Raw genomic sequence first — 54,621 nt, 5'->3', positions numbered from 1 at the left:
GCCGCCCCGCAAGGTCCGCCGCGGTGCCCTGCGCGCCGTGCTGTCCCTGCGCGCCCGGGAGAAGCAGCTCATCATCCTGGATGGCTTCAAGCTGGACGCCCCGAAGTCGAAGCAGGCCTTCGAGGTGCTCACGCGCCGCATGAAGCTCCAGAACGCGCTGGTCATCGACGAGCGTGGCAACACCAACCTGCACCGCAGCGTGCGCAACCTGGCGAAGTTCGACGTGCTGCCGCCCGAGGGTCTCAACCTCGAGTCCGTGCTCAAGCACTCGCACATCGTCCTGACTTCCGCCGCCGCGAAGGCGCTCGAGGGGTCCCTGTCATGAACCTGAACGACGTCATCAAGGGCCCTCTCATCACGGAGAAGCTGGACAAGGCCCGGGAGAAGTTCCGCCAGTACTCGTTCATCGTGGACCGCAAGGCCACGAAGCACGACGTGTCCCGCGCGGTCCAGTCCCTGTTCAAGGTCACGGTGGAGGGTGTTCGCACCAACATCGTGCGTGGCAAGACGAAGCGGGTGGGCAAGAGCATCGGCCAGCGCCCCAACTTCAAGAAGGCGGTCGTCACCCTGAAGGAGGGTGACAAGATCGAACTCTTCGAAGGGGGAGCGGTCTGACGCCACTGGCGTCCAGATCCGCCTGAGAGGAACACACCATGGGCATCAAGAAGTACAAGCCGACAAGCGCCGCCCGCCGTTTGATGACGGTGTCCGACTTCGCGGACATCACCAAGGACTCGCCGGAGAAGTCTCTCACCGAGCCCATCAAGCGCTCCGGTGGCCGCAACGTCCACGGCCACATCACCCGCCGCCACCAGGGTGGCGGTCACAAGCGCCGCTACCGCGTCATCGACTTCAAGCGTCGTGACAAGGACGGCGTGCCGGCCAAGGTCGTCGCGGTCGAGTACGACCCGAACCGCACCGCCAACATCGCCCTCCTGCACTACGCGGACGGCGACAAGCGCTACATCCTGGCCCCCGTGGGCCTGAGCGTGGGCGACACCGTGTTCGCCGGCTCCGCCGCCGACATCCGGCCGGGCAACAGCCTGCCGCTGCAGAACATCCCGGTGGGTACGGTCATCCACAACGTGGAGCTGAAGCCGGGCCGTGGCGCCCAGGTCATCCGCTCCGCAGGCACCTCCGGCCAGCTGATGGCGAAGGAGGAGCGCTACGCCCAGGTCCGTATGCCCTCGGGCGCCGTGCGCAAGGTGCTCATCGAGTGCCGCGCCACCGTGGGCCAGGTGGGCAACATCGAGCACGAAATCATCCGCATCGGCAAGGCGGGCAAGAGCCGCTGGCTGGGCATCCGTCCCACCGTCCGCGGTCTGGCGATGAACCCTGTCGACCACCCGCACGGTGGTGGTGAGGGTAAGTCCGGCCAGGGTAATCCGCACCCGGTGTCTCCGTGGGGCAAGAAGACCAAGGGCCTCACCACGCGCACCAACAAGCGCACCGACAAGTTCATCGTGAGCGGCCGCCGCCAGGGCGCGCGCAGCCAGTAAGAGGATTTGAAACATGGCTCGTTCGATCAAGAAGGGTCCGTTCGTTGACGATCACCTCCTCAAGAAGATCGAGGGGATGATCGCCGCGAACAAGAAGGCGGTCGTCAAGACCTGGTCCCGGCGCTCCACGATTCTCCCTGAGTTCGTGGGTCACACCTTCGCCGTTCACAACGGCAAGAAGTTCATTCCGGTGTTCGTCACGGAGAACATGGTGGGCCACAAGCTCGGCGAGTTCGCTCCTACGCGCACCTTCGGTGGGCACTCGGCGGAGAAGAAGGTCGCCAAGGCCCCGGGCAAGTAGCCCGTTCGCACGCCTGAGAGCCTGAGGAGATGACCATGGAGTCGACTGCACATCTGCGTCACCTGCGCATGAGCCCGCGCAAGCTGTCCCTCGTCGCGGCGCTCATCCGGGGCAAGCCTGTTGAAACTGCCCTGAACATCCTGAAGTTCACCCCGCGCGCCGCCGCGCGGCCGGTGGAGAAGCTCATCAAGAGCGCCGTCGCCAACGCGACGGACCTGTCCAAGGGTCAGGTCGACGTGGATACGCTCTACGTCAAGACCATCTCCGTGGACCAGGCCGCCACCCAGCGCCGGTTCATGCCGCGCGCCATGGGGCGCGCGACGCCCATCCAGAAGAAGTCTGCCCACGTCCACGTCGTGCTGGCCGAGGCCAAGAAGTAGGACCCGTCGGGCCCCGCCCGGACGCACCAAGGAGATTCAGTTTGGGACAGAAAGTACATCCGATCGGGTTCCGGCTCGGCGTCATCAAGACCTGGGACTCCAAGTGGTTCGAGCACAAGAACTACGCCCAGTGGCTCCACGAGGACATCCGCATCCGCGAGTTCGTGAAGAAGTCGCTGAACCACGCGGGCGTGTCCAAGGTGGAGATTGAGCGCGCCGCCAACAAGGTGAAGGTCAACGTCCACACCGCTCGGCCGGGTATCGTCATCGGCAAGCGCGGCGCGGGCATCGAGACCGTCAAGAAGGACCTGCAGCAGTTCACCAAGAACGAGGTCTTCCTGAACATCGTCGAGGTCCGCAAGGCCGAGACCGACGCGCAGCTCGTGGCGGAGAACATCGCCACGCAGCTCGAGCGCCGCATCGCCTTCCGCCGCGCCATGAAGAAGGCGCTGCAGACCGCGATGAAGTTCGGGGCCAAGGGCATCCGCGTGGCCTGCTCGGGCCGCCTGGGTGGCGCCGAGATGGCCCGCTACGAGTGGTACCGCGAGGGCCGCGTGCCCCTGCACACCCTCCGCGCGGACATCGACTTCGGCTTCGCCGAGGCCAAGACGACCTACGGCAAGATTGGCTGCAAGGTCTGGATCTGCAAGGGCGAGGTCCTCCCCGGCAAGGGCGGCCAGGCCCCCATGCCCACCAACCGGTAAGACGCCCCTGTGGGGCGGGTTTAAGAGACCCGCCCCGCACGGAAGGCACGAAGGACATCGACCATGCTTCAGCCTGCTCGAACCAAATACCGCAAGATGCAGAAGGGCCGCATGTTCGGCTCGGCCCACCGCGGCAGCGATCTCACCTACGGTGAGTTCGGCCTGGTGAGCCTCCAGCCGGGCTGGATCACCTCGCGCCAGATCGAGGCGGCCCGTATCGCGATGACCCGCCACGTGAAGCGCGGCGGCAAGATCTGGATCCGGATCTTCCCGGACAAGCCCATCACGAAGAAGCCCGCCGAAACCCGTATGGGTACCGGTAAGGGTGGCGTGGAGTACTACGTCGCGGTCGTCAAGCCGGGACGCGTCCTCTACGAGATGGAGGGCATGACGCAGGAGATCGCCACCGGTGCGCTGAAGCTGGCGCAGGCGAAGCTGCCGGTGCTCACCAAGATCGTGCGCCGCAGCGAACTCTCGCTGTAGTCACGCACCGTACGGGACGGGCGCTCCACCTGGTGACAGGGGAGGGCGCCCGCCTCCTGTGCCGAGGAGACCAAGATGGCGACTGCGAAGGAACTGAAGGACCTGTCGACGGACGACCTGCAGAACCGCGCGAAGGAACTGCGCGACACGCTGGTCCAGGATCGGCTCAAGCGTCGGACCGGCTCGCTGGACAGCCCTGCTGAGGGCGTGCAGCACCGCCGTGATCTGGCCCGCATCCTCACCGTCCTGGGCCAGAAGGCCCGGGCCGCGAAGGCGGGGTAGTAGTAGCAGTGCATCCGCGGGCATCCGGGCTCACCCGGATGTTCGTGGCCATCCGGGCAGAGGGCCCGGGTGCATGACAGACAGTGAGAACCAACATGGCTGAAGCGACCGAAACGCCCGCTGCCGAGACCTCCACCCGGGGTCGTCCCAAGACCCGCGTGGGCATCGTCACCTCCAACAAGATGCAGAAGACGGTGGTCGTCACCGTCCAGCGTCGTGCTCCCCACCCGAAGTACGGGAAGATCATGAGCCTGCGCGAGAAGTATAAGGCGCACGTCGAGGATCACGACTACCCGAAGAAGGTCACCATCAACGAGGGTGACCGGGTGCGCATCGCCGAGACCAAGCCCGCTTCGAAGGACAAGCGTTGGCGCGTGGTCGAGGTGTTGGAGAAGAGCAAGAACGTCTAGGTAGGCCACACCGCGTCCGTGCGCCATGAAGCGCGTGGACGGGTTCGAGCAAGAGGAGACTTCACATGATTCAGATGCAGAGTGTGCTCGATGTGGCCGACAACTCGGGCGCCAAGAAGGTGTTTTGCATCAAGGTTCTCGGCGGCTCCAAGCGCAAGTACGCCTCCATCGGCGACATCATCGTCGTGTCGATCCGCGAGGCCCTGCCCAACTCCAAGGTGAAGAAGGGTGACGTGGCCAAGGCCGTCATCGTCCGCACCCGTCGCGAGGTGGGTCGTGCGGATGGCAGCTACATCAAGTTCGACGGCAACTCGGCGGTCCTCATCAACAAGGACCTGGAGCCCATCGGGACGCGCATCTTTGGGCCGGTTGCCCGTGAGCTGCGTGCCCGCAAGTTCATGAAGATCATCTCGCTGGCGCCCGAGGTCCTCTAAGAGGACGCAGGCCTGACGGCGAACAGCCAGAGTGAGGAAGCCATGCAGAAGCTGAAAGTCGGTGACACCATCCAGGTCATCTCCGGGTCTGAGCGCTCGGAGAAGACGCCGGCGACCAAGCGCGGCAAGGTGCTGAAGGTTGACCGGGAGGCGGGCCGCGTGACGGTCGAGGGCCTGCGCCTGGTCAAGCGCCACATGCGCAAGACGCCGCAGAGCCCCGAAGGCGGCATCATCGAGAAGCCGGGCACCATCGCGCTCTCGAACGTCCAGGTGGTCTGCGCCAAGTGCGACAAGCCGACGCGCGTCGGCATCCGCAAGGAGGGGGAGTCCTCCAAGCGGTTCTGCAAGCAGTGTGACGCCCTGATTGACTAGGGGTCGGTGTTCGGGCATGTATGCGCGCCCCTTGCCCCACCATGTGGTGGAGCAAGCGGGCGTGCACGTCCAGAGAGCTGAAATGGTTGGGCTCTCCGGGTGTTTCCACGTTCTAGACGCAGGACTGATCGGACGCGCTGGGTCCATGACGGCGCCCCGAAGCAGGGGAATGACAGATGGCTGACGAGAAGAAGGCCGACTCGAAGGAAAAGAAGAGCAAGAAGCGCGGCAAAGAAGAAGCCAAGAAGGTCGGCTTCGCCGCGAACATCGAGGAGGGCCTGAAGGCCCGCTCGGCGCGTCTCAAGGACCGCTTCCGTTCGGAAGGCGTGCCCGCGCTGATGAAGGAGCTGGGGCTCAAGAACCCCATGGAAGTGCCGCGGCTGGAGAAGATCGTCGTCAACATGGGTCTGGGCGAGGCGCTCGCCAACAACAAGATCCTGGAGTCGGCGGTGGACCAGCTGGCTGCCATCACCGGTCAGAAGCCGGTCGTGACGCGCGCGCGCAAGTCCATCGCGAACTTCAAGCTGCGCCAGGGCCAGGCCATCGGTGCCGCCGTCACGCTGCGCGGCGACCGCATGTTCGAGTTCATGGACCGCCTCATCACCGTCGCGCTGCCGCGCGTGCGTGACTTCAAGGGCGTGTCCCCGAAGGCCTTCGACGGGAAGGGCAACTACACGCTCGGTGTCCGCGAGCAGATCATCTTCCCGGAAATCAACTACGATCAGATCGAGAAGGTGAAGGGGCTCAATATCAGCTTCGTCACCACCGCCCCGAACGACGAGCAGGGACTGGCGCTGATGCGTCACTTCGGCATGCCGTTCCGTCAGTAGGACCGAGCCCAGGACTCCCATCGATCATGGCCAAGCTCTCCAAGATTGCCCAGGCGAAGCGCAAGCTGAAGTTCCCCGTGCGTCAGTACAACCGCTGCCCGCTCTGCGGTCGTCCTCGCGCCTTCCTGCGCAAGTTCAAGATGTGCCGCATCTGCCTGCGTCACCGCGCCCTGCGCGGCGAAATCACCGGCGTCACCAAGTCGTCCTGGTAGGCGCTGGATCCCGGAAGCCGTCCCTGTCCTGAAGAGGGCAGGGCGGTAGCCGGTTGAAGTGGAAGGGAAGTGGCGGTCTCCGCGAACCCCCGGGATGGGCCCGGCAGGCGTGGTGGCTGCGAGCGCGGTGTGCTCCTGAAGGGGCTCCCGCTTTGCTTGAAGGTGCTTCATGCCGGTCAATGATCCCGTCGGCGACATGCTGACCCGCCTGCGCAACGCCTCGCGTGCGCGGCACGACAAGGTTCTCATTCCCCACTCGAAGCTCAAGGTGGAGATCATCAAGGTCCTCAAGGACGAGGGCTACATCGGGGATTTCACCATCCACGAGGTCGCGCCGCAGAGCGAGATCACCGTCCAGCTGAAGTACGGCCCGGACCGCAGCCCGGCCATCACCGGCCTGCGCCGCGTGTCGAAGCCCGGCCTGCGCCGCTACGTCGCGGTGCGCGACATCCAGCCGGTGCTCGGCGGCATGGGCATCTCCATCCTTTCCACCTCGCGCGGCATCCTGGTGGACACCGAGGCCCGGAAGCAGAAGGTCGGCGGCGAACTGCTCTGCACGGTCTACTAGCCAGGAGCCTGGGTGAGGCGCCCCGCGAGGAGCGCGCCCCGGGCGACGACAGCACGAGGCAATCATGAGTCGGATTGGAAAACTGGCGATCAAGCTTGGCGACAAGACGAAGGTCAACGTCGCCAACCAGCAGGTCAACTTTGACGGCCCCAAGGGCAAGCTGTCCGTCAAGCTCCCCGCCAAGGTGAAGGTGGAGGTGAAGGAGGGCCAGGTGACGGTGCAGCGTGAGGACGACTCGCGCGAAGCCCGCAGCCTGCACGGCCTGACGCGGACCATCCTCGCCAACGCGGCGAAGGGCGTGTCTACGGGCTTCGAGAAGCGCCTCGACATCCGCGGCGTTGGTTTCCGCGCGGAAGTGAAGGGCAAGGCCATCCACTTCTCGCTCGGCTACTCCCACCCGGTGGTGTTCAACCTGCCGGAGGGCGTGACGGCGGAAGTCGACAAGGTCTCCCGTACCGAGGACAGCCTTCCCACGGTGGGGCTCACGCTCCGCTCGGCGGACAAGGAAGTCCTGGGCGCCACGGCGGTCAACATCCGCTCGCTGCGTCCGCCGGAGCCCTACAAGGGCAAGGGCATCAAGTACGCCGAGGAGCGCATCCGTCGCAAGGAGGGCAAGACCGGTACGACCTAGTCGTCGCCGCGTCTTCGCCGAGCATTCAACCCCGCCGGGCCTTGAAACCTGGCGGAATCATCCGGCGGCGGAAGGCCGCATCGCCGCCGGACGGAAAAGGAAGCAGCCATGTCCAAGACTGTCGAGCAGCGCCTCAAGAGGAAGAACCGCATCCGCAAGAAGCTCTCGGGTACCACCGAGCGTCCGCGGCTTACGGTGTACAAGAGCCTCAAGCACATCTACGCGCAGGTGGTGGACGACTCCACTGGCCGCACGCTGGCGTATGCGTCGTCCCTGTCCAAGGAGCTGAAGGGCAAGGACGAGGGCGACAAGAAGGCCGACGCGAAGCGCGTGGGCTCCCTCATCGCGGAGAAGTGCAAGGCCGCCAACGTCGATGCGGTGGTGTTCGACCGCAACGGCTTCCCCTACCATGGGCGCATCGCTGCCGTGGCCGACGCCGCGCGCGAAGCCGGCCTGAAGTTCTAGGTACCAGAAAGGAATTCCTCAAGTGGCAACTCCGATCAATCCGAACGATCTGGACCTGACCGACCGCGTGGTGAACATCAACCGCGTGGCCAAGGTGGTGAAGGGTGGCCGCCGTTTCTCGTTCGCCGCGCTCGTCGTGGTGGGCGATGGCAACGGGCACGTGGGCGTGGGCCTGGGCAAGGCCAACGAAGTCCCCGAGGCCATCCGCAAGGGCGGCGAGAACGCGAAGAAGAACCTGTTCCGCGTTCCTCGCATGGGCCACACCATCCCGCACGAGATCCTGGGGCACTTCGGTGCCGGCTGGGTGCTCCTGAAGCCGGCCTCTGAAGGTACGGGCGTCATCGCCGGTGGCGCGGTGCGCGCGGTGCTGGAGGCGGCGGGCATCCGCAACATCCTGACCAAGAGCCAGGGGTCGCGGAATCCGCACAACGTGCTGAAGGCCACGGTCGCGGGCCTGAAGCTGCTGCGCAGCGCGGAGCAGGTCGCGCGGCTGCGTGGCAAGGACGTCGAGACGCAGAAGCTCGCGGGCGAGGCGAGGGGCTAGCCATGGCGCTCAAGGTGAAGCTGACGAAGAGCTACTCGGGTTCTTCCGAGGACATGCTGGCCACCATCAAGGGCCTCGGTCTGAAGAAGTTCGGCGACGAGCGGCTGTTGAAGGACACCCCGGCGGTGCGCGGCATGGTGTTCAAGGTGAAGCACCTGGTCTCCCTGGAGACGGTCAGCCAGGAGGCTCCGGCGCCCAAGCGCCGCAAGCCCCGGAAGATTGTCGCCCGGGACCGCGCCCTGGAGCGCCTGGCCGCCAAGGCCAAGGCCTGAGAACTGAGGATCCATCATGAGCATCCTGACCAATCTGAAGCGCCCTGAGGGCTCCTGGCACCGCAAGAAGCGCGTGGGCCGTGGCCAGGGTAGCGGCCTGGGCAAGACGGCCGGCCGCGGTGGCAAGGGCCAGAAGGCCCGCTCTGGCAACATGCGGTTCGAAGGCTTCGAAGGCGGCCAGAGCCCGCTGCAGCGCCGCCTGCCGAAGTTCGGCTTCAACCCGCCCAACCGCACCACCTACGCGGTGGTGAACCTGGGTGACCTGGAGCACGTGTTCGACGCGGGCGCCACGGTGGACGAGGCCGCGCTGAAGCAGGCGGGCCTGGTCAAGGGCCGTTATGACGGCGTGAAGGTCCTGGCCCATGGCGAGCTCGCCAAGAAGCTGACCGTTCGCGTGAACAAGGTGTCCGCGGCGGCCCGCGAGAACATCGAGAAGGCGGGCGGCTCCGTGGAGGAGCTCCCGCTGGTGGCGCACAAGCCGGAGTCGGCCTCCAAGGCCCACGCCGGCAAGGGCGTCAAGGCTCCTCGCCAGCCCCGGGCGTAGGCGTGACCGGCGCGCATCACGGTGATGTGGTGCGCGCCCCCAGCCTTGTGTAGGCTTCCGCGCCCCTTTCCGGAACCGGAGAGGGGCGTTTGTTGTTGCTGGCAGAACCTCTTGAAGAGGATGGCATTACCGTGGCCCTGAACGCCCTCGCCAACGTCTTCCGCATCGCGGAGCTGCGCAGCCGGCTTGCGTACACGCTCGTGCTGCTGTCCGTCTACCGCATCGGCATCTTCATCAACACGCCGGGCGTGGACCGCTCCGCGATGAACGCGTTCATGGACGCCCAGAAACAATCGGGCGGCCTCGTGTCGCTGTTCAACCTCTTCTCCGGCGGCGCGCTGGAGCAGATGTCCATCTTCGGACTGGGCATCATGCCGTACGTGAGCGCCTCCATCATCATCCAGCTGCTGGCGGTGGTGGTGCCCAGCCTGGAGCGCCTGCAGAAGGAAGGCGCCGCGGGCCGCCAGAAGATCAACCAGTACACGCGCTATGGCAGCATCGTGCTGTCCATCGTGCAGGGCGTGGGCATCTCGCGCTGGCTGGCCTCGCTGGGCCGCTCCGACGCGGGGCAGGCCGGCTTCAACCAGGTGGTGGTGCCCAACGACAACCTCTGGTTCACCTTCATGACGGTGGTGAGCCTCACGGCGGGCACGGCCTTCATCATGTGGCTGGGTGAGCGCATCACCGAGCGCGGCATCGGCAACGGCATCTCGCTCATCATCTTCGCGGGCATCGTGGCGCGCGTGCTGCCCGGCGCGAAGACGCTGCTCGACCTGACGACGCAGGAAGTGGTGAACGTGGCCGCGGTGCTGGGCCTGCTCTTCTTCATGCTCCTCATCATCGGCGTGGTGGTTTACGTGGAGCGGGGCATGCGGCGCGTACCCATCCAGTACGCCAAGCGCATGGCGGGCCGGCGCATGTTCGCGGGCCAGGCCACGTACTTCCCCATGAAGGTGAACGCCTCGGGCGTGATTCCCCCCATCTTCGCCGGCGCGGTGCTGTCCTTCCCGGCGACCCTGGGCGCGTGGTTCCCCTTCCTGCAGGGCTTCCAGCGCGCCATCGAGGGCAACCTCTGGGTCTACAACGGCCTGTTCGTGCTGCTGGTGGTGTTCTTCTCCTACTTCTACACGGCGCTCACGTTCCGGCCGGATGACGTGGCGGACAACATCAAGAAGCAGGGTGGCTACATCCCCGGCATCCGCCCGGGCCGTCAGACGGCGGAGTTCATCGAGCGGACGCTCAACCGCCTCACGTTCGGTGGCGCCATCTACCTGGCCATCATCTGCGTGATTCCGTCCGTCATCAGCAGCGTGCTCGGGGTGCGGTTCACCTTCGGCGGCACGGCGCTCCTCATCGTCGTGGGCGTGGCGCTGGACACGGTGCAGCAGATTGAGGGGCACCTCATCAGCCGCAACTACGAAGGCTTCGCGGGTCCGCGCGGTCCGCGCATCCGCGGTCGGGTCCGCGTGGCGGCCTGACGTCGGTCGGTTGTGTTCTGGCGCCTCTCCCCAATGGTGGGGAGGGGCGCCTCGTCGTTCAAGGGTGGACGCTGGTGCAAAGGAGCGACATGAACCTCATCCTCTTGGGGCCGCCGAACGCCGGGAAGGGAACCCAGGCGAAGAAGCTCTACGCGGACTTCCAGATCCCGCAGATCTCCACCGGCGACATCCTGCGCAAGGCCGTGAAGGACGGCACGCCGCTGGGCAAGGTGGCCGGGCCGCTGATGGCCGCGGGACATTACGTTCCTGACGACGTCGTCATCGGCATCGTGGAGGAGCGGTTGAAGGAGCCTGACGTGGCCAAGGGCTTCGTGCTCGACGGCTTCCCGCGCACCCCGGGGCAGGCGGACGCGCTGGACCGGATGCTGGAGCGGCTTGGCAAGCAGCTGAACGCGGTGGTGTCGCTCGAGGTCCCGCACTCGACGCTGGTCGAGCGCGGCTCCGGCCGGCGCGTGTGCCCCAACGACGGGGCCGTCTACCACGTCACCCAGAGCCCTCCGAAGCGCGCCGGGCTCTGCGACAAGTGCAGCACGGAGCTCGTGCAGCGCCCGGATGACACGCCGGAGGTCATCGAGAAGCGCCTGCAGAAGTACGACGCGGAGACGTCGCCCCTGAAGGACTTCTACGCGAAGAAGGGGCTGCTCAAGAGCGTGGACGGCGTCGGGTCTCCGGAGGGCATCTACGAGGAGATCAAGAAGGCCGCCGGTCGGCCTGCCTGAGTCCAGGCCAGGCCGCAGGGCGGGGGCAGGGCCGGTCTGGACTGCCGCCACACCGGTCGCGGGTTCCCGACAGAGCAGCAGCTTGGTAGGGAAAGGGGCGCATGAACCCGGTGGAGCTCAAGAGCCCGGACGAGATTGCCCTGATGCGGGATGCGGGGCGCATCGTCTGTGAAATCCTGGACGAGCTGGAAAAGGCGGTGGCGCCCGGGGTCTCTACCTGGGAGCTGGACGCCCTGGCGGAGAAGCTCATCGCCCAGAAGGGCGCCAGGCCGGCGTTCAAGGGCTACCACGGCTTCCCGGGCGTGCTCTGTGCCTCCGTGAACCAGGAGGTGGTCCACGGCATCCCCAACCGCAAGCGCCGGTTGGTGGCCGGGGACCTGATGAAGCTGGACTTCGGGGTGGTCTACCGTGGCTTCTTCGGGGACTCGGCGCGCACGGTGCCGGTGGGGAAGGTGACACCGGAGGCCCAGGCCCTGGTGGACGTCACCCGGCAGTCCCTGGAGAAGGCCATCCAGGTGATGCAGCCAGGCAACCGGATTGGGGACATTGGCCACGCGGTGCAGAGCCACGTGGAGGCCCGAGGGTTCTCCGTGGTCCGGGACTTCACCGGGCACGGGATTGGCAGGAAGTTGCACGAGCCGCCCCAGGTTCCCAACTACGGGCAGGCGGGGGCGGGGATGAAGCTGCGGCCGGGCATGGTCCTGGCGGTGGAACCGATGGTGAACCAGGGAACGCCCGATGTGGAGGTCCTGGAGGACGAGTGGACGGCCGTCACCGTGGACGGCAAGTTGTCCGCCCACTTCGAGCACACCATCCTGATCTCGGAGCGAGGGCCGGAAGTGCTGACCCGGCGCTCATGAAGGACCCCCAGACCCGGGGTGAAATAGGGTGATGTCAGCAGGTGTTGATAGAGGTCCAGATTTCAGATCGCGCGGCGCTTGCTACTTACGGACCAAAGTGTTATCCCGCCGCGCTTCCAGAAGGTTCGTGGTCCGGGAAGAAGGTTGACGCTTGCCGAAGGATGATTCCATCGAAGTCGAGGGGACCGTCATGGAACCCCTACCGAACGCGATGTTCCGCGTGGTGCTGGACAACGGCCACAAGGTGCTCGCGCACATCTCGGGCAAGATGCGGATGCACTTCATCCGTATCCTCCCGGGCGACAAGGTGAAGGTCGAGTTGTCTCCGTATGACCTGACCCGCGGACGGATCACGTACCGGGCCAAGTAATTCGCGCCGGCCGCCTGTGCGGACCGGCTGTTGTGCTTTTCTCCGCTGAAGGAAGGAAGTTCGCTCCATGAAGGTTCGGGCGTCCGTCAAGAAGATCTGCGACAAGTGCAAGGTTGTCCGCCGCAAGGGCATCGTGCGCGTCATCTGCGCTTCCAACCCCCGGCACAAGCAGCGCCAGGGCTGAGAGTCCCCAGGGACTCTCAAGCCTCAGACCAACTCCACAACAAGGAAGACCGAAGATGGCTCGTATCGCCGGCATCGATCTGCCGCCCAACAAGCGCGCGGTGATCTCGCTCCAGTACATCTACGGGATCGGTAACAAGACCGCGCACGACATCATCGAGGCGGCGGGCATCGATCTCACCACCCGGACCAAGGACCTCACCGAGGACCAGGCTCGAAAGATCCGCGAGATCATCGAGGCCAGCTACAAGGTCGAGGGTGACCTCCGGCGCGAGGTGACCATGAACATCAAGCGCCTGATGGACCTGGGGTGCTACCGGGGCCTGCGTCACCGCAAGGGTCTTCCGGTCCGCGGCCAGCGCACCCACACCAACGCGCGCACCCGCAAGGGTCCCAAGCGCGGCATCGTTCGCGCGAAGCCGGCCGCTCCGGCCCGCTAAACCCTCTGGCGCCCGCAGCCTCACCCCGTGTGAGGCGCGGGCGTTGATCACCTACTCCCAGGAGCAGCGATTCACATGGCTGACGAGATCAATACCGCCGCGGCGCCGGCCGGTGCCGAGGGTGGCGAGACCCCTGCGGCGAAGAAGAACAAGCGCAAGGGTAAGAAGAACATCCTCAACGGCGTGGTCCACATCCAGTCCACGTTCAACAACACCATCATCACGATCACGGACGTGTCCGGGAACGTGATCTCCTGGTCGTCGGCCGGGGCGCGCGGCTTCAAGGGCAGCCGCAAGTCCACGCCGTTCGCGGCGCAGGTCGCCGCCGGCGACGCCGCGGCGAAGGCGATGGAGCACGGCCTGAAGACCGTGACGGTGTTCGTGAAGGGCCCGGGCGCGGGCCGTGAGTCGGCGCTGCGCGCGCTGGCCGCCGCTGGCCTGAAGATCAGCCTCATCCGCGACGTGACGCCCATTCCGCACAACGGCTGCCGTCAGCCCAAGCGCCGCCGCGTCTAATCACCGCTTCGGGCCGGGGCTCGCGTCATGCGCGGGCCCGGCTCCAGACCATCTGCAAGGAGAGTTTCCGTGGCTCGTTACACCGCGAGCGCCTGCCGTATCTGCCGGCGCGAGAACCTGAAGATGTACCTCAAGGGCGACCGTTGCTACACGGACAAGTGCGCCATCGAGCGCCGCCCCTATCCCCCCGGTCAGCACGGCCAGGGCCGCGTGAAGTTCTCCGGCTACGGCGTGCAGCTGCGCGAGAAGCAGAAGGTCAAGCGCATGTACGGCCTGCTCGAGAATCAGTTCCGCGGGTACTACCACCGCGCGTCCGCGGCCAAGGGCAAGACGGGTGAGAACCTGCTGCAGCAGCTGGAGCTCCGCCTGGACAACGTGGTGTTCCGCATGGGCTTCGCGGACACGCGCAACGAGGCGCGCCAGCTGGTGCGTCACGGTCACTTCCAGGTCAACGGCCGCCGGGTGAACATCCCGTCGTTCTCCGTGAAGCCGGGCAGCGCCGTGGAAGTGGTGGAGAAGAGCCGCAAGGTGCTCCGCATCTCCGAGGCGCTGGAGACGGTGGACCGCCGTGGCGTTCCCCAGTGGATCGACCTGGACAAGAAGGCGTTCAAGGGCACGGTCAAGACGGTCCCCAACCGCGAGGACCTGACCATGCCCATCCAGGAGCAGCTCATCGTCGAGTTGTACTCGAAGTAGTCCTGGGTGCAGGGCCCGCTTTTCCGGGCCCCTCCCGCAGTGGACGCCCTGGCCGACGAGGCCGGGGCGTCGTTGCTTTGTCGCCTGTCGTTTCATCGCCTGGAGGGCGCGTCCTGCGCGCGCCGGGCGAAGCTGTTACGCAGTCCCCCCGCGTGCCCGTCCTCCCGCCACTTTGGCGGGGATGTGGGTGATGGCGCACGTTCCGAGGAGCAGTCCCCATGGCGGATACGTTTGTTGCGAAGAACTGGCGCGACCTCATCAAGCCGCGCCGCATGGAAGTGGACCAGGACTCGCTGAGCCCCACGTACGGCAAGTTCGTGGCGGAGCCGCTCGAGCGCGGCTTCGGGACGACGCTGGGCAACTCGCTGCGGCGGGTGCTGCTGTCGTCGCTGCAGGGCGCGGCCATCACCTCCGTGAAGATTGAAGGCGTGGACCACGAGTTCACGACCATCCCCGAGGTGGCCGAGGACGTCACGGACGTCGTGTTGAACCTGAAGGAGGTCCTCCTCCGGATGCACACGAACGAGACGAAGACGCTGCGCATCGAGGTGGAAGGCCCCAAGGAAGTGAAGGCGGGCGACCTCATCGCGGACCAGGACGTGGAGATCCTCAACCCGGGTCACCACATCTGCACCGTCTCCGAGGGTGGCAAGGTGCGCATGGAGCTGACGTGCCGCCGGGGCCGGGGCTACGTGCCGGCGTCCACCAACAAGGTGGCGGGCGCGCCCATCGGGACCATCCCCATCGACTCGCTCTTCTCGCCCATCCGCAAGGTGAACTACCAGGTCACCAACGCGCGTGTCGGTCAGGTCACGGACTTCGACAAGCTGTCGCTCGAGGTCTGGACGGACGGCTCCGTGGTGCCGCAGGACGCGGTGGCGTACGCGGCGAAGATCATCAAGGAGCAGCTCACGGTGTTCGTGAACTTCGACGAGACCGAGGAGCCGGTCGTCGCCGAGGCGCCGAAGGAAGAGGCGAAGCTCAACGAGAACCTGTTCCGCTCGGTGGACGAGCTGGAGCTGTCGGTGCGTTCCGCCAACTGCCTGCAGCAGGCGAACATCAAGTCCATCGGTGACCTGGTCCAGCGCACCGAGGCGGAGATGCTCAAGACGAAGAACTTCGGCCGCAAGTCCTTGAAGGAGATCAAGGAGATCCTCGCGGAGATGGGTCTGTCGCTGGGCATGAAGCTGGAGAACTGGCCGCCGAAGAACGCGCCGGCTCCCGCCGCCCCCAAGGCCTAAAGCGTCGTCGTTTTCCTGAAGCACCTGTCCCGCCTCCCACCGACACGGCATCACGGTGGCGCGGGGCAGGGGGCCCTGGTACACAGGGCCCGATTCAACGGCGGCCCCCGGTGTCGGGGCCGTCCTTCCCACCCGGTACCTGATACGGCCGGAGTGGTGGGGCTCTCAAGAAGAGGCCCCGGAGCACGCGCATGCGCCACAAGGTCGGACAAAGGAAGCTGCACCGCACCACGAGCCACCGTCTCGCGATGCTGAACAACATGGTCACGTCGCTGCTGGAGCACGGGGCCATCCGCACCACCGTTCCCAAGGCGAAGGAAGTCCGTCCGCTGGCCGAGCGCATCATCACGCTCGCCAAGCGCGGTGGCCTGTCCAACGTGCGCCTCGCCGCCCGCACCGTGAAGGACCGCACGGTCCTCCAGAAGGTGTTCAGCGAGTACAAGGAGCGTTACGCCGCTCGCCCGGGTGGCTACACCCGCATCGTGCGCCTGGGCTTCCGCCGGGGCGACGCCGCGGAGATGGCCCTCATCGAGCTGGTGGACCGTCCCGCGAAGGCTCCGGCCGCCGCCGAGACGACCGAGGCTCCCGCCGAGGCGAAGACCGAGGGTTGAGCCGTTCTCCGCGCCCGGGCCTCTCCTGTGAGTGAGGTCCGGCCGGACTGAAGAAGCACAAAGGGCGCCTTCCTGCTTCAGGAGGGCGCCCTTCGTGTTTCCGGAGGTCGGGAGGGCCCTGCTCGCGGCGGCTACTGCTTCGGCGCGAGGAGGCGCTTCCACTCCTCCTGGAGGGAGGGCGTGAGGTCGGCGTTGTCGTCCGAGCTCTTCATCGTCAGCGCCTGGAAGCGGAGGTCCGCGGGGGCGGAGCCGCCGTTCTTCCCCAGCAGCTGCTTGGGCGTGATGGTGACGAAGTTGCCGGGCTGCACCTCCGCCACCACCGCCTTGTACTCGTTGTTCACGGTGATGATGACGTCGCGCCAGACGTCCTTGCTCTCGTTCCAGATGGTGACGGAGGGCCGGTCCAGCTTGTCGCTGAGCACCAGGCGCGCGTCCATGTCCCCCGTGTCCAGGGAGCTGCCCGGGCACGCGATGGCGAAGCTGGCGACGGACAGCGCCACCCAGGCCGCGACGATGCCGGCCTTGTACTTGAAGAAGCGGTCGCTGGCGCGGAAGTCCGCGAGCTGCTCCTTCAGGATGGAGAAGGCGTTGAGCAGGACGTTGGAGGTCTCCGCGGCGACGCGCTTGCCCAGCGGGCCTTCCGTCTTGGGCTTCTCCAGCGGGGCCGCGCGGGCGGCGCTCACGGCGCGCATGCCGGGGCTGGTGGCCGCGCGGGGCTGGGTGCCGGGATTGGACGGCGTCCGGGGCGGCGGGGTGCTGGGAGGGGCGGGTTTGCGCGCGTCGCTCATCGGAGGCGGAGTGTAGAGGGCGCGGTGCGCCGGTGGCTACTGGCCCTTGAGCACCTGCAGGGCCTTGCTGGCCACCGCGTTGTCGGGCTGGGTCTCCAGCACCTTGCCCAGCCAGCGCTCCGCTTCGCTCGCGGCCTTCTGTCGCTCCTCGGGGCGGCGGGCCTTCTGGGCCTCCTCGGTGTAGAGCAGGCCCAGGCGCAGGGCGAACTCGGTGTTCTCCGGGTCCTTGTCCGCCACGTACTTGAGCTCGCGCTGCGCGGCCGCGTAGTCCCCCTCCAGCTGGTACACGAGCGACAGCTTTCCGCGCGCGGGCGCCGAGTCCGGCGTCAACGTCACCGCCACCTGGAAGGCCTCCTTCGCGGTGGCCAGGTCGCGGGACTCCAGGCGCAGGTCGCCCAGGCGGAACCAGGCCAGCTCCAGCAGCGGATTGAGCACCACGGCCTTCTCGAAGGCGGTGCGCGCCGCGTCCGTGCGCTGGCGCGACAGGTACAGCTCCCCCAGGTAGAGCTGGTTCTTGCCGTCCTGGGGGGCGCGCTCGATGGCCTGCTTGAACTCGTCCACGGCGCGGCCGGCATCATCCAGCCGCTGGTAGGCCAGCCCCAGGAGGGCGTGCACCACGGCCAGGTCCGGGTAGTCGTGGAGGATCTCCTCGAAGGCGATGAGGGCGTGCTGGGGCGCGTCCAGCTCGTGCAGGTAGCGCATGCCCTCCTCGAGCTTCGCCTCCGCCGCCTTGGGGAAGTTCTGGAACGGATCCGCCAGCTGGTTCATCAGCGCCCGCGCGGTGGCGACCTCCGACGGCGTGGGGCTGCCCTTCACGACGGTGCCCAGGGCCTCCACGGCGCCCGCCGCGTCACCCGTGCGGGCCAGGGCCTTGGCCAGGGGCAGCTTCCAGCCCGCGCGCTCCGGGGCCAGCTCCACGGCCTTGCGCAGCGGGCCCAGCGCGGCGGCGTACTGCTCCGACTCCAGGCGTGCGACGCCCAGGCGGTAGTGGAACTCCGCGGTGGTGGGAGACAGCGTGATGGCGCGCTCGAAGGCGGCCACGGTGGGGGCGCCCGCGTCCCGGGCCCGGGAGAAGAGGGTCAGGCCCAGCATGTACTGGTCCACCGCGCGCTCGTTCTTCGCGATGGCCTGGCGCAGCTCCTCCGCCCAGGCGTCCGCGTGGCCTGCCTTCACCTGGGCCTCGGTGAGGGCGCGGGCCACGTCCACGTCGTCCGGCGTGCGCGTGTGCAGTTCGCGCAGGAGCTTCAACGCCTCCTCGGGCTGGTTTCCGTCCAGGTACGCGCGGGCCTGGGCCGTGGGGGACAGCGCGGGGGCCTGGGCCTGTCCGTGGCCGCAGCCGGTGACGAGCAGCCCGAGTCCCAGGAGGGCTGCGGGCCAGCGGAGCATGCGGAGGCGGTTCGAGGGCGTCAGCAGGGGCACGGGGAGCTCAGGAGGCCTTGGAGGTGGCGGAGGAGGCGCGCTGGGCGACGCCCTCGCGGTTCGGCGCGGCGACGGCGGTGTCCGGGTCACCGCCCTTGCCGCCCAGGGAGAGGCTGTCCGCGATGATCTGCGCGCGCACGGCGCGGGCCAGGCCCTCTCGGTCGTTGTCCGCGAAGCCGGTGGTGTCGATGGGGCGGCCAATCTTCACGCGCACCGGGCCCGGGGTGATGTTCCACGAGTTCTTGGGCATCACGTTATCGGTGCCCTCGATGGTGACGGGGCAGATGGGCACGCGGGCCTTGAGCGCGAGCGCGAAGGGGCCCTTCTTGAAGGGCAGGATGCTGCCGTCCTGGGAGCGGGTGCCCTCCGGGTACAGGAAGATGCTGGTGCCCGCGCGGATCTGCCGGGCGGCCTTGTCCAGCGACGCGATGGCCGACGAGCGGTCGCCGCGGTCGATGAAGATGTGACCCGCGATCCAGAGGTACCAGCCGATGAAGGGCACCCAGCGCAGCTGCGACTTGGCGACGAAACGGAAGTCCACCGGCACGGCGAGGAAGTGGGCCGGGATGTCGAGCGTGGACAGGTGGTTGCCCACGTAGATGGTGGGCCGCTTCGGGTCCACGTTCTCCCCGCCGATGACCTCCAGCTTCGCGCCCCCGGCCCACAGGAGCACGGGCGACCAGAGCCTCCGGGCGACCCCCACCGAGCGCGACGGGTTGAGCGTCACGAGCATCGCGAGGCATGCGATGGGGAAGCAGACCGCGGACCACACCGTGACCACCAGGATGCACCACAGCTTGCGCAGCATGCGTCGCCTTTTCTCCTACCGGGTGGCTTGAGCGCCGGACGGGCCCCGGGGGTGCCGCTCACCGGTCGGGCAGCCAGGCGGCTCGGCGGGGGCGCCGGCACGGGCTCCTGGGCGTGCGCAACGGGGCGGGGGCATGCACTTTATCTACCATGGCTCCCCTCGCCATTGTTTCTGGTGAATGCCGCTCGCTGGGGTTACAAGCAAGGGTGGCGTGGCCAGGAAAAAGTTCATCGCCATCGCGGGCAACATCGGGGCCGGAAAGACGGAGCTCACGTCCTTCCTGTGCCGGAAGTACGGCCTCACGCCGTCCTTCGAGCCCAATGACCAGAACCCCTACCTCGCGGATTTCTACAAGGACATGAAGACGTGGGCGTTCCGCTCGCAGCTCTTCTTCCTGACGCACAAGTTCCGCCTGCACCGGGAACTGGAGCGGACGCCCGGCACCGTGCTCCAGGACCGGACGCTCTATGAGGACGCGGAAATCTTCGCCAAGAACCTCCACCGCCAGCGGCTCATCGACAAGCGCGACTGGTCCACGTACTGGGAGTTGTACCAGACCATCTCCCAGTCGCTCCGGCCGCCCGACCTGATGATCTACCTGCGCTGCCCGGTGGTCACCCTGAAGGAGCGCATCCGCCTGCGCGGGCGCGCCATGGAGAAGGACATCCCGACCGCGTACCTCAAGCGCCTCAACGCCCTCTACGAAGAGTGGTTCGGGGGCTACTCGCTGTCGCCGGTGCTGGTGCTGGGGACGGACAAGCTGGACTACCTCACCGACCTGGTGGACCGCGTGGATCTCTTCCGGCAAATCGAGAAGCACCTGTGAAGGAGGTCTACGTCCTGGCCACCGAGCAGCCCGTGCCGCCGTCCCTGGACGCGCTGCGCGCGGCGTTCGCCACGGACGAGGTGGAGTTCGTGCCGCACGAGGGCGACTGGGGCTTCACCGTGCGGGCGGACGGCTCGGAGGTGAAGGTGGTGCTCAAGCCCCTGTCCGATGGCCGGCCGCGCGTCAGCCAGGAGCTGTTCAGCGGCAGCCCGGAGGCCTTCGCGCGCGTGGAGAAGTCGCAGGCCTGCTACGCGTTCCTCCTGGAGCCGGGCGGCGCGCAGCCCACGCTGCCCGTCTTCGAGGCGCTGTGGACCGTGCGCACGCTGATGGAGCAGGCGCCGGGCGTGCTCGTGGACCTGACGGCGTTCAAGCTGCACGAGCCCGAGGACGTCGTCGAGATCACGGAGCTGGACTTCGACATCCGCGACCACGTGCACCTGCATGCCATCGAGCTGGCGGAGGGGGACACGCCGCTGTGGGTGCACTCGCACGGGATGGAGAAGTTCGGCGCGCGCGACGTGGAGATCTTCCACCTGGGCGAGGGCGACCTGCTGGCCGCGGAGAGCTTCCTCCACGAGCTGTGCACGGACCTGGCGTTCGCGCAGGGGCCGGCGCTGCGCTCGGAGGTGTCCACCAGCGAGGGCCAGAGCTTCACCATGGTCCCCTCCGAGGAGGCCCGCGCGAACCTGCTGGGCGTGCCGCTGGACGCCTTCGAGGGCCACGAGGGGCTGTTCCTCACGGTGGTGTCGCCGCTGGGCCGGCACAATACGGCGGAGCTGCTGGCGACGTACCGGGAGCGCTTCGCCAAGGAGCCGGCCGAGCAGACAAAGGCCATGCACGAGGAGGCGCAGGCGCTCTTGCCCGCGTTCCTGGCGCGCTTCCAGCGCAAGGGGTTGATGGAGCCCCTGACGTTCCTGGTTCGGGCCCCCTTCGAGACGCACCCGGAGGGCGAGGTGGTGGTGGAGAACCTGTGGCTCGAGGCGGTGGCCCGGGACGAGGGTTCCGTCGTGGGCCGGCTGGTGGATGGCGCGGTGCACACCACGGAGTGGCGCAAGGGCGCCCACGTGGAGGTGGAGGAGAAGCAGATCAACGCCCTGGCCATCGCCCGGGAGGGCCGCGCGCTCAACGAGTCCGAACTGCGGAGTCTTTTGACCGCCGAACGCCCGATGTAGCGCCGCGCGTCCAACCCAACGCGTCTTGCGGGTGCCCCGAGGGGCGCTGCTAGGCTCCGCGTCCGCATGCCGGCACTCCTGCTGCTCACGGGCCCGTCCGCGGGGCGCCGGTACGAGGTCGTCTCCCAGCTGACCCTCGGACGCAGTCCCTCCTGCGACATCCCGCTGGAAGACGACCAGGTGTCGCGGCGCCACGCGCAGCTGTTCCTGGACACCATCGCGGGCCAGGTGCGGCTGCGCGATCTGGGCTCCACCAACGGCACGCTGCTCAACGGGCAGCGGCTGGCGCTCCAGGAAGAGGCGGTGCTGCGGCCGGGTGACCGGATGCGCGTGGGCGCCACCATCGCGGTGTACGAGCCGCCGCCGGTGTCCATCGTCGACGAGCCCTCCGGCGCGCCCGCCTCGGAGCCGCAGCACGTCCCCATCGAGGAGGTGCTGCCGCACGTGGGCGCGGCCGCGGCGATGTACTCGGCGGGGACGGCGCTCCTGGGGGCCACCAGCGAGGCGATGGTGCTGCGGCGGCTGTCCGAGGAGACGGCGCACGCGCTCAACGCGGACCGCGCGGCGGCGCTGTTGAGCGGACCGGAGGGACTTCGCACGGCGGCGGTGTCCGGCGCGGCGTCCGTGGAGGTGCCTCGCGCGCTGGTGCAGGCGGCGCTGGAGCGCAAGGAGCTGGGGCGGACGGACACGGCGCTGTGCTCGCCGCTGGTGGCCTCGGGCGGGATGCCCTTTGGCGTGCTGTACGTGGAGCGCGAGGAGTCGCCGTTCACGGAGGGCGAGGGCCAGTTGCTCGCATCGCTGGGACGGCTGGGTGGCGAGGCCTATACGGCGGTGCGCTCGCGCGTCGAGGCGGAGGCGGCGGAGATGCCCTGGGTGACGCCGCTGGGGACCTCGCGGGCGTTCCGGGGCGTGGTGGAGGAGGCTCGGCGCGCGGCGGGCAGTGCCGCCCCGGTGGTGCTGTACGGCGAGCCGGGCACGGGCAAGGCGCTGCTGGCGCACTTCCTCCATGGACGGTCTCCGCGCGCGCTGGGGCCGTGGGTGACGGTGGAGTGCCGGCAGTCCCTGGAGGCGGTGGAGGTGGCGCTCTTCGGCCGTGCGGGCGCTCCCGGCCAGCTTCCGGTGACGTCCGCGGTGCTGCGCGCGGACGCGGGCACGCTGCTCCTGCGCCACGTGGAGGCGCTTCCCCGGCCCGCGGCGGAGCGACTGGCGCGGATGCTGGCCCGGCGCGCGGCTCCGGCGCGGCAGGGCGGCGAGGAGCCCGTGGACGTGCGGATCGTCGCCACCAGTGCTTCGCCGGTGTCTCGGCTCGCGTCCCGGGGAGAGTTCGACGCGGCGCTGGCCCGGGGACTGGCGGGCTTCGAGCTGGAGGTACCTCCACTCCGCGAGCGGCGGGGCGACGTGCCGGTACTGCTGGAGCACTTCGCGCTGCGTGGCGCCCGGCAGGGAGGGCGGGAGGCACCGGTGCTGGGACCGGAGGCCCGGCGCCTGCTGGCGGAGTATCCGTGGCCGCAGAACGTGCGCGAGCTGGAGCTGGTGGCGGAGCGGCTGGGGCGCGTGTACGCGGCGGGCCACGTGGGCATCCCGCAGCTGCCTCCGGAGGTGCGCGAGGGCGCGGTGGGGCAGGCGCCTCGCACGTTGCAGGAGAAGGTGGCCCGCCTGGAGCGCGACGCCATCGCGGAGGCGCTTCGCGAGTCCGGCTGGAAGAAGGTCCGCGCGGCGGAGCTCCTGGGCATCAGCCGGCCCACGCTCGACCGGAAGATGGAGGAGTACGGGCTGACGCTGGAGCGGGGGACTCGCGGCTGAGCGGTGTCAGGCCTTCGTGACCGCGGTGTCCTTGCGGCGGCTGATCAGCACGCCCGCGAGGATGAGCGCCGCGCCGAGGATCTGGAACAGGGTGGGGCGCTCGCCGCGAATCGCCCAGGCGGTGAGGGCGGCGACCACGGGGATGCCCGTTCCGTAGAGCGTCGTGCGGTTGGTGCCCACCTGCTGCACGCTTCGGAACCACACGAAGTACGCGAGCACCAGCGGCACCAGCGCCGAGTACACGAGGGCGATCCAGCCCGCGGCGCTCACGCGCGACGTGTCCAGCGCGATGACCTGGGAGGCTCCGGCAAGCACCACGCCCGGGGCCCCCGTGAGCATGGTGATGGCGGTGACGCGCAGCGCGGACACGTCCGTGCCCACCGCGCGCGTGCCCACCGTGTAGATGGCCCAGCACAGCGAGCTGCAGACAATCAGCGCGTCGCCCGTCCACGTCGCCGCGCCCAGGTTCGGGCCCCGCGCTCCGACCACGAGCAGCATTCCCACCACCGCGAGGGAGAGCCCCGCGACGACCGGGCGCCGCAGCCGCTCGATGCCGAGCGCCGCGCCCAGCGCCGCCGTCACCACCGGGCTCACCGCCGTGAGCATTCCGCTGTTGGCCGCCGTGGTCCGCGCGAGCCCTTCAATGAAGAACAGCTGGTACAGCGTGTTGCCCACGAACCCCAGCGCGGTGAGCCGCAGGAACGTCTTCCACGGCATCGGCTTGTGGCCTTCCACCGCGAACAACACGAGCCCCATCGCGATTGCCGCGAGTCCGAAGCGCAGCGACATGAAGGCCCGGGGCGGCATGCCGTCCAGCGCGTCCTTCACGAGGGTGTAGTTCGTTCCCCAGACGACCACTACGGCGATCATCGCGACGTCGGAGGCGGAGAGGAGACGGGCAGGCGCTGCGACCGCGGGCGACGAGGTGCTCACGCGGCGGGGCATAGGGCGCCGCGAGTCCGGATGCAACCGACGGAGCTGCAACGAACAGACAGCCCCGTGCCGCATCCACGGCAGCCGACCCGCACGCGCGGTGCTCCGCCCGGGCGACGTCACGCGGACGTTTCCCCACGCCCGTGCTTGTCCGGCCGCCCCGCCCATGGCGTAAATGCCCGCCCATGGACTTCCGCTATTCGGACGAGGTGCGGCGCGCGAAGGACTCCGGGCAGCCGCTGGTGGCGCTGGAGACGAGCGTCGTCGCGCAGGGCCTGCCGTATCCCGACAACCTGGCCGCCGCTCGCGCGTGCGAGGAGGCCATCCGCCGCGCTGGCGCCGTGCCCGCGCCCATCGCCATCGTGGACGGCGAGGTGTGGATTGGCCTGGAGGACGCCGCGATGCGCCGGCTGGCCGAGGGCAAGGAGAAGCTCCTCAAGCTGGGTTCGCGCGACCTGGCCGTGGCGATGGCCACCCGCGCCAGCGGCGGCACCACCGTGAGCGCCACGTGCGAGCTGGCCGCGGCGGCGGGCATCCGCGTCTTCTCCACCGGCGGCATCGGCGGCGTGCACCGGGGCGCCTCCGAGCACTGGGACATCTCCCAGGACATCGCGGCGCTGTCCCGCTACCCCGTCGCCGTGGTGTGCGCGGGCGCCAAGTCCGTGCTGGACCTGCCCAAGACGATGGAGCTGCTGGAGACGGCGGGCGTGCCCGTCATCGGCGTGGGCACGAACGAGCTGCCGTCCTTCTACAGCCGCGAGTCCGGCCTCTCCCTGGAGCACCGCGCGGATGACGCGGAGACCGCCGCGCGCATCGCCCACGCTCGCTTCGACATGCTGGGGCAGGGCGGGGTGCTCTACACCGTGCCGCCTCCGGCGGAGGCCGCGCTGGGCCGCAACGACGTGGAGCTGCACATCGCGTCGGCGCTGGCGGACGCGGACCGCCAGGGCGTGCGCGGCAAGGCCGTGACGCCGTTCCTCCTGGGCGAGATGGCCCGGCGCACCGGCGGCAAGACCCTCAAGACGAACCTGGCGCTGCTGGAGAACAACGCCCGCTTCGCGGGGGCGCTGGCCGTGGCCTACGCCCGCCTCGCGAAGCGCTGAACGCCGCGCGGCGACGACTCAGGACGCGCGGTGCTGGAACCAGGACATCAGGTCCTCCAGCGCCGCGCGGTCCACGTCGTCGAAGGTGTTCTTGTGCTCGGAGTCGATGTCGAGCACCGCGAGCAGCTCACGGTTGCGCCCGTACACCGGCACGACGATCTCCGACGCGGAGCGCCCGTCGCAGGTGATGTGGCCCGGGAAGGCGTGCACGTCCGGCACCACCACCGTCTCTCCCTTCGCCGCGGACGTGCCGCACACGCCCTTGCCGAAGGTGATCTCCAGGCACCCGAGCGTCCCCTGGTAGGGGCCCACGCGCAGCAGCTTCCCGGGCGTCACCACCCGGTAGAAGCCCGTCCACAGGTGGCCGAAGGCGTTGTGCAGCAGGCAGCTCATCGTCGCCATCGCGCAGATGTCGTCATCCACGCCTTCGAGAATGGCGAGCGCGTGCGTCTTCAGCTCGGCGTATGCCTCGGTCTTGGGCTGACCGCGCAGATCCAGGGTGACTTCGGCCATGATGGGGTCCTCTGTCAGGAAGTCCGTCCCGCCCCTTCTAACAACCCTCGTGCCCGCTGGCACAGGAGGTCGTGTGGAACCGCTCGTCCTGGATTCGCGAACCCGTCTGCTCGTGCTCACCGGTGCCGGAGTCTCCGCGGAGAGCGGGGTGCCCACCTTCCGGGGCATGAACGGGCTGTGGGAGAACCACCCCGTGGAAGCCGTGGCGTCCCCACAGGGCTTCGAGGCGAACCCCGCGCTCGTCTGGCGCTTCTATTCGCAGCGCCGTGCGGGGGCGGCGGACGTGAAGCCCAACCCGGGCCATGACGCGCTGGTGCGCTGGGAGCAGCACCTGGGGGACCGCTTCCTCCTGGCCACCCAGAACGTGGACGGCCTGCACACGAAGGCGGGCAGCCAGCGCGTGGTGGACATGCACGGCAACCTCTTCCGCACGAAGTGCGCGGACTGCTCGCGCCAGCCCTTCTCCGACGCCACCGTGCACCCGTCGGGCACGGTGCCGAAGTGCGACGCCTGTGGAGGCCGGCTGCGGCCGGACATCGTCTGGTTCGGGGAGATGCTGGCCCCCCAGGACCTGGCGCGCATCGGCGAGTTCATCACGCGCCAGGACGGCACGCGGCTGGTGTTCCTGGCCGCGGGGACGTCCGGCGCGGTGTGGCCCGCGGCGGGCATCGTGGACGAGGTGCGCTCCGTGCGCGGGGACACGTGGCTCGTGAACTACGAGTCCGCCGCGAACACGGAGCGCTTCCACCACTTCGTCCAGGGTCAGAGCGGGCAGGTGCTGCCCACCCTGGCGAAGCTCGTCTGAGTCCCCGGGCTCACGGCCCCCGGAGGACCGTGAGCCCCTGGTCGGTGAGGACCAGCAGCATGCTCGGCTTCACGGTGGGCTCGTAGACCATCTGCAGGACGCGCTGGCCGGACACCTCCTTCACCTGGGCCAGCGTGGTGCCGTCGGCCTCCAGCCGCCAGAGGCCCGCGCCGTTGGTGCCGATGTAGAGCGCGCCGTCGTCCGTCGCCTTGAGCGACAGGATGCGGTTGGTGGGCAGGCCCGCGACCTTCGACCAGTTGCCCGCCGAGCGGGACTTCGGCGTCAGCGCCCAGACGCCGTACTCCGCGCTGCCCAGGTAGTAGCGGCCCGAGCTGACCTGCTCGAAGGCGCGCCAGTAGTCGTCGGTGGCCTGTCCGTTGATCAGCTCGTTGTAGCTCTTGAACTTCCAGGGCGTGGGGCCTTCCCAGGTGAGCTCGCGGTCCCACTCCTCCAGCTTCGGGCTGGGCACGAGCACGCCGAGCATCTGCTCGTTGGCGACGAGGACGTCACCGTTCGGCGCGATGCCCAGGCCATGCATGTAGGGACACTGCAGCGAGCCCCACTCGGAGCCGTCCTCGAACAGGTACCAGCCCGGGTGGCGGTGGCTGTTGTAGGTGAGCCCCTGGACGCGCGTCACGCCGTGGTTGGTGGTGATGTAGAGGTCGCCGCGGTCGCGGCCGCGCGTCACGCGAGCGCAGTTGAGGACGGAGCGGTCCTCCTCGTAGTGGAAGTCATTGGTGTTGTGGATGCCCGCCTGCCGGTCCTTGTTCGACGCGCCGGTGGTGCGCCACAGGTGCTCCTCGAGCGCGACGCTGCCGTCGGGTTGGACGCGGACGGCGTCGAGGTCTCCCTTCTGGTACTCGGCGAAGCGCTCGGGCGTGTAGCCCGCTTCACCCCTCCAGGGGATGTACGTGCGCTGCTCGATGCCCTCGGCGCGCTTCATCTCGTTGGCGGTGTAGCCCACGTAGGCGCGTCCGGCCGCTCCGCCGCAGATGACCGAGGAGCTCATCGCGAGCGCCTCCGGGCCAAACGGCTCACGCGCCTGGCCGACGCCGGTGGTCCACGTGGGAGCGGTGTCGCCCGGGCGCAACACGCCGATGCGGCGGCCGTCGAGGAACCAGAGGTTCAATCCCTCATCAACGCCGACGCTCTGGGGTTTGCCGACGCCATACGAGCGCGTGTAGTCGAGCACCGCGTCCGTGGGCCACGGGCCCGCGTCGGGTGTTTCGCCGGTGCCGGCATCCGGATCCGGCGTCGTCCCCGCGTCAGGAGTTCCGCCCGCATCCGGCGTCCCTCCATCTTCGTCAGGAGGGGGCGTGCCGGAGTCCGGTAGAGAACCCGGCGGGGGGAGCGTGGGAACTTCGTTTCCGTCGGTTGGATCGACGACAGGGTCGTCCTGCGGATCGACTGTCGGCGACCCGTCGTTGCAACCCGCCGACAGCAAAGACATGACCACCAACCCCGCCCCCACCACGCCTACGCGAATACCCATTCCGTGTGTTCCTCCACGGGGACTCCATGGCAAGACCCGGGCCAGCGTGTTTCGCGTCAGGTGGATTCAATCCCTTGCGTCAAGGGCGGCGCGTGCGCGGCCCGTGTTGGCGTGCCTTCCAGGACCCTTCGCCCCGAGCCCCGCCATGTCTCAGGAACGCTTCACGACCAGCCGCGAGGTGTATCACCGCATCCGGTGGGATCCCCGGCTCGATGCCCGCGAGTTCGCCGTCGGCTACGACGCGCACCGCGGCGCGATGGAGGAGATGCCCTTCGAGGCGTTCGTTCCCGATGGCGAGATTCCCTGGCACCGCGTCTGGTACTTCAAGCGCGGGCCCCAGGTGGTGTGGGACCGCAAGGAGCGCATCGACCTGCTGAGCAATGCCCGGCCCGAGGAGGAGGAGCCCGCTCCGCCTCCGCTCCTCGCGGTGCCGGGTTTCACGCAGCTGCCCGCATGGCGGTACGACGCGCGCTCGGGCTCGTGGGCACAGGGCTCGCGTGATTCAGGCCACGCGGTTCCCAGTCCGGCTTCGCTCACCGTTGCCACCTTCAACGTCCTCTTCGACCTGTACGACGCGGAGCTGCTGGCGACCGATCGCAGGACCCCGGCGGCGCTCGCGCTGCTGCGTGAGACGGACGCGGACGTCCTCGCGCTCCAGGAAGTCACTCCGTCCTTCCTTCGGGCCTTGCTCGCGGAACCCTGGGTGCGTGAGCACTACTGGCTGTCCGACGGTCCCGGCGCGCACACCGTGGAACGCTATGGCCAGGTGCTCTTGTCGCGCGTGCCGTTCGCCTCCGTGTGGCAGCGCGTCTTCTCCCGGGACAAGCGCATCATCACCGCCGAGCTGCACCTTGCCGAGGGCACGCTGTGGGTGGCCACGCCGCACCTGACGAGCAACCGTGACGCGTCCGGAGCCTCCGCGCGCGCCGTGCAGGTCGAGGCCCTTCTCGCATGGGCCCGTGCACTCAGTGCCTCGGGTGACAAAGAGGCTCCGGACCTGGTGCTGGCCGGTGACTTCAACTTCGGTGACGGAGCGCCGGAAGCGGAGTCCTTCGCGCGAGCGGGCTTCGTCGATGCGTGGTCCTCGCTGCGGCCTTCGGAAGCGGGGGAGACGTTCAACCCCCGGTTGAACACGCTGGCGGCGCTCACCACCGTCTCGGGACGGCTCCAGCGGTTGGATCGGGTGCTCGTGGCGTCTCCTTCGGGCAGGTTCGCTCCAGCGGCCGTGGACCTCTTCGGCGAAGCGCCCCTGGCGGGCCCTCCCGCGCCCAACGGACAGGCCCTCTTCGTGTCGGATCACTTCGGACTGCGCTGCGTCCTCCGCCGGGAAGCGGCCACGCTCGCACCGCGGACCTCCACGGCGCTGGTGCACCACACGGCCCTGGTGCTCATTCCCCCGGAGGCCGTCTGGGGACCCATCCAGGCGCTGCGCAAGAAGCACGACGCGAAGTTCCAGCGGTGGATGCCCCACGTCACGCTGCTGTATCCCTTCGTCCCGGAAGAGGACTTCGAGACGGCGGAGGCGCTCCTCGTGGATGCCCTCCAGGGCGTCGAGCCCTTCGAGGTGACGCTCTCCACGTTCGGCCACTTCGAGCACCGCGCCAACGCGACGGCGTGGCTCCGTCCCGATGATCAGCCCTCCGGCGCGCTGGCGGCCCTGCACGCGAGGCTCGTGGCGGCCCTGCCCGAATGCGCCACGTCCACCCATGGCGGCTTCACGCCGCACCTCTCCGTGGGCCAGCTCCCGCTCTCCGAGGACCTCGTCCGAGCACTCGCCGAGTGGCAGCGAAGCTGGCGGCCACTGAAGTTCCGCGTGGGCGAGCTCTGTCTCATCCGGAGGAAGGGTGACACGCCCTTCGAGATCATCCGGCGCATCCCCCTGGCACAGGCACGAAGGGCAACGCCGGAGCACGAAGACGCTCCATTGCGCGAGGCACTGAACTCCGCCGGCGCCAGCGAAGCCCAGGACGGGCACGCGGCCAGGACCGCGGCGGTGGAACAGCTTCGACAGCACTGCGAACGGATCGGCACCACGCTGCATCCCTATGGCTCGTATCTCCTGGGCACGGATGGCGCGGGCAGTGACGTGGACGCGGTCGCCATCGGCCCGGCGAGCCTGCCCCGCGAGGACTTCGCTCAAGCGCTCCTCCAGGAACTGGCGCCCGGCACGGCCCGCTACGTGGCGGATGCCGCCATCCCGTTGGTGAAGCTGTCCCTGGGCGGCGTGAGCTTCGACCTGGCTTATGCGAGCCGTCCGGAGGGGGTGCCCGCTGAAGACCCCCTGACGCTGCTCGCGCGGCATGGCGACCGGCTGGACCCCGCGGGCCTCCGCGCCGTGCTGGGATTGGCGGACACGTTGGGCCTGATGGACGCCATCGCCCGTGACGGCGGAAGGACCGAGCGGTTCCGGACCCTGCTGCGCGCGGTGAAGGCCTGGGCCCGGGCGCGAGGCCTCTACTCGCACGCGCTGGGCTACCTCGGCGGGCTGTCGTGGACGCTGCTCGCTGCGTGGGCCTGCACCCGTGCGACCCCGGACGCGATGCGCTCCGACGCGTCGCTGCTCGCGCACTTCTTCAGCACCTTCGCCTCCTGGCCGTGGCCCCAACCCGTGGCGCTCACGCCCGAGACGGCGCGCTACCGGCCCGACGGCAAGCGCGACCTCCTGCCCGTTATCGCTCCCTCGCTCCCCGCGCGAAACACCGCGCGCAACGTGTCGCGGTCCACGTTCCGCGTCATCCGGGAGGAGCTGCTCCGCGCCCGCGAGCTCGTGGCCAACGCCCGCGCCGCCCGCACTTCCTCCGCATGGGCAGCGCTCTTCCAGCCCCTCGACGCCAACGAAACCCCACCGGCCGCGCTGCGCCTGTCCGCCGAAGCCGCTACCCCCGAGGACCGGGAGAGCGTCGCGGGTTGGGTCCTCGGACACGTCACGGCCCTGGTGTACCGGCTGGAAGGGGACCGGCGTCTCTCCGTGCGCCCGTTCCTGCCCGCGCACGCTGGGGGCGCCCTGCTCATCGGGCTGGAAGTGCGTGAGGCCCGGGACGCGGCGGCGTTGTCCTGGCAGCCCCAGGGGCCGCTGTTCGCGGCCGTGGAGGCGTTCCGCGCGTCCTTCCAGGAATGGGCGCACCGCCCAGCCGGCGCGGTGCTCCAGGTCGAACTCGTGCGTGGCAATGACAGCTCACGGAGCGACGCTCCCGCTCCGTAAAGCCTGTCACCCAGCCGCCCGCGTTACTTCGCTCCCGCGAGCCACGAACCCCAGCGCACGATCCGCGTGCCGCCCTCCGGCTCGTTCTTGCCGCCCGTCACCACGCGCTCGGTGCTGCTGGCGAGCGGCTGGAAGCGCGCCTCATAGGGCAGGCCCGCGAGCCCCGGCGCCCATGGGTCGGCCGCCCAGGTCTGCGAGAAGGCGCGCTGGGTGCCCTCCACGTTCTCGCTGCTCTGCTCGATGAGGGCGGGCGCGTTCCGGCCCTCCGCGCTGAACGTGCCACGGGTGCCGGAGAGGGCGGCCGCGGGCGGCCATTCCCCCGCGGACAGCACCTCCCAGGGCAGGCCCATCAGCAGCTCCTCCAGGGGCTCCGGCTCGGCCTGGGAGAAGTCGGAGCAGGGCGCGGCGTTGGCCTCGACGGGGCCTTCGGTGCGCAGCAGGTAGCCGCGCTCGGCGCTGAAGCACACGCGCTGGACTCCGGGCGTGGTGCCCGCCACATCCACGAACCGGTCGTAGTACGCGCCCGGACCCAGGGGCCGCTCCAGCGCGGGCGCGGGCGCACTGGCCTCCGCCGAACCCTCACGGACCTCGCGCAGCTTCAGCTGGAAGCCCCCCTGCGCGCCGAAGCCGGACGCCTCCATGCCCGCTTCAATCAGGCCTCGGGTGAGGTACAGCGGGCCCGGCGCGTTGGCGTACACGCGCGTGCGCAGCGGGCCGTCCACGGGGCGCTGATCGCTGACGTAGCGGAGGGCCTCCCAGCTGCGGCCCGCGCTGGAGGCGACCTCTGCGGTGGCCTTGCCCCCATGGGGCACGTCGAGCGGGCGCGTCGTGTCCGCACGCACGGGGAAGAGCAGATCCCGAGCCAGCCGCGCCTGGGACAGCGGCCGGCCCGCCTCATCGGTGAAGGCCGCGCGCACCCAGACCCAGGGCTGCTGCACGGCCACCACCTCCAGGCTCAGCCGCCCCTGGAGGCTGCGTGCGGTGCCGCTGCCGCCCCGAGGCGAGGGGCCCTGCGTCGCGCTGAAGTCGTAGGTGATCCGATCCCCCACGCGCGCCCGCGCCCAGGCCTCGGCGGACTGCACGGCTGAGGTGTCCTGGGACCGCGTGTCGGAAGGGGACGGGCCGCTCGACTTCGTGCTCTCGCAGCCGGGGAGGAACGACAGGGCCGCACCCAACAGCGCGGCGATGGGGAGGGAAGGGCGCATGGACATGGGGACGGGATATCCCGGGAGTGGATTCACTCCCAGCTTTAGCAGGACCTACATGGATTACATGGAATAACGGGGTAAATAGGACCCCGGGGTGGGTGACTGATTGAAAGACACCCCTGACCGAAATCAGGAGGCCCCCCTGGGCACAACCAAAAGAGCTGTCCTGACAGCTACTTGTGATTCAAAACGTCACGCTGTTTTACACCCAGTTTCTTGGAAGCTGGAGTATCGGCGCACCATGAAATTCAACAAAATCGAGTTATTCCCTCTAGCGCGCGGTTGGCCCGGCAGTTGCTCAGTGGCTGGGCAAGCTGTCCGCGGCTGACGGGAAGGTCAGGCGGCAGCGGATCTCCCCCGAACCAGAGGAACGACGAATGTTCAAGAAGGCGGCAGTCCTCGTGGCGAGCTGTGGTGCGATGCTGTCTGGCTGCGGTACCGACCTGGAGAGCGAGAACCAGGAGATCGTCGCCAACCTGATCGAGGCCGGCTTCCCGGCGGACGACATCATGGAGGCGGACGGTCAGGTGTACGTGGGCCGTGACGCGCACGTGAGCCTGGCGGCGTCCCGCGAGATGCTCCAGACGGGCAAGGAGACCCAGGAGCAGTACCGCACGACGAACCTCGTCTCCTCGAGCGTGACGAAGATCTGCGTGAACCCCACGTCCACGTTCAACAGCTACACCCGCCTGAGCCAGGGCCTTGACCTGGCCATCCAGAACTACAACCAGCGCGGCCTGAGCTTCACGATGGCGCGTGGCCCCACCACGGGCTGCAGCGCGAACATCACCGCGACGGTGACCTCCGGCGCCGGCGGCTCCGCGGGCTTCCCGTCGGGCGGCCTGCCCTACAACACCATCAACATCGGCACCAGCCTGAACACCTACAGCGTGGACGTGAACGAGCACGTCATCACGCACGAGCTGGGTCACACCATCGGCTTCCGTCACTCGGACTACTACAACCGCGCCATCTCCTGCGGCGGCTCCGCCAGCAACGAGGGCACCGCGGGCGTGGGCGCCATCCTCATCAGCGGCACGCCGAGCACCGCGACGGTGGGCGGCTCCATCATGAACTCCTGCTTCCGCTCGACGGAGACCGGCGAGTTCACCAGCTCCGACATCACGGCGCTGAACGCCCTGTACTAGTCTCCAGCAATGGCGTTGCGACCCCTTGAGTCCTTCATGAGTCCGTGGGGTCGCATCCTCACGGGCACCTTCGTCCTCCTGGGCCTGATGGCCTGTGGAAAGGAGAAGGTGCCCGTGGTTTCACATCCGGCGGTCTGTGAGAGTCCCACGGCGTCGCGGGTGCGCCAGCCGTCGGAGGTGCGTGGCCTGACGCAATGTGGCCCGACCGCCGACTTCACCCCCATCAACAGCTACCAGGGCGAGTTCGCGGACGTCGCGCAGGCGAGCGAGGACGCGGTCGTCCTGATTGACGGGCGCTGCACTGGAACGCTGATTGAAGCGAGCGCGGGGCCCGTGGTGGTGACGGCGGGGCACTGTGTCGCGCTCGGCGACCGGCCGCTGCTCGTCTTCAACTTCGAGGAGCAGTCCGACGGCGACCCGCTCATCACCGAGGGCACCGTCATCGAGCAGTCGCTCGAACCCGACTACGCGCTCATCCAGCTTGACGTGCTTCCCAATGTGACACCCGTCCTGCTGACGGCCGTGCCCAGCGAGCGCCTGGCGATCATCCAGCATCCCCGGGGCAAGCCGAAGGTCATCGCCGAGGGCGAGTACCTGGATGCTTGCAATTCATTGGTCTACTACGTGGACCTGGACACCCTGGTCGGAAGCTCCGGCTCGGGCGTGCTCAACCGCCAGGGCCACCTGCTGGGCATCCACACCGACGGCGACTGCGATGAGACGGGCCGCGGCGCCAACCGGGGTTGGACGATGGAAGCGATTGTCGCGGCGTCGCCGTACCTGGTGGACGCGGACATCGTCGAGCGCTGAGGCTCCGGACTCCGCTCGACAGGACCCGAGGGGAGACGACCATGTTCAAGAGAGCGGCGGTGCTCGTGGTGGGCTGTGGTGCGTGGCTGTCCGGCTGCGGTACCGACCTGCGGAAGGAACACCAAGAGATCGTCTCCAACCTGCTGGAAGCCGGGTTCCAGGCGGGCGACATCCAGGTCTCCGAGGACGCCGTCTGCGTGGGGGGCGACGCCCAGGTGAGCGTGGAGGCCTCCCGCGAGATGCTCCAGTCCGGTGAGGACAGCGCGGAGCAGTACCGGACGACCAACGTCGTCAGCACCTCCCTGGTGAAGAAGATCTGCATCAACCCGACGTCCACGTTCACCAGCTACAGCGGCCTGAGCCAGGGCCTGGACCTGGCCATCCAGAACTACAACGCGCTGGGCCTCTGCTTCACGATGGTGCGGGGCTCCAGCACCGGCTGCAACGCGACCATCGTCGCGACGACCGCGGCGGGCACGGGCTACAACTCGGGCTATCCCTCGGGCGGCCGTCCCTATGGGACCATCACCATCGGCACGGGGTGGAACACCGCGCCGCTCGACACGGTCGAGCACATCGTCACCCACGAGCTGGGGCACACGCTGGGCATGCGCCACTCGGACTACTACTCCCAGGTCATCAGCTGTGGCACGGGCGGCAGCGAAGGCACGGCGGGCGTGGGGGCCATCCTCATCCCCGGCACGCCCGCCACGTCCTACGTGAACGGGTCCATCTTCAATGCCTGTCTTCCGCCGAACCCGACCGGCGAGTTCACCAGCACGGACATCACCGCGCTGACGTACCTCTACCGCTGCTGAGTCTGGCGGAGCGCGGCCCGGAGACGATGAAAGCCGTTCCGGGCCGCCAGCTGCTTCAGCTCAGGGCACGGTGACGGTGATGGGATTGCTGCGCCGCTCGTTGCCCGCGCGGTCCGTGGCGATGGCGACGATGGTGTGCGTGCCGGACAGGCCCGTGGTGTCCCACGTCTTCGTGTACGGCGCGCTGGTGGCGAAGGGCGTGAGCCAGTTTCCGTCCACCTCGAAGATGACGTAGGCCATGGCCTGGCTGTCACTCGCGGTGGCCGCCAGCGTGACGACGCCACTGACCACCGCGCCGTTGGCCGGCGAGGTGATGGTGGAGAGCGACGGCTTCGCGTTGTCCACGATGAACGTCCGGGTGTAGACGGCGGACGCGTTGCCCGCGGCGTCGGTCACCTGGAAGCCCAGGGTGTACGAGCGGTTGCCCAGGAACTGCGTGTTCCACGAGTAGTAGTAGGTGCTGCCGTTGCTGGTGGGGTTGGACGTCACCACGGCGCCGTTCTGGAAGACCTGCGCCAGGGCCACGGGCGCGCCACCCTGAAGGGCCACCGACCACGCCGCGTTGACGGTGCCGCGCACGTAGTTCTGCATGATGGGGGGATTCTGGGGCTGGCTGCTGACGATCAGCGGGGGATTGTTGTCCACCTCGACGCTCACCACGCTGGAGGTGCCGCTGTTGCCGGCGGCATCGAAAGCCTGCGCCGTCAGCGAATGCACTCCTCCCTGGCCCACCGTGTTCCAGAAGACGGTGTACGGCGCTGCGGTGGACGACCCGAGGAGCGTGGTGCCGTCGAAGAAGTCCACGCGGGCGACGCCCACGTCATCCGTCGCGTTCGCGGTGACGGCGACGGTGGAGCGCACGTAGCTGCCCGTGGTCGGCGCGGTGAGCTCCGCGGTGGGCGCCTGGATGTCGGGATCCTCCTCCAGGAGGAGCCGGTCCGTCTGCGCCGTGACGATGAGCTTCAGCGACTGGCCATTCGCGTCGAGCGCGTTGAAGGCGAAGGGTCCTTCACCCGCACTGCCCCGCGACAGGTCGCGCAGGCGCAGGGGAGGGCGCGTCAGGTCCAGCTTCCCGTCGGCGCGCACCGGCCAGTCCCGGAGCAGCTGGGCAACGCGCTCCCGCGAGGCGGCGCTCTGGAAGCTCGACTCGGGGCCGGACTCCTTCGCGAGCCAGCTCCGCACGAAGTCCTCGGGGGCCTGGGGGCCGCTCAGCCGCGCCACCAACTGGCTGAAGGTCGCCGCGTCCTCCTGCCGGGTCTGCGACACGGTGGTGTCTGGGTTGCCCGTGACCTCACCACAACCAACGACAGCCAGCGTGCCCGCACCGACGAGCGCGGCGACGAAACCGCGGGTCCCTCTCGAAACGATTCGCATTTGGATTTCCCCTCAGGCGGGCGCCCGCGTGGGGTGGAGCGCCCGTGACGAAAGACATATCAAGAATGCCTTTCGGGGGTTCAGGGGAATTCTATTTGAGAAGCTTGTTGCCCCAAGCGGATCAGTCGGCCTGAGTCTGGCGCTTCGGCGTGAGCTGTGCTTCGAGCGTCCGTGCCCAATGGGCAAGCACCTTGCGGCGCCGGGCGGTGTCGTCGTGGAGCAGGTTCGCGAGCGCCAGGCCGCGGAGGAGGTCCAGCGTCGCGCGCACGGCGTCGCGCACGTCGCGGTCGCGCTCATCCAGCCCCAACAGCTCCACGGTGAGCCGGTGCACTTCGCGACCCACGTGCGTTTCGAGCGGCAGCAGGAGCGCCTTGAGCTCCTCGTCGGCCCCGGCGGCCACCCACAGGTGCGTCGCGGCCGTGAAGAGCGGGCCGGCGTAGACGTCATGGAGCAGGTTCAAGAGAGGCTCGACGCGCCGCCGGCTCTCCGACAGGCCCTTCGCGCGCCGCACCAGCTCCTCGACCTGCTGGTGGAAGACGTGCTCCACGGCGGCCGCGACGAGGGCCGCGCGCGTGGGGAAGTGGTGCTGGCAGGCGCCGCGCGACACCCCCGCGCGCTCGGCGATGGCGCCCGTCGTCGCCCCCGCCCAGCCCTTCTCCACCAGCACCTCGATGGCGGCCGTCATCAGCTTCTGCCGCGTCACCCGGCTGCGCTCCTGCTCCTGCCGTGTCGTCCCGCTCGCCGTGCCGCTCATGGATCCACACTGTTGCGGCGGGAAGAAAAAAGCAATCGTGATTGCTTTCTTTGAGGGGAGGGGTACAGACTCGCCGCTCCCTGGCACAGGAGGTGCGATGGACGGGCGATCGCTGCGCATCGGCAATGCATCCGGCTTCTACGGCGACCGTTTCTCCGCGTTCCGGGAGATGCTGGAGGGCGGTCCGCTCGACGTCCTCACCGGCGACTACCTGGCGGAGCTGACCATGCTCATCCTGGGCCGCGACCGGCTGAAGAACCCGGCGAGCGGGTACGCGAAGACGTTCCTTCGCCAGCTGGAGGAGACGCTCGGCCTCGCGGTGGAGCGGAAGGTCCGCATCGTCGCGAACGCCGGTGGCCTCAATCCGGAGGGGCTCGCGAACGACCTGCGCGCGCTCGCCACGAAGATGGGGCTGTCCGTCAACATCGCGCATGTCGAAGGCGATGACCTCATCGGACGCGCGGACGAGCTTGGCTTCGACCAGCCCCTCACGGCGAACGCGTACCTCGGGGGCTGGGGCATCGCGGCGTGCCTGGACGCGGGCGCGGACATCGTCGTCACGGGGCGCGTGACGGACGCTTCGCTCGTCGTCGGCCCCGCGGCCTCCCACTTCGGTTGGAAGCGCGATGACTGGGACCGCCTCGCGGGCGCCATGGTCGCGGGCCACGTCCTGGAGTGCGGAGCCCAGGCGACCGGCGGCAACTTCGCGCGCTTCGGTGAAATCGACGTGCGGCGGCCCGGCTTCCCGCTCGCGGAGGTCTTCGCCGACGGCTCGAGCATCATCACGAAGCATCCGGACACCGGGGGCGCCGTCACTGTCGACACGGTGAAGGCCCAGCTCGTCTATGAAATCGGCGGCGCCCGCTATGCGGGCCCTGACGCCACCGCGCGCTTCGACACCATCGTGATCGACGCGGAGGGCACCGACCGGGTGCGCCTGTCGGGCGTGCGCGGCGAGCCGCCCCCTCCGGACGTGAAGGTGTGCCTGAACAGGCTCGGCGGTTTCCGCAACGATGCCCAGTTCGTGCTGGTGGGCCTGGACATCGAGGAGAAGGCCGCGCTCGTGCAGGCGCAACTGGATGCGACGCTCAAGCCCCGGCCCGCAGAGGTCCTCTACACGCTCGCGCGCACCGACCATACCGACGCTCCCAGCGAGGAGCAGGCGTCGGCGACGCTGCGGGTCACCGTGAAGGATGCCGACCCGAAGGTCGCCGGCCGTTCCTTCAATGGCGCCGTGGTGGAGCTCGCCCTGTCCAGCTACCCCGGCTTCTTCCTGCCCGCGCTGCCCGGTGACGCTTCGCCCTTTGGCATCTACACCGCGGGCTATGTGGACGCGCGGAAGGTGCCGCACGTCGCGGTGCTCCCGGATGGGCGGCGCATCGACGTGTTGCCGCCAGAGGAGACCCGGAAGCTCGAAGCCGTCCCGGTGCCGTCGCTGCCCGCGCCGCTGTTGTCGGGGGGCGCCCGGCGCGTGCCGCTCGGCCAGGTGGCCCTGGCCCGCAGTGGGGACAAGGGCGGGGACGCGAACATCGGCGTCTGGGTCCGCACCGACGAGGCCTGGAGCTGGCTCGTGCACACCCTCACGGAGGAGCGGCTGCGCACGCTGCTTCCGGAGACGCAGGCGTTGAAGATCCAGCGCCACGTGCTCCCGAACCTGCGTGCCCTGAACTTCGTCATCGAGGGACTGCTCGGCGAAGGCGTCTCGTCGTCCACCCGCTTCGACCAGCAGGCGAAGGCGCTGGGCGAGTGGCTGCGCTCGCGCCACGTCGACGTCCCGGAATCGCTTCTCTAGCGCCTTCGCGCGCTCCCAAGTCCCAGCGAGGAAGCCATGCAGCAGACCCAGGAACACCGCGCCATCCGCCAGACCGTCCGCAAGTTCGTGGAACAGGAGCTGAACCCGCACGTCGACGCCTGGGAGGCCGCGGAGATTTTCCCGGCCCGGGAGGTGTTCCGGAAGCTGGGCGAGCTCGGGCTGCTCGGCATCACGAAGCCCCCGGAGTTCGGCGGGCTGGGGCTGGACGCGTCGTTCTCCGTCGCCTTTGCCGAGGAGCTGGGCCACTGCACCTGCGGTGCGCTGCCCATGGCCATTGGCGTGGTGACCGACATGGCGACGCCCGCGCTCGCCCGCTTCGGCAGCGATGCGCTGCGGCGGGAGTTCCTGGCGCCGACGCTCACCGGCGAGCGCGTCTGCTCCATCGCGGTGAGCGAGCCGGGGGCCGGCTCCGACGTGGCGAGCGTGACGACCACCGCGCGCCGCGACGGCGACGACTACGTCATCGACGGCAGCAAGATGTGGATCACCAACGGCATGCAGGCGGACTGGGTCTGCCTGCTCGCCAACACGGGGGATGGACCTGCGCACGCGAACAAGTCGCTCATCATCGTGCCCATGGACCGCCCCGGCATCACCCGGTCGAAGATCCGCAAGCTCGGCATGTGGGCGTCCGACACGGCGCAGCTCTTCTTCGACGGCGTGCGCGTCCCCACGCGCTTCCGCATCGGCGACGAGGGACGCGGCTTCGCCATGCAGATGCAGCAGTTCCAAGAGGAGCGGCTGTTCGTGGCGGCGAGCACGCTGGTCACCTTCGACCGGCTCATTGCCCAGACGGCCGAGTACACGCGGCAGCGCAAGGCCTTTGGCCAGTCCATCCTCGACAACCAGAGCGTGCACTTCCGGCTGGCCGAATTGCAGACGGAGGTCGAGGCGCTCCGGGCGCTCATCTACCGGACCGTCGGCATGTACATCGAGAACAAGGACGACCCGGAGGTCGTGAAGCTCGCCTCGATGTGCAAGCTCAAGTCGGGCCGGCTGGCCCGCGAGCTCGTCGATGGCTGCCTCCAGTACTGGGGCGGCATGGGCTTCACCTGGGACAACCCCGTCGCCCGCGCCTACCGCGACCTGCGCCTGGGCTCCATCGGTGGCGGCGCCGACGAGGTGATGCTCGGAATCATCAGCAAGGCCATGGGCACGCTGCCCCGCAAGGCACGCTAGGAGAACACGATGGGATACCGTTCAGTCTTCGCTCCGGATGCGTTCGCGGGCCGCACCATCATCGTCACCGGCGCTGGCAGCGGCATTGGCCGGTGCACCGCGCATGAGCTCGCGTCGCTCGGCGCGCACGTCGTCCTCGTGGGCCGCAAGCAGGAGAAGCTCGCCAAGGTCGCCGGAGAGCTGGCCGCCGAGGGCCATGCGTCCACGCAGCACGCCGTGGACATCCGCGACGAGGCGGCGGTGCGCGACATGGTCGCCGCCGTCGTCCAGGCGCGCGGCCGCATCCACGGGCTCGTGAACAACGCGGGCGGACAGTTCCCGTCGCCGCTGTCGGCGATCTCCAAGAAGGGCTTCGAGGCGGTCGTCGCGACGAACCTCACCGGCGGCTTCCTGGTCGCGCGCGAGGTGTTCAACCAGTCCATGACCGACCACGGCGGCGCCATCGTGAACATGCTCGCGGATGCCTGGAACGGCATGCCGGGCATGGGGCACTCGGGCGCGGCCCGCGCTGGCATGTTCAACCTGACGCAGACGGCCGCCGTCGAATGGGCCTTCGCCGGGGTCCGCGTGAACGCCGTCGCGCCCGGCTGGGTCGCCTCCAGCGGCCTGGACACCTACGAGGACCCCTTCGTCCGCGAGATGATTCCCATGCTGCGCCAGCAGGTCCCCCTGCACCGGCTTGCCACGGAGGCGGAGGTCAGCGGCGCCATCGTCTTCCTCCTCTCCGACGTAGCGGCGTTCATCACCGGCGAGGTCATCCGCATTGATGGCGGCGCGTCCTGCAACACGAAGGCGTTCCCGCTGTCGGAGCACTCGAACTCGAAGCCGTACGACGGGTTCCACCTGGCCAAGGGGCCCGCCATCCTCGACGGCCCGAAGGAGAAGTGACGTGCCCACGCTCATCTCCCAAGTCGAACCGGCCTCCGCCGCCTTCACCACGCAGCGCAAGGAGATGCTCGCCCGCGTCGCCGAGCTGCGCGCCATCGAGCAGAAGTCGCGCGACACCGAGCAGCTGGCCCGCGAGAAGTTCAAGCAGCGCGGGCAGCTCCTCCCGCGCGAGCGCCTGGCGCTGCTGCTCGACCGGGGCTCGCCCTTCCTCGAGCTCTCCACGCTCTGCGGCTACAAGCACCACGACGACAGCGACGGCTCGCTGGCCGGTGGCAACACCATCATCGGCATTGGCTTCGTGTCCGGCGTGCGTTGCCTGGTGTTCGTGAGCAACTCCGCCGTGAAGGGCGGCACCGCGACGCCGTGGGGCGTCCAGAAGGCCCTGCGCGCGCAGGAGATCGCGCTGGAGAACCGGCTGCCCGTCGTGTCGCTCGTGGAGAGCGGCGGCGCGAACCTGCTCTACCAGCAGGAGATCTTCATCCCGGGCGGGGAGACCTTCTACAACCAGGCGAAGCTGTCCGCGGCCGGCATCCCCCAGGTCACCGTCGTCCACGGTTCGAGCACGGCGGGTGGCGCGTACATCCCGGGCCTGTCCGACCACGTCGTGATGGTGCGCGGCAAGGCGAAGGTGTTCCTCGCCGGCCCGCCGCTGCTGCTCGCGGCCACGGGCGAGGTCGCCACGGACGAGGACCTGGGTGGCGCGGAGATGCACACCACCGTCGCCGGGACCTCGGATCACCTCGCCGAGGACGACACCGACGGCATCCGCATCGCGCGGGAGATCGTCGCCTCGCTCGGTTGGAATGACGCCCTGCCGGCGTCCCAGCGCCCCGGCTTCGAGCCGCCGCGCTACGCGGCGGAGGAGCTGTGCGGTGTCGTGCCCATCGACCACCGGCGGCCCTACGACTGCCGCGAGGTGATTGCCCGGCTCGTGGATGGCTCGGACTTCTCGCCGTTCAAGGACGATTACGACGCGCTCACCGTATGTGGCTGGGCGCGCATCGAGGGCCGGGCGGTCGGCATCATCGGCAACAACGGGCCCATCACGGCGAAGGGTGCCACCAAGGCGGGGCAGTTCATCCAGCTCTGCTGCCAGGCGCGGACGCCCATCGTCTACCTGCAGAACACCACCGGCTACATGGTGGGCACCCAGTCGGAGCAGGGCGGCATCGTGAAGCACGGCGCGAAGATGTTGCAGGCCGTGGCCAACGCGACCGTGCCGCAGATGACCATTCTGCTGGGTGGCGCCTTCGGCGCGGGCAACTACGGCATGTGCGGCCGTGCGTTCCACCCGCGCTTCATCTTCGCCTGGCCCAACGCGCGCACCGCGGTGATGGGCGGCGAGCAGGCGGCGAAGGTGCTGACCATCGTCGCCACGGAGAAGGCCCGGCGCGCGGGGCTGCCGCCCGACCAGGAGTTCCTGGATGGGATGGCGAAGCCGCTCATCGAGCAGTTCGACCAGGAGTCGGATGCCTTCCATTGCAGCGCGCGGCTGTTCGACGACGGCGTCATCGACCCCCGGGACACGCGGCGGGTGCTCGGGTTCATCCTGGCCACGTGCGACGAGGCTTCGCGCCGCACGCTGTCGCCCAACTCCTTCGGCGTCGCCCGGCTGTAAGCGAGGGGAATCATGAAACGCATCCACAAGGTGCTGGTGGCGAACCGGGGTGAGATCGCCGTGCGCGTGCTGCGGACGTGCCGCAGGCTGGGCCTGCGCACGGTCGCCGTCTTCTCCGACGCGGACCGGGAAGCCCCGCACGTGCGGCTCGCCGACGAGGCGATGCACCTGGGGCCGGCGCCCGCGAGGGAGTCCTATCTCTCCATCGAGCGGGTCCTCGCGGCGGCGAAGGACTCTGGCGCGGACGCCATCCATCCCGGGTACGGCTTCCTCTCCGAGAACGAGGACTTCGCGCGCGCGTGCGCGGACGCCGGCTTCGTGTTCGTCGGGCCGCCGGCGGAAGCCATCGAGCTGATGGGGAACAAGCGGCAGGCGAAGCTGCGCATGCAGGCCGCCGACGTGCCGTGCATCCCCGGCTATGAGGCGGCCCGTCCTGGCGAGTCGCTCGAGGACGAGGCCCTGGTCCGCGAGGGCCAGCGCATCGGGTTCCCCCTCATGGTGAAGGCGGCGGCGGGCGGCGGTGGACGCGGCATGCGCCTGGTCCGCGACCCTGGCGCGCTGCTGGAGGCCATCCGCTCCGCGCGCTCGGAGGCGACGAACGCTTTTGGCAGCGGCGAGCTCATCCTGGAGCGCGCCATCGAGGGCGCCCGTCACGTGGAGGTGCAGGTCTTCGCGGACGAGCACGGGGGCGCGGTGCACCTGGGCGAGCGCGACTGCTCCGTCCAGCGGCGGCACCAGAAGGTGATTGAAGAGAGCCCGTCCCCGGCGGTCACGCCCGGGCTGCGCGAGCGCATGGGCGCCGTGGCGGTGCAGGCCATCCGCGCCATCGGGTATCGCGGCGCGGGCACCATCGAGTTCCTCCTGGCGCCGAATGGCGACTTCTTCTTCATGGAGATGAACACGCGCCTGCAGGTCGAGCACCCGGTGACGGAGCTGATCACCGGGCTCGACCTGGTGGAATGGCAGCTGCGCGTCGCCGACGGCGAGCCGCTTCCGCTGACGCAGGCGGAGATCACCTTCCGTGGGCACGCCATCGAGGCACGGCTGTGCGCGGAGGATCCGGCGAAGGGCTTCCTCCCGCAGACGGGACGACTCCTCGCGTGGGTGCCGCCGGAAGGAGAGGGCATCCGCGTGGACCACGGCGTGCGTGAGGGGCAGGACATCACGCCGTTCTACGACTCCATGCAGGCGAAGCTCATCGCCTACGGGCCGGACCGCGAGACGGCGCGCGAGCGGCTGGCCGCGGCGCTGCGCGAACTGACGGTGTTCGGCGTCACGACGAACAGCACCTTCATCCAGCACGTCCTCGGGCACGAGGCGTTCCGCTCCGGCCGTTACGACACGGGCTTCGTCGGCGCACACACGCCGCCGGAGACGCTGCAGGCGCTGGGGCGGGCCTCCACGGAGGACCAGGCCATCCTGGCCGCCGTGCTCTTCCACGACGACGCGGTGGCGCTGGCCAGGAAGGGCGGGTTCGACGCGGCGCTGACGGGCTGGAGCAGCTCCTACGCCCTGCCGGTGCCCGTGGTCCTTCATGACGGGGCAGCGGAGCTCCGCGCATCGGTCCGTCCCGTCGCGCCGGAGGCGTACGACGTCCGCATCGGTGACACGTCGGTCTCACTCTCCCTGCGCGGACTCGGTGCCGAGCGCGTGGAGGTGGAGGTGGCGGGAAGGCGCCGCGCGGTCCGCTACCGCCGCGCGGGAAGCACGTTGTGGTGCTCGCTGGACGGCATCACGCGCAGCCTGCGCGACGTCTCCTTCCGGCTGCCCTCCGAGCGCGAGCGCGCCAGCGACGGCCGCCTGCGCGCGCCCATGGATGGCCGCATCATCCGGGTGAGCACCCAGGTCGGCGCGGCCGTGAAGAAGGGCGACGTGCTGGTGGTGCTCGAAGCGATGAAGATGGAGTCGTCCCTCATCGCGCCCACGGATGGTGTCGTCACGGCGGTGAACGTCACGGTCGGGGCGCAGGTGCCGGCACGGCACGTCGTCGCGGTCGTCTCCCCTGAAGCGAAGGAGGCAGCATGAGTGAAGCACCGCTCGTCCGTTACGAGGTGTCTCGCGGCGTCGCGACCCTCACGCTCGACTCGCCCCGCAACCGCAACGCGCTGTCGCGGGCGCTGGTCACGCAGTTGCTGGAGCGGCTGCACGCCGTGGGGGCCGACCCCACGGTGCGCGCGGTCGTCCTCGCGGCCACCGGTCCCGCGTTCTGCGCCGGCGCGGACCTCTCTGAGATGGCGGATGGAGGCGCCGCGAAGGCACCGGCCGTGCTGCTCGACGTGCTGCGCACGCTCGTGACGCTGCCCCAGCCGGTCGTCGCGAAGGTCGCGGGGCAGGTGAGGGCGGGGGGCATCGGCATCGTGGGTGCGTGCGACGTGGCGGTCGTCGCGGAGTCCGTGAAGTTCGCCTTCACGGAGGCGCGCATCGGCGTCACGCCCGCGGTCATCTCCCTCACCACGCTGCCGCACCTGACCAGCCGGGCGGCCAGCCGCTACTTCCTCACCGGTGAGGCGTTCGACGCCGCCGAGGCCGCGCGCATCGGGCTCATCACGTCCGCGGTGCCGGACGCGTCGCTGGAGGGCGCCGTCGAGCAGATATTGGAGACCTTCCGGGTGTCGTCGCCTCAAGGCCTGCGCGAGACCAAGCAGTTGGTGGCCTCCGGGCTGCGCGCGCGCCTGGAGGCCGGGGGCGCGGACATGGTCGCGCTCTCCGGACGGCTGTTCGCCTCCGAAGAGGCCCAGGAGGGCATGCTCGCCTTCCTGGAGCGCCGTCCCCCGGCGTGGGCCGCACCCAAGTAGACGGAAAAAGGGAGCACATGATGTCCGCGACCCAGGAAGCGCAGTTCCCGCGCATCAGCCGTGTCTCGCTGGGAGACATCGTCCACCGGTCGGCGTTGCGCTGGCCGGAGCGGACGGCGCTCGTCGACGGGGACCTCGAGCTCTCCTATGCGGAGCTCGACCGGCGCTCGAACGCGTTCGCGCACTACCTGCTCGCGCAGGGCCTTCCCCAGGGTGCGCGCATCGCGATGCTCTGCGGCAACTCGGCGCAGATGGTCACTGCCTTCGTGGGCATCTACAAGTCGGGGCTCGTCTGGGTGCCCATCAACACAGGCCTCTCCGTGGAGGCCGTCCGGTACATCCTCGAACACGCTGAAGCCACGCACGCCGTCATCGACGCGGAGTTCCTCGCGAAGCCGGGGCTGCGGGCGATGCTCGACGCACTGGGCACCCGCATCATCGTCTGCGTGCCGGAGGGACAGGCGTCACCGGGCGGCGACACCGTCGCGTTCCTGGACACGCTGAAGGGGCAGCACGGCACCCTGCCGGAGGTGGACATCGAGAGCGGCCAGCTCGCGCAGATCATGTACACCAGCGGCACCACCGGCCAGCAGAAGGGCGTGATGCACTCGCACGCGTCGGTGCACGCGGCGCTGAGCGGCAACCTCTTCGAGCTGGAGATGCGGCCGGGCGACTCCACCCTCTGCGTGCTCCCGATGTTCCACTGCGCGCAGCACGCCATCTCGATGACGTTCCTGCTGGCCGGGGCGACCATCGTCGTGCGGCGTGCCTTCGACCCGGCCGCGATGCTCGCGACCATCGAGCGGCGGGGCATCACGTTCCTGCTGGGCCTGCCGGTGATGTACGGCGCGATGCTGGCGCACCCGGCGCGGCCGGCCACGAAGCTGTCCAGCCTGCGCATGTGCCTCTACGTGATGGCGCCCATGGCGCGCACGATGCTCGTGGAGCTCATCGAGCACTTCTGCCCGGGAGGTTTCGCGCTCGCGTCCGGGCAGACGGAGATGTACCCGGCGACGACCATGTTCAAGCCGGAGCAGCAGTTGAAGCGCTTCGGCTCGTACTGGGGCGACTCGGTCGTGACGAACGAGACGGCCATCATGGACGACGAGGGCCGGCTGCTTGGGCGCGGGGAGGTGGGGGAGATCGTCCATCGCGGACCGAACGTGATGCTCGGCTACTACAAGGACCCGGAGGCGACCGCGCGGGCGCGCGCCTTCGGCTGGCACCACACCGGCGACCTGGGCATGTTCGACGCCGACGGCCAGCTCCTCTTCGTGGACCGCAAGAAGGACATGATCAAGACGGGCGGAGAGAACGTCCCGTCCATCAAGGTCGAGGAGGTCCTCCTGCGCCACCCCGCCGTGCTCCAGGTCGCGGTGGTGGGCCTGCCGCACGCGCGTTGGGTAGAGGCGGTGACGGGCTTCGTCGTGCTCAAGCCGGGCGCGACCGCGACGGAAGGAGAGATCAACGCCCACTGCCGCCAGCACCTGGGAGGCTTCGAGGTGCCGAAGGCCATCGTCCTGCTCCCGGCCATGCCGCTGACGAGCACGGGCAAGGCGCAGAAGTTCGTGCTCCGGCAGCAGTACGCGCGGCACTACGAGGACGGGAACGGGTAGGTGAGTCCGGAGTAGGGTCCTGGGTTCCCTCCATCCCCAGGTCCCCATGGCCCTCCGGCAACTCCTTCCTGTCGTCGCGTTCGCTACGACCTCGCTCCTGGCGAGCCCGGCCCACGCGAACACCGTCTACGGCCTCTGGCAGGGCTCGGGGGGACAGAGCCCCTCCAGCCCGGGCAACCGGGTGTTCCTGCTGGACTCCCAGACGTCCAGCAACCCCGTGACGTTCACCCTGACGTCGTCGGCGGATGCGTGGCTGTACCTGCTGGATGCGAACGGCACCGTCCTCGCGCAGGACAACAACGGCGGTGGCGGCACGAACTCGCGCCTGTCCGTCACGTTGTCTCCGGGCAGCTACCAGCTGGTCGCGGCGACGGCGCTGTCGGGCCAGAGCGCGGAGTTCACCCTGGCGTCGGACTCCGGCGTGCTGCGCGCTCCCAGGGCCCTGGAGGTCCGGGCCACGAGCCGCTTCACCTGGGTCTACGACGATCACGGCACCGGCGCGACGAACGACATCGCCATCTGGCGTCCCGACCTGTCCCAGACCCCGGGCTTCTTCTCGCTGGGCGACGTGGCCATGCCGAACCGGGGACAGCCCCCCGCGACGACGTTCGTGGTTCGCGGCGAGGGCGACGTGCTGGCGCGTCCGTCCAACTACACCTGGATCTGGGACGACTCCGGCTCCGGCGGCACGCACGACGTCTCCTTCTGGGAGCCGGTCGCGCCCGCGGGCTACACCTGCCTGGGGCACGTCGCGGTGCTGGGCTACTCCAAGCCCTCCACGGACCTCATCCGCTGCGTGCGCAGCGAGTACGTGCTGCCCGCCAATCCCGCCTGGGTGTGGGACGACAGCGGCTCCGGCGCGGACGACGACATCGGCGTGTGGCAGGCGGTGGCGCGCGACCACCGCGGCCTGCCCGCGTCCACCTTCGTCTCCCGCCCCAGCCACGGCGACACGGGCGGCAACCGCTACTGGGTCCTCAACAAGAGCACCACGTCCAACGCGGAGCTGCGGGGCCTGCCCGTGGACGCGCAGACCGTGGCGGCGTTCGCGCCGCGCGTGTGGCTGCATCCGGATGAGGCCTACTTCCCGTCCTCCACGCAGTTCCACCTGGCCAACGTCCACGAGGAGAACGGGCACCTGGTGACGAACCAGGCACTGGGCTGTGATTCCTGCACGGATCCGCAGTTCCTGGACGGCCAGCGTCCCAACCAGACGCCGGTGCCCGTCTACGCGCAGGTCATCCCGCGCACCCAGGGCGGCCTGCCGACGAACGTGACGGACGTGCTGTATTGGAATTTCTATCCCTACAACAATGGCAAGCGGGTGTGCATCGGCTGGTATTCGCCCTGGGGCTGCGTGGGCGGCTACTCCACCTTCGGCAACCACGTGGGGGACTGGGAACACCTCACCGTGCGCTTCATCGACGGGCGCCCCGCGCAGGTCTACCTGAGCCAGCACGCGGACGGGCAGGGCTTCGCCTTCGGCGACAAGGCCGTGTTCCTCACCGGCTGGCACCCGGAGGTCTTCTCCGCCAATGGCTCGCACGGCCTCTACCCGGACGCTGCCCGGCACATCTACGAAACCATCTTCAACGGCGACTTCCTGGCCGACGACACCGGTGCCGGACTCGCGTGGGACACCTGGAACAACGTGGTGGTCATTCCCTGGCAGCCGGCGGGGACCTACACGGGGTCGCTCGCGTGGATGAATCTCACGGCGTACTGGGGCAACCCGGAGGCCGGCTGCGACAACCCGACCGGATACTGCGTGAACAGCGGCGGTCCCTCTCCGCTGCGGAACCGGTCCGTGTACCAGCCGGACTTCATGACCCTGGAGTAGGGCAGGGCATGCAGCGGATTCATGGGCCCATGCCTCTCATGAATTGGATTCAAGACCTGCCACGCTCGCATGCTGCCTCCATCCCCGGTTCGCAGACCGCCGGTGTGGGAGCAAGCGATGACCATCCAGATCCAGGGCAGGAGCCTCATCCATCCGCATACGAGCGTGGAGGCGGGAGCAGCGCCCCATCCCAAGGAGGCGCCTCCCCACGCTGCCGCCACTCCGGCGCCGGCGGGTGACTCCTTCGAGGTGCAGGGCGCGGTGGGCCACCCGGTGAAGGACCACTTCGGCTCGCGGGTGGACCCGCATGCGAAGGGGGCCTACTTCCGCAAGGTGGAGAGCGATCCCTCCACGCAGCACCGTGGCATCAGCGGGAAGGGCACGCTGCCGCAGGTGTCGACGGATCCCTCCCGTCAGTTCCATGGCACGGGCGCCACCGCGTGGCAGACCGGCCCGCTGGAGCGCCCCAGCGTCTACATGGGCGGCCGCGCGAACGGGAAGGAAGTGGACGCCGGGCTGACGTGGGACCGCGTCTATGACAGCCACGGCCAGCCCACGTTCACCGACGATCCCCGGGGCAGCGACATGCGCGACCCTTCGCACCGCTTCGCTCGCGCCAACGTGGGCGGACAGCCGGCCCTGGTCGACGGCAACACCCCGCCCCGGGTGGTGGCCAGGGGCGCGGCGGAGGTGGACGCGAAGCTGAAGACGCTGCGTGAGAACTTCGCCTTCCGTCCCTTCTGGCGGGACACCAACCCGGACACGCCCGCGGACAAGCACTGGCACAACCCGCCGACGCGCACGGAGCCGGGGGCGGCGGCGGAAGCGAGCAACCAGTACTTCTACCCGGGTGAGCACTTCACCATGACCCTCCAGGCCCAGGCGCCGGGCGAGGTGCGCATGGACATCCGGTTGGAGGGGAGCAAGGAGCACCAGCACTTCACCACGCGGTTCCACCAGGAGGGCTGGGGGCCGGGCAAGGAGGCCTCCTTCAAGCGCGTGAACTCGGTGGACCAGTTCCTGGTGCGCGGCGGCGAGCGCGTGGGCGCGGAGAAGTTCGGCGTGGAGCCCACCAAGACGACGGCCACGGGCGGCTCCTGGGAAGAGGTCTCCCTGCTGCGCACCAGCGGCGAGCGCCAGCCGATGACGGGCGCCCACTTCACCACCGTCAAGGGCCAGGACACCGCCGCGCACTACGCGGAGATCTTCGGCATCTCCGGCAGCACGGACCGGGGCGGCGAGCGCGTGGACATCCACCCCGGCTCCATCCATCGCTGAACCTCCAGCGAGTCCTGGCGTCAGCCCAGGAGGTCGAAGGGCTTCCACTCCAACGCGGGAGGAACTCAGTCTGGGAGAGGCGCGTGCGCGCATCCATCCAGGCGAGGCCCTCCCGCGACCGCTGAGTCACACTCCAGGTCACTGCGCAGGCGCCTCGGATGTGATAGGCATTGTCTGACCGGACCCTGCGGCCTGCGCTTGACGAGGCGCCCGCGGGTCTACCGGGGTGTCGGGCCGGCGGTACCCCTGAATCCGAGGGGGGAGTCCAGATGACAAGCCATTGGAGTGGACGGCTCGCGCGGGCCCTGGCGCTGTTGTTCCTGGGGTGGGGCATTGCGTCCTGCGGGACGAAGGAGCCGGGGCCGAAGCAAGAGGTCCTGCCGAGGCTCGACGTGCTGCACAAGGGCGCGTGGCTGCTGGGCGTGGACGCGCGGCAGCGCTTCCTGCTCTTCAGGCCCCAGACCGGCGCTGGCACGTACGCGAAGGTGCTCCCCGAGGGCGGGGACGTGCGCATCTGCGACCCGGCGGACACCTCCATCCTCGCGGAGGACGGCGGCTCGGTGCTGCTCTGGAGCGCGCCGAGCGAGGAGCGGACGCGGACGGCGTGGCTCTGGCGGCCCGGACCCTTCGCCTGCATCCCCTTCACCACGAGCTCGCAGGGCGACATCGTCCATGACCGGGCGCTGTCCTATGTGGCCTTCACTGAATCCGACGCCAGCGCCGGGACGACGTCGCTGCGCGTGATGGACGCCGCAGCCTGCACCGCGAAGGACTGTCCCTCGAGGACGCTGCTCCAGGTTCCCGGAAGCACCCTGTTGCTCCAGGCCGGAGGGACGACCGTGCTCGCGACGGACGCGACGCAGGCCTGGCTCATCGACGTGCCGTCTGGCGCGGTGGTGCCCCTGGGGACGGTGGCGGGGCCGTGCACGCTTTCCTCGGATGGCACTCGCTACAGCCTGTTCAGCGCAGCGGGACACCTCCAGGTGTTCGATACCGCCACGCGCTCCCTCCAGTGGGAGCGCTCCTGGGCGGAGGACGTGTCCCGCGAGGGCTGGGAGGTTGAGTCCGCGCTGATGACCGACGCGAAAGTCCTGGTCCTCAACGTCTATGAGCCGCCACCGCCCGACCGCATTCCGCTGGTGCACGCGACCCTCGCCTGTGATGCGACGTCGTGCCAGGTCCTCGCGGGCGGGCAGGGCGGATGTTGGTGGGGGTTGGGCCGCACGGACCTGGTGAGCTGCAGCCACCTCCTGCGGTGCGGTCCGTATGGCTGCGAGTACCAGTTCACCTACTTCGATGCCTCGATGCGGTTGCTCTCGAACACGACGACCACCGACGTCCGCAGGCCGCAACCCGCCTTCAGCGAGGACCTGGCGCATCGCGTGTCGCTCTACCAGGACGACTCGGCCGACACGTTGACCTGGGTCGGGCCCGCCGGGGTCCACACCCTGAAGGCGACGGGAGCGGTGGACATGCGGTTCATCACCTTCCTTCCGGGAGCGGAGCGCCTGGTGTTCGCCCAGACGCTGACGCGCTCCGATGGGGTGCGTGAAACCCGTCTGGCGGCCTGGGATGGAGTGTCCCTGACGGACCTGCTGCCGCTGCCGGGTGCACCCGTTCAAGGTGCCCATCCGCGTGCCGCCCCCACCGCGCTGTACTCGACCATCGAGTCGGCGGACCCCTCTTCCCTCGACATCATCCGGATCCAGCTCTAATCACAGGCTTCCTGGGAGAATCACAATGACTGCTCATTCACGAAGTGCCCTCGAGCGTCGGCCGTGGAGGCTGTTGGGGGTGTTGCTGGTAGGACTGGGGGTCGCCCACTGCCATCACGAAGAGGGAGGGGATCCACAGACGCCGCCGCCGGAGGGGAAGCCTGTGTTGGCGGCCGTGACCCTGGCTCGTGACGCCCGTCTGCTCAAGGTGGATGAGGGGCAGCACGTCCTCCTGTCCGCCCGGGCGGATGGCACCTATGCGCAGGGGCTGCCTGAAGGAGAACCCGTGCGCATCGCGGGCGCGGTGGAAGGCATCGACATCACGGCCGACGGCCAGAGCACGGTGATGTGGAGCCCGGAGGTGGATGGTGTGCGGACGGTCTGGCTGTGGCGGTTCGGCACGCCGGAGGCCATCGTCCTCAGTCAGCAGTCCCGGGGCGCGGTGCTCCACGACGCGGCCCAGACCTTCGTGGCCTTCCTGGAACGTGACGGCGCGGGAGCCTCCTCCGTCCAGGTGGCGAGGACGGCGGCCTGCGCACCGGGGAACTGCGTCCTCCAGACGCTCCTCCAGGTCCAGGACGGGACACCGGTGCTCGAGCGCGGCGGAACCGTGCTGTCCCTGGTGAAGGGCGCACGGCGCTGGTTGATCGACGTGCCCTCCGGCGCGGTCACGGACCTGGGCGAACTGCCCGGGTTCTCGGTCCTCTCACCAGGGGGGACCCGCTATGCCTGGGCGGAGGATGCGCGCGTGCGGGTGTTCGACACCGCCACGGGCGCGCAGGTCTGGGAAGACGACATTCCCCATGACGGCTACCGGGACTGGAAGACCACGCACGCCTTCATGTTGAACGAAACGCGTGTCGATGTCGGCGCCCAGGGTGTGTACACGAATTGGCCCATCGGAGCGCCCGTGCAGCACTTCCTGCATTCGTGCCAGGAACAGGGCTGCTCGGAGACCGTCAAGGCCGGCATCTACACCCCCTACACCCTCCAGGGTCAGTTCGTGATGTATTGCCGTCCGGATTTCTGCCAGGAGATCCGCTGCTCACAGCCCTCTCCCAGCTTCCTGACCGCCGATGGGGTGTATCTCTACAGCACCCAGAACCCCGAGACGCTCTACGGCCCCGTCCTCGGTCAGGGTTTCGCGGACATGGTGTGGCTCAAGGGCAGCAAGGGTCAGCTCCACCGGCTGGAGTGGCAACGCGGGGATCAGGTCTGGACGCTGAAGCTGGACGCGCCCTATCCGAGTGCGCCCATCCATTTCATTCCAGGCCGGCAGCAGGTGGTGTTCCACCAGCCGGTGTCGCGGGAGGACGGGACCCCTGAAAGCCACCTCTGGACGTGGAGCCGGTTCAGTCGAGCCGACCTGGGGACGCTGGAGGGAACGCCCGGGCCTGGAAGCCTCGTGCGCGCCAACCCGCCCACGCTCTACATGGATGTCGACACCGTGAACGCGGACGGCACCTCCGCCAGGTCCATCATTCGCGTCGCGCTCTGAGCGCTGTTCGTACGGCCGGGCCCCGACGTGGGCCCGGCCGCTTTACGTCACGGGATGCCACCGCGGTGAGCGCGTGGACTAACCGCAGTAGTCGGGCTCGTAGACGGCGAAGTCGGACTTCGTTCCGAAGACGCGCAGCGTGTGGCCACAGCTGCAATCTCCGTGTCCGACCTGCGTGGTGTAGGTGGCGTCGCTGTAGTACGTCACGAAGGAGAAGCCCTCGCAGTAGGGCAGCTCGTCCTCGCGCGTGGCCAGCTGGGGCTCCTGGCCCATGTCCTCGGCACCGCCACAGCCCGCCAGCAAGCCAACGGCCAACAATCCACCAATGAGGCTCTTGCGCATCATGAGCGTCTCCAGAAGGTCATTCGGGGTTGTGAAGCCTTCCGAGGATAGCGCGTCTCCGATGGGCGGGATGCCTGCTTCATGCTTTTGATCCGACTTGCTGGCAGGCCGTGAAGTCCAGACACACGCATTGTCCGCGTCCCGCAATGCCATGTCTCCGATTGGACGCGCCTGAGGACTGACGTCCAGGAGCCGTGTGTCTTTTCATCCTGGAGAAGTCTCCTCCGTCCCATCCGTTGTGTGCATTTCCGATCCCGGGCTCATCCCGAAGGCCAGTGGCTCCCGGGAGGCTGTTCCTCAACCTTCAGCGCGGTCCATTGAGGGAGGTGCGTGCAATGAAGGCATTCAAGGCGGTCCTGTTGGGAACGCTCGCGTCGGCGCTGCTCGTGGGGGCGGGGTGCAAGACCACGCAAGGGAGTGGCACGGAGGGTGGTACGGGCGGCTCCGGAGCGACGCAGGGGGGCACGGGCGGAGCCAACGGCACCTCCAGTGGAATGGAGGGCTCCAGTGATGACAGCGGCTCGGGTATCGGGCCGAGCAGTGGCACGGACGGCTCCAGCGCCAACGGCACCACCACGGGCGGCAGTGACGTTGGCGGCGGCACCGGTGGCTCCAGCACCGGCGGCACCGGTGGCTCCAGCACCGGCGGCTCCACCACGGGCGGCGGCGACGTTGGCGGCACCGGTGGTTCCAGCGGCTCGGGCACGGGCACGGGCACGGGCGGCAGCAGCGTTGGCGGTGGCACCGGTGGTTCGAGCACGGGCGGCTCCACCACGGGCGGCAGCGACGTTGGCGGCACCGGTGGTTCCAGCATGGGCGGCAGCGGGGTTGGCGGCACGGGCGGCTCCAGCACCGGCGGCAGCACCAGCGGAGGTAGCACGAGCGGCGGTTCGGGCACCGGTGGAACCGGGAGTGGCTCCAGCACCGGCGGCTCGGGCGGTGGCAGCTCGGGCGGTGGCAGCTCGGGCGGAAGCGGCTCGGGCGGCAGTGGTGGTGG

General features: G+C 69.0%; 59 protein-coding genes and 1 pseudogene (1 of these 60 only partly in view). 50 read left to right on the top strand and 10 right to left on the bottom strand.

Annotation, left to right across the window (positions count from 1 at the left end; translation table 11 throughout):
* The 29 genes from rplD to rplQ form a co-directional block, all read left to right on the top strand.
* A protein-coding gene (rplD, locus tag D7W79_RS01620) for a 50S ribosomal protein L4 (RefSeq protein ID WP_120523549.1) crosses the window boundary here: on the top strand, positions 1 to 325 show its 3' portion. It extends 299 nt beyond the left edge of the window; 325 of the gene's 624 nt are visible here — the last part of the coding sequence; the start codon falls outside the window, past its left edge; its stop codon occupies positions 323 to 325.
* Positions 322 to 615, top strand: coding sequence for a 50S ribosomal protein L23 (locus tag D7W79_RS01615; protein WP_120523548.1), 294 nt, complete (start codon positions 322 to 324; stop codon positions 613 to 615). Before rplD ends, D7W79_RS01615 begins: the two co-directional genes overlap by 4 nt.
* A gap of 38 nt (positions 616 to 653) precedes the next feature.
* Positions 654 to 1,499, top strand: a complete 846-nt coding sequence (gene rplB / locus D7W79_RS01610) for a 50S ribosomal protein L2 (protein WP_120523547.1) — start codon at positions 654 to 656, stop codon at positions 1,497 to 1,499.
* Between the two features lie 13 nt (positions 1,500 to 1,512).
* Positions 1,513 to 1,800 carry a 30S ribosomal protein S19 gene (gene rpsS, locus D7W79_RS01605; RefSeq protein WP_014395864.1) on the top strand — a complete coding sequence of 96 codons (288 nt, stop codon included), beginning with the start codon at positions 1,513 to 1,515 and terminating at the stop codon, positions 1,798 to 1,800.
* Between the two features lie 35 nt (positions 1,801 to 1,835).
* A complete protein-coding gene (gene rplV, locus D7W79_RS01600) occupies positions 1,836 to 2,180 on the top strand; it encodes a 50S ribosomal protein L22 (RefSeq protein ID WP_120523554.1) in 345 nt (114 codons plus the stop codon).
* A gap of 41 nt (positions 2,181 to 2,221) precedes the next feature.
* Complete coding sequence (gene rpsC / locus D7W79_RS01595; protein ID WP_120523546.1) at positions 2,222 to 2,884, top strand: 30S ribosomal protein S3; 663 nt, start codon at positions 2,222 to 2,224, stop codon at positions 2,882 to 2,884.
* A 63-nt stretch (positions 2,885 to 2,947) separates the two neighbouring features.
* Positions 2,948 to 3,367, top strand: coding sequence for a 50S ribosomal protein L16 (gene rplP, locus D7W79_RS01590; protein ID WP_014395867.1), 420 nt, complete (start codon positions 2,948 to 2,950; stop codon positions 3,365 to 3,367).
* A gap of 75 nt (positions 3,368 to 3,442) precedes the next feature.
* Entirely contained in the window at positions 3,443 to 3,649 is a 207-nt protein-coding gene (rpmC, locus tag D7W79_RS01585) for a 50S ribosomal protein L29 (RefSeq protein ID WP_120523545.1), read from the top strand.
* 83 nt (positions 3,650 to 3,732) lie between these two features.
* Positions 3,733 to 4,059 carry a 30S ribosomal protein S17 gene (rpsQ, locus tag D7W79_RS01580; RefSeq protein ID WP_169821648.1) on the top strand — a complete coding sequence of 109 codons (327 nt, stop codon included), beginning with the start codon at positions 3,733 to 3,735 and terminating at the stop codon, positions 4,057 to 4,059.
* Between the two features lie 65 nt (positions 4,060 to 4,124).
* On the top strand, positions 4,125 to 4,493 hold the full coding sequence (gene rplN, locus D7W79_RS01575; RefSeq protein WP_120523544.1) for a 50S ribosomal protein L14: 369 nt from the start codon (positions 4,125 to 4,127) through the stop codon (positions 4,491 to 4,493).
* A 42-nt stretch (positions 4,494 to 4,535) separates the two neighbouring features.
* Positions 4,536 to 4,865, top strand: coding sequence for a 50S ribosomal protein L24 (gene rplX, locus D7W79_RS01570; protein WP_120523543.1), 330 nt, complete (start codon positions 4,536 to 4,538; stop codon positions 4,863 to 4,865).
* A 176-nt stretch (positions 4,866 to 5,041) separates the two neighbouring features.
* A complete protein-coding gene (rplE, locus tag D7W79_RS01565; protein ID WP_120523542.1) occupies positions 5,042 to 5,695 on the top strand; it encodes a 50S ribosomal protein L5 in 654 nt (217 codons plus the stop codon).
* Positions 5,696 to 5,721: 26 nt separating this feature from the next.
* Positions 5,722 to 5,907, top strand: coding sequence for a type Z 30S ribosomal protein S14 (locus tag D7W79_RS01560; RefSeq protein ID WP_120523541.1), 186 nt, complete (start codon positions 5,722 to 5,724; stop codon positions 5,905 to 5,907).
* Positions 5,908 to 6,076: 169 nt separating this feature from the next.
* Entirely contained in the window at positions 6,077 to 6,475 is a 399-nt protein-coding gene (rpsH, locus tag D7W79_RS01555; RefSeq protein WP_120523540.1) for a 30S ribosomal protein S8, read from the top strand.
* Positions 6,476 to 6,539: 64 nt separating this feature from the next.
* Entirely contained in the window at positions 6,540 to 7,106 is a 567-nt protein-coding gene (rplF, locus tag D7W79_RS01550; protein ID WP_120523539.1) for a 50S ribosomal protein L6, read from the top strand.
* Positions 7,107 to 7,214: 108 nt separating this feature from the next.
* Positions 7,215 to 7,571 (top strand): 50S ribosomal protein L18, encoded by a 357-nt coding sequence (gene rplR / locus D7W79_RS01545; RefSeq protein WP_120523538.1) that lies wholly within the window; start codon positions 7,215 to 7,217, stop codon positions 7,569 to 7,571.
* Between the two features lie 22 nt (positions 7,572 to 7,593).
* Complete coding sequence (gene rpsE, locus D7W79_RS01540; RefSeq protein ID WP_014395877.1) at positions 7,594 to 8,115, top strand: 30S ribosomal protein S5; 522 nt, start codon at positions 7,594 to 7,596, stop codon at positions 8,113 to 8,115.
* Positions 8,116 to 8,117: 2 nt separating this feature from the next.
* Complete coding sequence (gene rpmD / locus D7W79_RS01535) at positions 8,118 to 8,387, top strand: 50S ribosomal protein L30 (RefSeq protein WP_120523537.1); 270 nt, start codon at positions 8,118 to 8,120, stop codon at positions 8,385 to 8,387.
* 16 nt (positions 8,388 to 8,403) lie between these two features.
* Positions 8,404 to 8,931 (top strand): 50S ribosomal protein L15, encoded by a 528-nt coding sequence (rplO, locus tag D7W79_RS01530; protein ID WP_120523536.1) that lies wholly within the window; start codon positions 8,404 to 8,406, stop codon positions 8,929 to 8,931.
* A 131-nt stretch (positions 8,932 to 9,062) separates the two neighbouring features.
* Entirely contained in the window at positions 9,063 to 10,409 is a 1,347-nt protein-coding gene (gene secY / locus D7W79_RS01525) for a preprotein translocase subunit SecY (RefSeq protein ID WP_120523535.1), read from the top strand.
* An 89-nt stretch (positions 10,410 to 10,498) separates the two neighbouring features.
* Positions 10,499 to 11,149 carry an adenylate kinase gene (locus tag D7W79_RS01520; protein ID WP_120523534.1) on the top strand — a complete coding sequence of 217 codons (651 nt, stop codon included), beginning with the start codon at positions 10,499 to 10,501 and terminating at the stop codon, positions 11,147 to 11,149.
* Between the two features lie 101 nt (positions 11,150 to 11,250).
* Entirely contained in the window at positions 11,251 to 12,009 is a 759-nt protein-coding gene (gene map, locus D7W79_RS01515) for a type I methionyl aminopeptidase (RefSeq protein WP_120523533.1), read from the top strand.
* Positions 12,010 to 12,160: 151 nt separating this feature from the next.
* Entirely contained in the window at positions 12,161 to 12,379 is a 219-nt protein-coding gene (gene infA / locus D7W79_RS01510) for a translation initiation factor IF-1 (protein ID WP_002614803.1), read from the top strand.
* A 67-nt stretch (positions 12,380 to 12,446) separates the two neighbouring features.
* Positions 12,447 to 12,563: a 50S ribosomal protein L36 gene (rpmJ, locus tag D7W79_RS01505; protein ID WP_002633586.1), complete on the top strand. Its 117-nt coding sequence runs from the start codon at positions 12,447 to 12,449 to the stop codon at positions 12,561 to 12,563.
* A 55-nt stretch (positions 12,564 to 12,618) separates the two neighbouring features.
* Positions 12,619 to 13,002 carry a 30S ribosomal protein S13 gene (gene rpsM, locus D7W79_RS01500; RefSeq protein WP_120523532.1) on the top strand — a complete coding sequence of 128 codons (384 nt, stop codon included), beginning with the start codon at positions 12,619 to 12,621 and terminating at the stop codon, positions 13,000 to 13,002.
* 75 nt (positions 13,003 to 13,077) lie between these two features.
* A complete protein-coding gene (gene rpsK / locus D7W79_RS01495; RefSeq protein WP_120523531.1) occupies positions 13,078 to 13,518 on the top strand; it encodes a 30S ribosomal protein S11 in 441 nt (146 codons plus the stop codon).
* 69 nt (positions 13,519 to 13,587) lie between these two features.
* Positions 13,588 to 14,214: a 30S ribosomal protein S4 gene (gene rpsD / locus D7W79_RS01490; RefSeq protein WP_120523530.1), complete on the top strand. Its 627-nt coding sequence runs from the start codon at positions 13,588 to 13,590 to the stop codon at positions 14,212 to 14,214.
* 218 nt (positions 14,215 to 14,432) lie between these two features.
* Positions 14,433 to 15,455, top strand: a complete 1,023-nt coding sequence (locus D7W79_RS01485; protein ID WP_120523529.1) for a DNA-directed RNA polymerase subunit alpha — start codon at positions 14,433 to 14,435, stop codon at positions 15,453 to 15,455.
* 191 nt (positions 15,456 to 15,646) lie between these two features.
* Entirely contained in the window at positions 15,647 to 16,066 is a 420-nt protein-coding gene (rplQ, locus tag D7W79_RS01480) for a 50S ribosomal protein L17 (protein ID WP_120523528.1), read from the top strand.
* A gap of 131 nt (positions 16,067 to 16,197) precedes the next feature.
* On the opposite strand, the gene D7W79_RS01475 is transcribed toward rplQ, so the two are convergent.
* From D7W79_RS01475 to D7W79_RS01465, 3 genes are read right to left on the bottom strand one after another with little or no spacing between them, the layout of a single operon-like run.
* Positions 16,198 to 16,854, bottom strand: coding sequence for a hypothetical protein (locus D7W79_RS01475; RefSeq protein ID WP_120523527.1), 657 nt, complete (start codon positions 16,852 to 16,854; stop codon positions 16,198 to 16,200).
* A 36-nt stretch (positions 16,855 to 16,890) separates the two neighbouring features.
* Positions 16,891 to 18,240 carry a tetratricopeptide repeat protein gene (locus D7W79_RS01470; protein WP_120523552.1) on the bottom strand — a complete coding sequence of 450 codons (1,350 nt, stop codon included), beginning with the start codon at positions 18,238 to 18,240 and terminating at the stop codon, positions 16,891 to 16,893.
* A gap of 40 nt (positions 18,241 to 18,280) precedes the next feature.
* The gene (locus D7W79_RS01465; RefSeq protein ID WP_171435318.1) at positions 18,281 to 19,081 is read right to left on the bottom strand and encodes a lysophospholipid acyltransferase family protein; all 801 of its coding nucleotides are present in this window, start codon (positions 19,079 to 19,081) and stop codon (positions 18,281 to 18,283) included.
* Between the two features lie 211 nt (positions 19,082 to 19,292).
* On the opposite strand from D7W79_RS01465, the gene D7W79_RS01460 reads away from it, so the two are divergent.
* From D7W79_RS01460 to D7W79_RS01450, 3 genes are all read left to right on the top strand, one after another.
* A complete protein-coding gene (locus D7W79_RS01460; protein ID WP_120523526.1) occupies positions 19,293 to 19,907 on the top strand; it encodes a deoxynucleoside kinase in 615 nt (204 codons plus the stop codon).
* A complete protein-coding gene (locus D7W79_RS01455; RefSeq protein WP_120523525.1) occupies positions 19,904 to 21,079 on the top strand; it encodes a DUF2314 domain-containing protein in 1,176 nt (391 codons plus the stop codon). The genes D7W79_RS01460 and D7W79_RS01455 overlap by 4 nt, the downstream gene beginning before the upstream one ends.
* Positions 21,080 to 21,145: 66 nt before the next feature.
* Positions 21,146 to 22,882, top strand: a complete 1,737-nt coding sequence (locus D7W79_RS01450; protein ID WP_120523524.1) for an FHA domain-containing protein — start codon at positions 21,146 to 21,148, stop codon at positions 22,880 to 22,882.
* Positions 22,883 to 22,888: 6 nt separating this feature from the next.
* Here the strand turns inward: D7W79_RS01450 and D7W79_RS01445 are convergent, their stop codons facing one another.
* Complete coding sequence (locus D7W79_RS01445; protein ID WP_120523551.1) at positions 22,889 to 23,815, bottom strand: DMT family transporter; 927 nt, start codon at positions 23,813 to 23,815, stop codon at positions 22,889 to 22,891.
* Positions 23,816 to 24,000: 185 nt separating this feature from the next.
* On the opposite strand from D7W79_RS01445, the gene D7W79_RS01440 reads away from it, so the two are divergent.
* Complete coding sequence (locus D7W79_RS01440) at positions 24,001 to 24,918, top strand: pseudouridine-5'-phosphate glycosidase (RefSeq protein WP_120523523.1); 918 nt, start codon at positions 24,001 to 24,003, stop codon at positions 24,916 to 24,918.
* Positions 24,919 to 24,936: 18 nt separating this feature from the next.
* Here D7W79_RS01440 and D7W79_RS01435 read toward each other — a convergent pair whose 3' ends face one another.
* Positions 24,937 to 25,431, bottom strand: a complete 495-nt coding sequence (locus D7W79_RS01435; protein ID WP_120523522.1) for a free L-methionine (R)-S-oxide reductase MsrC — start codon at positions 25,429 to 25,431, stop codon at positions 24,937 to 24,939.
* Positions 25,432 to 25,504: 73 nt separating this feature from the next.
* Here D7W79_RS01435 and D7W79_RS01430 point away from each other — a divergent pair, with 73 nt between their 5' ends.
* Positions 25,505 to 26,236 carry an SIR2 family NAD-dependent protein deacylase gene (locus tag D7W79_RS01430; RefSeq protein ID WP_120523521.1) on the top strand — a complete coding sequence of 244 codons (732 nt, stop codon included), beginning with the start codon at positions 25,505 to 25,507 and terminating at the stop codon, positions 26,234 to 26,236.
* A gap of 10 nt (positions 26,237 to 26,246) precedes the next feature.
* On the opposite strand, the gene D7W79_RS01425 is transcribed toward D7W79_RS01430, so the two are convergent.
* Complete coding sequence (locus D7W79_RS01425; protein ID WP_120523520.1) at positions 26,247 to 27,728, bottom strand: hypothetical protein; 1,482 nt, start codon at positions 27,726 to 27,728, stop codon at positions 26,247 to 26,249.
* Between the two features lie 145 nt (positions 27,729 to 27,873).
* Between D7W79_RS01425 and D7W79_RS01420 the strand changes: the two genes are divergently transcribed.
* On the top strand, positions 27,874 to 30,930 hold the full coding sequence (locus tag D7W79_RS01420) for a poly(A) polymerase (protein ID WP_120523519.1): 3,057 nt from the start codon (positions 27,874 to 27,876) through the stop codon (positions 30,928 to 30,930).
* A 23-nt stretch (positions 30,931 to 30,953) separates the two neighbouring features.
* On the opposite strand, the gene D7W79_RS01415 is transcribed toward D7W79_RS01420, so the two are convergent.
* Positions 30,954 to 32,135, bottom strand: coding sequence for a DUF6068 family protein (locus D7W79_RS01415; protein ID WP_276375037.1), 1,182 nt, complete (start codon positions 32,133 to 32,135; stop codon positions 30,954 to 30,956).
* A gap of 380 nt (positions 32,136 to 32,515) precedes the next feature.
* On the opposite strand from D7W79_RS01415, the gene D7W79_RS01410 reads away from it, so the two are divergent.
* Genes D7W79_RS01410 through D7W79_RS01400 form a run of 3 tightly spaced genes read left to right on the top strand, consistent with a single transcriptional unit; the run spans position 32,516 to position 34,914 of the window.
* Positions 32,516 to 33,286, top strand: coding sequence for a zinc-dependent metalloprotease (locus D7W79_RS01410; protein ID WP_120523517.1), 771 nt, complete (start codon positions 32,516 to 32,518; stop codon positions 33,284 to 33,286).
* A gap of 9 nt (positions 33,287 to 33,295) precedes the next feature.
* Positions 33,296 to 34,096 (top strand): trypsin-like serine peptidase, encoded by an 801-nt coding sequence (locus D7W79_RS01405; RefSeq protein ID WP_120523516.1) that lies wholly within the window; start codon positions 33,296 to 33,298, stop codon positions 34,094 to 34,096.
* Between the two features lie 41 nt (positions 34,097 to 34,137).
* Positions 34,138 to 34,914, top strand: a complete 777-nt coding sequence (locus D7W79_RS01400) for a zinc-dependent metalloprotease (protein ID WP_120523515.1) — start codon at positions 34,138 to 34,140, stop codon at positions 34,912 to 34,914.
* A 60-nt stretch (positions 34,915 to 34,974) separates the two neighbouring features.
* On the opposite strand, the gene D7W79_RS01395 is transcribed toward D7W79_RS01400, so the two are convergent.
* Together D7W79_RS01395 and D7W79_RS01390 are read right to left on the bottom strand one after the other, a co-directional pair.
* Positions 34,975 to 36,288, bottom strand: a complete 1,314-nt coding sequence (locus tag D7W79_RS01395; RefSeq protein ID WP_120523514.1) for an Ig-like domain-containing protein — start codon at positions 36,286 to 36,288, stop codon at positions 34,975 to 34,977.
* Between the two features lie 121 nt (positions 36,289 to 36,409).
* Positions 36,410 to 37,042, bottom strand: coding sequence for a TetR/AcrR family transcriptional regulator (locus D7W79_RS01390; protein ID WP_120523513.1), 633 nt, complete (start codon positions 37,040 to 37,042; stop codon positions 36,410 to 36,412).
* A 97-nt stretch (positions 37,043 to 37,139) separates the two neighbouring features.
* Between D7W79_RS01390 and D7W79_RS01385 the strand changes: the two genes are divergently transcribed.
* From D7W79_RS01385 to D7W79_RS01335, 11 genes are all read left to right on the top strand, one after another.
* A complete protein-coding gene (locus D7W79_RS01385; protein ID WP_120523512.1) occupies positions 37,140 to 38,834 on the top strand; it encodes an acyclic terpene utilization AtuA family protein in 1,695 nt (564 codons plus the stop codon).
* A gap of 36 nt (positions 38,835 to 38,870) precedes the next feature.
* Entirely contained in the window at positions 38,871 to 40,034 is a 1,164-nt protein-coding gene (locus tag D7W79_RS01380) for an acyl-CoA dehydrogenase family protein (protein ID WP_120523511.1), read from the top strand.
* A gap of 9 nt (positions 40,035 to 40,043) precedes the next feature.
* Positions 40,044 to 40,922 (top strand): SDR family oxidoreductase, encoded by an 879-nt coding sequence (locus tag D7W79_RS01375; protein ID WP_120523510.1) that lies wholly within the window; start codon positions 40,044 to 40,046, stop codon positions 40,920 to 40,922.
* Position 40,923: 1 nt separating this feature from the next.
* The gene (locus D7W79_RS01370) at positions 40,924 to 42,540 is read left to right on the top strand and encodes an acyl-CoA carboxylase subunit beta (protein ID WP_120523509.1); all 1,617 of its coding nucleotides are present in this window, start codon (positions 40,924 to 40,926) and stop codon (positions 42,538 to 42,540) included.
* Positions 42,541 to 42,552: 12 nt separating this feature from the next.
* Entirely contained in the window at positions 42,553 to 44,565 is a 2,013-nt protein-coding gene (locus tag D7W79_RS01365) for an acetyl/propionyl/methylcrotonyl-CoA carboxylase subunit alpha (protein ID WP_120523508.1), read from the top strand.
* Positions 44,562 to 45,335: an enoyl-CoA hydratase family protein gene (locus tag D7W79_RS01360; RefSeq protein ID WP_120523507.1), complete on the top strand. Its 774-nt coding sequence runs from the start codon at positions 44,562 to 44,564 to the stop codon at positions 45,333 to 45,335. The genes D7W79_RS01365 and D7W79_RS01360 overlap by 4 nt, the downstream gene beginning before the upstream one ends.
* A gap of 17 nt (positions 45,336 to 45,352) precedes the next feature.
* Entirely contained in the window at positions 45,353 to 46,951 is a 1,599-nt protein-coding gene (locus D7W79_RS01355) for an AMP-binding protein (RefSeq protein ID WP_244221543.1), read from the top strand.
* Between the two features lie 46 nt (positions 46,952 to 46,997).
* Entirely contained in the window at positions 46,998 to 48,791 is a 1,794-nt protein-coding gene (locus tag D7W79_RS01350) for a Vps62-related protein (RefSeq protein ID WP_120523506.1), read from the top strand.
* Positions 48,792 to 48,908: 117 nt separating this feature from the next.
* A complete protein-coding gene (locus D7W79_RS01345) occupies positions 48,909 to 50,069 on the top strand; it encodes a hypothetical protein (protein WP_120523505.1) in 1,161 nt (386 codons plus the stop codon).
* Between the two features lie 269 nt (positions 50,070 to 50,338).
* Entirely contained in the window at positions 50,339 to 51,784 is a 1,446-nt protein-coding gene (locus tag D7W79_RS01340; RefSeq protein ID WP_147441759.1) for a hypothetical protein, read from the top strand.
* 175 nt (positions 51,785 to 51,959) lie between these two features.
* Complete coding sequence (locus tag D7W79_RS01335; protein WP_147441758.1) at positions 51,960 to 53,282, top strand: hypothetical protein; 1,323 nt, start codon at positions 51,960 to 51,962, stop codon at positions 53,280 to 53,282.
* A gap of 78 nt (positions 53,283 to 53,360) precedes the next feature.
* On the opposite strand, the gene D7W79_RS01330 is transcribed toward D7W79_RS01335, so the two are convergent.
* Complete coding sequence (locus tag D7W79_RS01330; RefSeq protein WP_120523502.1) at positions 53,361 to 53,627, bottom strand: hypothetical protein; 267 nt, start codon at positions 53,625 to 53,627, stop codon at positions 53,361 to 53,363.
* A gap of 332 nt (positions 53,628 to 53,959) precedes the next feature.
* Here D7W79_RS01330 and D7W79_RS43460 point away from each other — a divergent pair.
* A pseudogene (locus tag D7W79_RS43460) lies at positions 53,960 to 54,621 on the top strand (PE family protein); the annotation flags it as partial.

The organism is Corallococcus exercitus, from assembly GCF_003611585.1.
Lineage (GTDB): Bacteria > Myxococcota > Myxococcia > Myxococcales > Myxococcaceae > Corallococcus > Corallococcus exercitus.
Note: the sequence above shows the minus strand (reverse complement) of the source record. Positions and strands in the feature narration are given on the sequence as shown.

What these genes read in the sequence shown, in the direction of transcription:
- D7W79_RS01410 (WP_120523517.1), top strand. Translation starts at nt 32,516, where the DNA reads ATGTTCAAGAAGGCGGCAGTCCTCGTGGCGAGCTGTGGTGCGATGCTG.
- rpsS (WP_014395864.1), top strand. Translation starts at nt 1,513, where the DNA reads ATGGCTCGTTCGATCAAGAAGGGTCCGTTCGTTGACGATCACCTCCTC.
- rplF (WP_120523539.1), top strand. Translation starts at nt 6,540, where the DNA reads ATGAGTCGGATTGGAAAACTGGCGATCAAGCTTGGCGACAAGACGAAG.
- rplQ (WP_120523528.1), top strand. Translation starts at nt 15,647, where the DNA reads ATGCGCCACAAGGTCGGACAAAGGAAGCTGCACCGCACCACGAGCCAC.
- rpmC (WP_120523545.1), top strand. Translation starts at nt 3,443, where the DNA reads ATGGCGACTGCGAAGGAACTGAAGGACCTGTCGACGGACGACCTGCAG.
- D7W79_RS01330 (WP_120523502.1), bottom strand. Translation starts at nt 53,627, where the DNA reads ATGATGCGCAAGAGCCTCATTGGTGGATTGTTGGCCGTTGGCTTGCTG.
- D7W79_RS01395 (WP_120523514.1), bottom strand. Translation starts at nt 36,288, where the DNA reads ATGCGAATCGTTTCGAGAGGGACCCGCGGTTTCGTCGCCGCGCTCGTC.
- D7W79_RS01385 (WP_120523512.1), top strand. Translation starts at nt 37,140, where the DNA reads ATGGACGGGCGATCGCTGCGCATCGGCAATGCATCCGGCTTCTACGGC.
- D7W79_RS01435 (WP_120523522.1), bottom strand. Translation starts at nt 25,431, where the DNA reads ATGGCCGAAGTCACCCTGGATCTGCGCGGTCAGCCCAAGACCGAGGCA.
- D7W79_RS01470 (WP_120523552.1), bottom strand. Translation starts at nt 18,240, where the DNA reads ATGCTCCGCTGGCCCGCAGCCCTCCTGGGACTCGGGCTGCTCGTCACC.
- D7W79_RS01345 (WP_120523505.1), top strand. Translation starts at nt 48,909, where the DNA reads ATGACCATCCAGATCCAGGGCAGGAGCCTCATCCATCCGCATACGAGC.
- rpsH (WP_120523540.1), top strand. Translation starts at nt 6,077, where the DNA reads ATGCCGGTCAATGATCCCGTCGGCGACATGCTGACCCGCCTGCGCAAC.
- rpsK (WP_120523531.1), top strand. Translation starts at nt 13,078, where the DNA reads ATGGCTGACGAGATCAATACCGCCGCGGCGCCGGCCGGTGCCGAGGGT.
- rplV (WP_120523554.1), top strand. Translation starts at nt 1,836, where the DNA reads ATGGAGTCGACTGCACATCTGCGTCACCTGCGCATGAGCCCGCGCAAG.
- rplO (WP_120523536.1), top strand. Translation starts at nt 8,404, where the DNA reads ATGAGCATCCTGACCAATCTGAAGCGCCCTGAGGGCTCCTGGCACCGC.
- D7W79_RS01520 (WP_120523534.1), top strand. Translation starts at nt 10,499, where the DNA reads ATGAACCTCATCCTCTTGGGGCCGCCGAACGCCGGGAAGGGAACCCAG.
- rpmD (WP_120523537.1), top strand. Translation starts at nt 8,118, where the DNA reads ATGGCGCTCAAGGTGAAGCTGACGAAGAGCTACTCGGGTTCTTCCGAG.
- D7W79_RS01405 (WP_120523516.1), top strand. Translation starts at nt 33,296, where the DNA reads ATGGCGTTGCGACCCCTTGAGTCCTTCATGAGTCCGTGGGGTCGCATC.
- D7W79_RS01615 (WP_120523548.1), top strand. Translation starts at nt 322, where the DNA reads ATGAACCTGAACGACGTCATCAAGGGCCCTCTCATCACGGAGAAGCTG.
- D7W79_RS01380 (WP_120523511.1), top strand. Translation starts at nt 38,871, where the DNA reads ATGCAGCAGACCCAGGAACACCGCGCCATCCGCCAGACCGTCCGCAAG.
- D7W79_RS01425 (WP_120523520.1), bottom strand. Translation starts at nt 27,728, where the DNA reads ATGGGTATTCGCGTAGGCGTGGTGGGGGCGGGGTTGGTGGTCATGTCT.
- rpmJ (WP_002633586.1), top strand. Translation starts at nt 12,447, where the DNA reads ATGAAGGTTCGGGCGTCCGTCAAGAAGATCTGCGACAAGTGCAAGGTT.
- rplN (WP_120523544.1), top strand. Translation starts at nt 4,125, where the DNA reads ATGATTCAGATGCAGAGTGTGCTCGATGTGGCCGACAACTCGGGCGCC.
- D7W79_RS01390 (WP_120523513.1), bottom strand. Translation starts at nt 37,042, where the DNA reads ATGAGCGGCACGGCGAGCGGGACGACACGGCAGGAGCAGGAGCGCAGC.
- D7W79_RS01415 (WP_276375037.1), bottom strand. Translation starts at nt 32,135, where the DNA reads ATGCGCCCTTCCCTCCCCATCGCCGCGCTGTTGGGTGCGGCCCTGTCG.
- rplR (WP_120523538.1), top strand. Translation starts at nt 7,215, where the DNA reads ATGTCCAAGACTGTCGAGCAGCGCCTCAAGAGGAAGAACCGCATCCGC.
- D7W79_RS01340 (WP_147441759.1), top strand. Translation starts at nt 50,339, where the DNA reads ATGACAAGCCATTGGAGTGGACGGCTCGCGCGGGCCCTGGCGCTGTTG.
- D7W79_RS01400 (WP_120523515.1), top strand. Translation starts at nt 34,138, where the DNA reads ATGTTCAAGAGAGCGGCGGTGCTCGTGGTGGGCTGTGGTGCGTGGCTG.
- map (WP_120523533.1), top strand. Translation starts at nt 11,251, where the DNA reads ATGAACCCGGTGGAGCTCAAGAGCCCGGACGAGATTGCCCTGATGCGG.
- D7W79_RS01355 (WP_244221543.1), top strand. Translation starts at nt 45,353, where the DNA reads ATGATGTCCGCGACCCAGGAAGCGCAGTTCCCGCGCATCAGCCGTGTC.
- rplE (WP_120523542.1), top strand. Translation starts at nt 5,042, where the DNA reads ATGGCTGACGAGAAGAAGGCCGACTCGAAGGAAAAGAAGAGCAAGAAG.
- rplP (WP_014395867.1), top strand. Translation starts at nt 2,948, where the DNA reads ATGCTTCAGCCTGCTCGAACCAAATACCGCAAGATGCAGAAGGGCCGC.
- D7W79_RS01350 (WP_120523506.1), top strand. Translation starts at nt 46,998, where the DNA reads ATGGCCCTCCGGCAACTCCTTCCTGTCGTCGCGTTCGCTACGACCTCG.
- D7W79_RS01560 (WP_120523541.1), top strand. Translation starts at nt 5,722, where the DNA reads ATGGCCAAGCTCTCCAAGATTGCCCAGGCGAAGCGCAAGCTGAAGTTC.
- D7W79_RS01360 (WP_120523507.1), top strand. Translation starts at nt 44,562, where the DNA reads ATGAGTGAAGCACCGCTCGTCCGTTACGAGGTGTCTCGCGGCGTCGCG.
- rplX (WP_120523543.1), top strand. Translation starts at nt 4,536, where the DNA reads ATGCAGAAGCTGAAAGTCGGTGACACCATCCAGGTCATCTCCGGGTCT.
- rpsM (WP_120523532.1), top strand. Translation starts at nt 12,619, where the DNA reads ATGGCTCGTATCGCCGGCATCGATCTGCCGCCCAACAAGCGCGCGGTG.
- D7W79_RS01375 (WP_120523510.1), top strand. Translation starts at nt 40,044, where the DNA reads ATGGGATACCGTTCAGTCTTCGCTCCGGATGCGTTCGCGGGCCGCACC.
- D7W79_RS01420 (WP_120523519.1), top strand. Translation starts at nt 27,874, where the DNA reads ATGTCTCAGGAACGCTTCACGACCAGCCGCGAGGTGTATCACCGCATC.
- D7W79_RS01485 (WP_120523529.1), top strand. Translation starts at nt 14,433, where the DNA reads ATGGCGGATACGTTTGTTGCGAAGAACTGGCGCGACCTCATCAAGCCG.
- rplB (WP_120523547.1), top strand. Translation starts at nt 654, where the DNA reads ATGGGCATCAAGAAGTACAAGCCGACAAGCGCCGCCCGCCGTTTGATG.
- D7W79_RS01475 (WP_120523527.1), bottom strand. Translation starts at nt 16,854, where the DNA reads ATGAGCGACGCGCGCAAACCCGCCCCTCCCAGCACCCCGCCGCCCCGG.
- D7W79_RS01450 (WP_120523524.1), top strand. Translation starts at nt 21,146, where the DNA reads ATGCCGGCACTCCTGCTGCTCACGGGCCCGTCCGCGGGGCGCCGGTAC.
- D7W79_RS01440 (WP_120523523.1), top strand. Translation starts at nt 24,001, where the DNA reads ATGGACTTCCGCTATTCGGACGAGGTGCGGCGCGCGAAGGACTCCGGG.
- D7W79_RS01465 (WP_171435318.1), bottom strand. Translation starts at nt 19,081, where the DNA reads ATGCTGCGCAAGCTGTGGTGCATCCTGGTGGTCACGGTGTGGTCCGCG.
- D7W79_RS01365 (WP_120523508.1), top strand. Translation starts at nt 42,553, where the DNA reads ATGAAACGCATCCACAAGGTGCTGGTGGCGAACCGGGGTGAGATCGCC.